Annotated in this window: 49 protein-coding genes and 1 pseudogene (1 of these 50 running past the window's edge); 41 read left to right on the top strand and 9 right to left on the bottom strand. The window is 70.7% G+C overall.

Annotation, left to right across the window (positions count from 1 at the left end; genetic code table 11):
- The 5 genes in view from sbnA to ACWD0A_RS23495 are tightly spaced (at most 42 nt apart) and all read right to left on the bottom strand, a layout consistent with a single transcriptional unit that may run on beyond the window.
- On the bottom strand, positions 1-626 hold the 5' portion of the coding sequence (gene sbnA, locus ACWD0A_RS23515; protein WP_451301039.1) for a 2,3-diaminopropionate biosynthesis protein SbnA. Its footprint begins 451 nt before the window's first position; only the first 626 of its 1,077 coding nucleotides appear in the window; the start codon lies at positions 624-626; the stop codon falls past the left edge of the window.
- 42 nt (positions 627-668) lie between these two features.
- Positions 669-1,739 carry a 2,3-diaminopropionate biosynthesis protein SbnB gene (sbnB, locus tag ACWD0A_RS23510; protein WP_451301037.1) on the bottom strand — a complete coding sequence of 357 codons (1,071 nt, stop codon included), beginning with the start codon at positions 1,737-1,739 and terminating at the stop codon, positions 669-671.
- Positions 1,736-2,755, bottom strand: a complete 1,020-nt coding sequence (locus ACWD0A_RS23505) for a TauD/TfdA family dioxygenase (protein WP_451301035.1) — start codon at positions 2,753-2,755, stop codon at positions 1,736-1,738. The genes sbnB and ACWD0A_RS23505 overlap by 4 nt, the downstream gene beginning before the upstream one ends.
- Before the next feature lie 22 nt (positions 2,756-2,777).
- Complete coding sequence (locus ACWD0A_RS23500; protein ID WP_451301033.1) at positions 2,778-5,366, bottom strand: non-ribosomal peptide synthetase; 2,589 nt, start codon at positions 5,364-5,366, stop codon at positions 2,778-2,780.
- A 4-nt stretch (positions 5,367-5,370) separates the two neighbouring features.
- A complete protein-coding gene (locus ACWD0A_RS23495) occupies positions 5,371-7,896 on the bottom strand; it encodes a Pls/PosA family non-ribosomal peptide synthetase (protein ID WP_451301031.1) in 2,526 nt (841 codons plus the stop codon).
- 757 nt (positions 7,897-8,653) lie between these two features.
- Between ACWD0A_RS23495 and ACWD0A_RS23490 the strand changes: the two genes are divergently transcribed.
- Positions 8,654-9,742, top strand: coding sequence for a globin domain-containing protein (locus tag ACWD0A_RS23490; protein WP_451301029.1), 1,089 nt, complete (start codon positions 8,654-8,656; stop codon positions 9,740-9,742).
- 584 nt (positions 9,743-10,326) lie between these two features.
- Here ACWD0A_RS23490 and ACWD0A_RS23485 read toward each other — a convergent pair.
- Positions 10,327-10,722, bottom strand: coding sequence for a tyrosine-type recombinase/integrase (locus tag ACWD0A_RS23485; protein WP_451301027.1), 396 nt, complete (start codon positions 10,720-10,722; stop codon positions 10,327-10,329).
- Here ACWD0A_RS23485 and ACWD0A_RS23480 point away from each other — a divergent pair.
- The 33 genes from ACWD0A_RS23480 to ACWD0A_RS23320 all read left to right on the top strand — a co-directional run bounded on the left by ACWD0A_RS23480 (position 10,706) and on the right by ACWD0A_RS23320 (position 45,917).
- Positions 10,706-11,200: a MurR/RpiR family transcriptional regulator gene (locus ACWD0A_RS23480; protein WP_451301025.1), complete on the top strand. Its 495-nt coding sequence runs from the start codon at positions 10,706-10,708 to the stop codon at positions 11,198-11,200. The genes ACWD0A_RS23485 and ACWD0A_RS23480 overlap by 17 nt on opposite strands.
- 164 nt (positions 11,201-11,364) lie before the next feature.
- The gene (locus ACWD0A_RS23475; protein WP_451301023.1) at positions 11,365-12,285 is read left to right on the top strand and encodes a hypothetical protein; all 921 of its coding nucleotides are present in this window, start codon (positions 11,365-11,367) and stop codon (positions 12,283-12,285) included.
- Between the two features lie 508 nt (positions 12,286-12,793).
- Positions 12,794-13,120 carry a TcmI family type II polyketide cyclase gene (locus tag ACWD0A_RS23470; RefSeq protein ID WP_451301021.1) on the top strand — a complete coding sequence of 109 codons (327 nt, stop codon included), beginning with the start codon at positions 12,794-12,796 and terminating at the stop codon, positions 13,118-13,120.
- Positions 13,117-14,397 carry a beta-ketoacyl-[acyl-carrier-protein] synthase family protein gene (locus tag ACWD0A_RS23465; protein WP_451301019.1) on the top strand — a complete coding sequence of 427 codons (1,281 nt, stop codon included), beginning with the start codon at positions 13,117-13,119 and terminating at the stop codon, positions 14,395-14,397. The genes ACWD0A_RS23470 and ACWD0A_RS23465 overlap by 4 nt, the downstream gene beginning before the upstream one ends.
- Positions 14,394-15,617 carry a ketosynthase chain-length factor gene (locus tag ACWD0A_RS23460; protein WP_451301017.1) on the top strand — a complete coding sequence of 408 codons (1,224 nt, stop codon included), beginning with the start codon at positions 14,394-14,396 and terminating at the stop codon, positions 15,615-15,617. Before ACWD0A_RS23465 ends, ACWD0A_RS23460 begins: the two co-directional genes overlap by 4 nt.
- Positions 15,618-15,664: 47 nt before the next feature.
- Positions 15,665-15,934, top strand: a complete 270-nt coding sequence (locus ACWD0A_RS23455) for an acyl carrier protein (RefSeq protein WP_451301015.1) — start codon at positions 15,665-15,667, stop codon at positions 15,932-15,934.
- Between the two features lie 304 nt (positions 15,935-16,238).
- Positions 16,239-17,024 (top strand): 3-oxoacyl-ACP reductase FabG, encoded by a 786-nt coding sequence (gene fabG / locus ACWD0A_RS23450; protein WP_451301013.1) that lies wholly within the window; start codon positions 16,239-16,241, stop codon positions 17,022-17,024.
- 81 nt (positions 17,025-17,105) lie between these two features.
- Positions 17,106-18,053 (top strand): aromatase/cyclase, encoded by a 948-nt coding sequence (locus ACWD0A_RS23445; RefSeq protein ID WP_451301011.1) that lies wholly within the window; start codon positions 17,106-17,108, stop codon positions 18,051-18,053.
- 2 nt (positions 18,054-18,055) lie between these two features.
- The gene (locus ACWD0A_RS23440) at positions 18,056-19,549 is read left to right on the top strand and encodes an FAD-dependent monooxygenase (protein ID WP_451301009.1); all 1,494 of its coding nucleotides are present in this window, start codon (positions 18,056-18,058) and stop codon (positions 19,547-19,549) included.
- A 69-nt stretch (positions 19,550-19,618) separates the two neighbouring features.
- Positions 19,619-21,118, top strand: coding sequence for an FAD-dependent monooxygenase (locus ACWD0A_RS23435; RefSeq protein WP_451301007.1), 1,500 nt, complete (start codon positions 19,619-19,621; stop codon positions 21,116-21,118).
- Between the two features lie 19 nt (positions 21,119-21,137).
- Entirely contained in the window at positions 21,138-21,632 is a 495-nt protein-coding gene (locus tag ACWD0A_RS23430; RefSeq protein WP_451301005.1) for a nuclear transport factor 2 family protein, read from the top strand.
- Positions 21,633-21,665: 33 nt separating this feature from the next.
- Entirely contained in the window at positions 21,666-22,937 is a 1,272-nt protein-coding gene (locus ACWD0A_RS23425) for a nucleotide disphospho-sugar-binding domain-containing protein (protein WP_451301003.1), read from the top strand.
- 7 nt (positions 22,938-22,944) lie between these two features.
- Positions 22,945-23,523 (top strand): dTDP-4-dehydrorhamnose 3,5-epimerase family protein, encoded by a 579-nt coding sequence (locus ACWD0A_RS23420; protein ID WP_451301001.1) that lies wholly within the window; start codon positions 22,945-22,947, stop codon positions 23,521-23,523.
- 86 nt (positions 23,524-23,609) lie between these two features.
- Positions 23,610-25,223 (top strand): MFS transporter, encoded by a 1,614-nt coding sequence (locus ACWD0A_RS23415; protein ID WP_451300999.1) that lies wholly within the window; start codon positions 23,610-23,612, stop codon positions 25,221-25,223.
- Position 25,224: 1 nt separating this feature from the next.
- Positions 25,225-26,994 (top strand): FAD-binding oxidoreductase, encoded by a 1,770-nt coding sequence (locus ACWD0A_RS23410; protein ID WP_451300997.1) that lies wholly within the window; start codon positions 25,225-25,227, stop codon positions 26,992-26,994.
- Between the two features lie 16 nt (positions 26,995-27,010).
- Positions 27,011-28,135 (top strand): acyl-CoA dehydrogenase family protein, encoded by a 1,125-nt coding sequence (locus ACWD0A_RS23405; protein WP_451300995.1) that lies wholly within the window; start codon positions 27,011-27,013, stop codon positions 28,133-28,135.
- 11 nt (positions 28,136-28,146) lie between these two features.
- Positions 28,147-28,977: an NAD(P)H-binding protein gene (locus ACWD0A_RS23400; RefSeq protein ID WP_451300993.1), complete on the top strand. Its 831-nt coding sequence runs from the start codon at positions 28,147-28,149 to the stop codon at positions 28,975-28,977.
- Positions 28,974-29,798, top strand: coding sequence for an SDR family oxidoreductase (locus ACWD0A_RS23395; RefSeq protein WP_451300991.1), 825 nt, complete (start codon positions 28,974-28,976; stop codon positions 29,796-29,798). The genes ACWD0A_RS23400 and ACWD0A_RS23395 overlap by 4 nt, the downstream gene beginning before the upstream one ends.
- A gap of 21 nt (positions 29,799-29,819) precedes the next feature.
- Positions 29,820-30,308: a flavin reductase family protein gene (locus ACWD0A_RS23390; protein WP_451300989.1), complete on the top strand. Its 489-nt coding sequence runs from the start codon at positions 29,820-29,822 to the stop codon at positions 30,306-30,308.
- Positions 30,309-30,351: 43 nt separating this feature from the next.
- Entirely contained in the window at positions 30,352-31,191 is an 840-nt protein-coding gene (locus ACWD0A_RS23385; RefSeq protein WP_451300987.1) for an SDR family oxidoreductase, read from the top strand.
- Between the two features lie 96 nt (positions 31,192-31,287).
- Positions 31,288-32,802, top strand: coding sequence for an FAD-dependent monooxygenase (locus ACWD0A_RS23380; RefSeq protein WP_451300985.1), 1,515 nt, complete (start codon positions 31,288-31,290; stop codon positions 32,800-32,802).
- 80 nt (positions 32,803-32,882) lie between these two features.
- Positions 32,883-33,941 carry a methyltransferase gene (locus tag ACWD0A_RS23375; protein ID WP_451300983.1) on the top strand — a complete coding sequence of 353 codons (1,059 nt, stop codon included), beginning with the start codon at positions 32,883-32,885 and terminating at the stop codon, positions 33,939-33,941.
- Positions 33,942-34,268: 327 nt separating this feature from the next.
- Positions 34,269-35,315, top strand: a complete 1,047-nt coding sequence (locus ACWD0A_RS23370) for a methyltransferase (protein ID WP_451300981.1) — start codon at positions 34,269-34,271, stop codon at positions 35,313-35,315.
- A 276-nt stretch (positions 35,316-35,591) separates the two neighbouring features.
- Positions 35,592-36,980 carry an FAD-binding oxidoreductase gene (locus ACWD0A_RS23365; protein WP_451300979.1) on the top strand — a complete coding sequence of 463 codons (1,389 nt, stop codon included), beginning with the start codon at positions 35,592-35,594 and terminating at the stop codon, positions 36,978-36,980.
- A gap of 546 nt (positions 36,981-37,526) precedes the next feature.
- Positions 37,527-38,039, top strand: coding sequence for a hypothetical protein (locus ACWD0A_RS23360; protein ID WP_451300977.1), 513 nt, complete (start codon positions 37,527-37,529; stop codon positions 38,037-38,039).
- Between the two features lie 20 nt (positions 38,040-38,059).
- On the top strand, positions 38,060-38,341 hold the full coding sequence (locus ACWD0A_RS23355) for an acyltransferase family protein (protein ID WP_451300975.1): 282 nt from the start codon (positions 38,060-38,062) through the stop codon (positions 38,339-38,341).
- A 17-nt stretch (positions 38,342-38,358) separates the two neighbouring features.
- Positions 38,359-39,426, top strand: coding sequence for a glucose-1-phosphate thymidylyltransferase (locus ACWD0A_RS23350; RefSeq protein WP_451300973.1), 1,068 nt, complete (start codon positions 38,359-38,361; stop codon positions 39,424-39,426).
- On the top strand, positions 39,423-40,406 hold the full coding sequence (rfbB, locus tag ACWD0A_RS23345) for a dTDP-glucose 4,6-dehydratase (protein WP_451300971.1): 984 nt from the start codon (positions 39,423-39,425) through the stop codon (positions 40,404-40,406). Before ACWD0A_RS23350 ends, rfbB begins: the two co-directional genes overlap by 4 nt.
- Positions 40,396-41,433 (top strand): NAD-dependent epimerase/dehydratase family protein, encoded by a 1,038-nt coding sequence (locus ACWD0A_RS23340; RefSeq protein ID WP_451300969.1) that lies wholly within the window; start codon positions 40,396-40,398, stop codon positions 41,431-41,433. Before rfbB ends, ACWD0A_RS23340 begins: the two co-directional genes overlap by 11 nt.
- Complete coding sequence (gene rfbH / locus ACWD0A_RS23335; protein WP_451300967.1) at positions 41,430-42,767, top strand: lipopolysaccharide biosynthesis protein RfbH; 1,338 nt, start codon at positions 41,430-41,432, stop codon at positions 42,765-42,767. The genes ACWD0A_RS23340 and rfbH overlap by 4 nt, the downstream gene beginning before the upstream one ends.
- Entirely contained in the window at positions 42,767-44,173 is a 1,407-nt protein-coding gene (locus ACWD0A_RS23330) for an NDP-hexose 2,3-dehydratase family protein (RefSeq protein ID WP_451300965.1), read from the top strand. The genes rfbH and ACWD0A_RS23330 overlap by 1 nt, the downstream gene beginning before the upstream one ends.
- Positions 44,170-45,129 (top strand): Gfo/Idh/MocA family protein, encoded by a 960-nt coding sequence (locus tag ACWD0A_RS23325; protein ID WP_451300963.1) that lies wholly within the window; start codon positions 44,170-44,172, stop codon positions 45,127-45,129. Before ACWD0A_RS23330 ends, ACWD0A_RS23325 begins: the two co-directional genes overlap by 4 nt.
- Positions 45,126-45,917 carry a 4'-phosphopantetheinyl transferase family protein gene (locus tag ACWD0A_RS23320; protein ID WP_451300961.1) on the top strand — a complete coding sequence of 264 codons (792 nt, stop codon included), beginning with the start codon at positions 45,126-45,128 and terminating at the stop codon, positions 45,915-45,917. The genes ACWD0A_RS23325 and ACWD0A_RS23320 overlap by 4 nt, the downstream gene beginning before the upstream one ends.
- 71 nt (positions 45,918-45,988) lie before the next feature.
- On the opposite strand, the gene ACWD0A_RS23315 is transcribed toward ACWD0A_RS23320, so the two are convergent.
- Positions 45,989-46,933 (bottom strand): response regulator transcription factor, encoded by a 945-nt coding sequence (locus tag ACWD0A_RS23315; RefSeq protein WP_451300959.1) that lies wholly within the window; start codon positions 46,931-46,933, stop codon positions 45,989-45,991.
- A 297-nt stretch (positions 46,934-47,230) separates the two neighbouring features.
- Between ACWD0A_RS23315 and ACWD0A_RS23310 the strand changes: the two genes are divergently transcribed.
- From ACWD0A_RS23310 to ACWD0A_RS23290, 5 genes and pseudogenes are all read left to right on the top strand, one after another.
- Positions 47,231-47,674 carry a helix-turn-helix domain-containing protein gene (locus ACWD0A_RS23310; RefSeq protein WP_451300957.1) on the top strand — a complete coding sequence of 148 codons (444 nt, stop codon included), beginning with the start codon at positions 47,231-47,233 and terminating at the stop codon, positions 47,672-47,674.
- Positions 47,675-48,227: 553 nt separating this feature from the next.
- The gene (locus ACWD0A_RS23305) at positions 48,228-48,662 is read left to right on the top strand and encodes a hypothetical protein (RefSeq protein WP_451300955.1); all 435 of its coding nucleotides are present in this window, start codon (positions 48,228-48,230) and stop codon (positions 48,660-48,662) included.
- Complete coding sequence (locus ACWD0A_RS23300) at positions 48,662-49,798, top strand: MAB_1171c family putative transporter (RefSeq protein WP_451300953.1); 1,137 nt, start codon at positions 48,662-48,664, stop codon at positions 49,796-49,798. The genes ACWD0A_RS23305 and ACWD0A_RS23300 overlap by 1 nt, the downstream gene beginning before the upstream one ends.
- Positions 49,795-50,997, top strand: coding sequence for an amidohydrolase family protein (locus ACWD0A_RS23295; protein ID WP_451300951.1), 1,203 nt, complete (start codon positions 49,795-49,797; stop codon positions 50,995-50,997). Before ACWD0A_RS23300 ends, ACWD0A_RS23295 begins: the two co-directional genes overlap by 4 nt.
- 583 nt (positions 50,998-51,580) lie before the next feature.
- Positions 51,581-52,177 (top strand): annotated as a pseudogene (locus tag ACWD0A_RS23290) (AbiJ-related protein); the annotation flags it as partial.
- 390 nt (positions 52,178-52,567) lie between these two features.
- On the opposite strand, the gene ACWD0A_RS23285 reads toward ACWD0A_RS23290, so the two are convergent.
- Together ACWD0A_RS23285 and ACWD0A_RS23280 are read right to left on the bottom strand one after the other, a co-directional pair.
- Complete coding sequence (locus ACWD0A_RS23285) at positions 52,568-53,896, bottom strand: class I SAM-dependent RNA methyltransferase (protein ID WP_451300949.1); 1,329 nt, start codon at positions 53,894-53,896, stop codon at positions 52,568-52,570.
- 70 nt (positions 53,897-53,966) lie between these two features.
- The gene (locus ACWD0A_RS23280; RefSeq protein ID WP_451300947.1) at positions 53,967-56,015 is read right to left on the bottom strand and encodes an APC family permease; all 2,049 of its coding nucleotides are present in this window, start codon (positions 56,013-56,015) and stop codon (positions 53,967-53,969) included.
- A 183-nt stretch (positions 56,016-56,198) separates the two neighbouring features.
- Here ACWD0A_RS23280 and ACWD0A_RS23275 point away from each other — a divergent pair, with 183 nt between their 5' ends.
- Both ACWD0A_RS23275 and ACWD0A_RS23270 read left to right on the top strand, forming a co-directional pair.
- Positions 56,199-56,867 (top strand): potassium channel family protein, encoded by a 669-nt coding sequence (locus tag ACWD0A_RS23275; protein ID WP_451300945.1) that lies wholly within the window; start codon positions 56,199-56,201, stop codon positions 56,865-56,867.
- Entirely contained in the window at positions 56,867-57,535 is a 669-nt protein-coding gene (locus tag ACWD0A_RS23270) for a potassium channel family protein (RefSeq protein WP_365992115.1), read from the top strand. Before ACWD0A_RS23275 ends, ACWD0A_RS23270 begins: the two co-directional genes overlap by 1 nt.
- Positions 57,536-57,671: the final 136 nt, after the last annotated feature.

Genomic DNA, 57,671 nt, shown 5'->3' with positions numbered 1-57,671 from the left:
GTCACCGAGCCGACGCTGTCCACCGCGACGATGCGGACCGGCCGGTGCCACTGCCGGAAGTAGCGGGCGCAGCCCATCAGCGTGCCGGTCGTGCCGGCGCCGACGAACAATACGTCCAGTCCTGGGAACGAGCGGGCGATCGCCGGTGCCGTCCTGCGGTAGTGCGCTCTCCAGTTGCCCGGGTTGGTGTACTGACTGAGCCACACGTACCGGTCGTCGAGGGCGGACAGCGCGCGAACGTAGTCGAGCCGCGCACGGAGGAAGCCGCCGTGGGCGCTCGGCTCGGTGACCACGTGCACCTGGGCGCCCAGGGCCTCCATCACCAGCCTGGTCGACAGGTTGCAGCGGGAGTCCGTCACGCACAGGAACCGGTAGCCCTTGCTCGCCGCGATCATACCGAGTGCCACGCCCATGTTTCCCGACGAGGACTCGAGCAGGACCGACTGCGGGGTCAGGACCCCGAGCTGCTCGGCGGCCTCCACCATCTCGGTCGCGGGCTTCAGCTTGATCGAGCCGGCGAAGTTGAAGCCCTCGCACTTCAGGAAGAGCCTGCGCCCGAGGATCGACTGGAGGTCGACGTAGAGATCCTCCTCGTTGAAGGTGTAGGGAGTGGATATGACTGACACGATGGCCTCCGCGGAGTGAAGAGCGGCCGGGCCGGATGGTGTTCATCCGTATCGGCGCAGCTCATGGAAGAAGCCGTCGACGACGTGCAGCTCTCCGGAGCCGGCCACCTCGTCGTAGACGTACTTGCCGACTGCCAGATCGAGCACCCCGAGGCCGAAGGGCGAGAACACCACCGTCCGGTACGCCGACGGCGTCACGCTTCCGGCCATGACGTCCGCCAGCGTCCCCGTGAGGAAGTCGCGGTTGCCCGTGAGCTGTTCGGTCAGGTGAACGGAGGTGTCGGCCCTCAGACAGTGCTCGACGTCGTCGACGATGTTGTACGAGGCGAGTACGACCTCCGGAGCCAGGTCGCGCAGCGACACGTGCAGCACGAGCGGACGGTGTGCGAACCACGACGGATCACTGACGTGCGGCCGGGCGGCGACCGTGGCGAAGACGACCAGGTCGCTCCGACGGATCAGCTCCTCGGGGCTGTCGTGCACGACGATGGAGCCGGTGGCACCGGACTGCTCCAGGTAGCAGCGGAACCCGGCCGCGCTGTCGGCGGACACGTCGTGCACGCCGATGGCGTCGAACGACCAGCCGGTACCGGCCAGGAAGGTGTGGATGTAGCGGGCGATCAGGCCCGTCCCGACGAACCCGACGCGCGTCGGGCGCCGTCGGCCGCGGCTGAGGCGGTCCGCCGCCAGTGCCGCCGACGCGGCCGTCCTCGTGGCGCTGATGATCGAGGCTTCCATGCAGGCGAACGGGTAGCCGGTGCGGCGGTCGTTGAGGATGAGCACCGCCGAGGCCCTCGGGATCCCGGCCGCCACGTTCTGCGGGAAGCTGGAGATCCACTTCAAACCGTCCACCCCTGCCTCCCCGCCGATCGAGGCGGGCAGGGCGATGATCCGGGACGACGGACGGTCGGGGAAGCGCAGGAAGTGGGACGGTGGGTTCACCGAATCACCGGCGCTGTGCAGCCGGTAGGTTTCCTCGACCAACTCCACGATCTGCTTCTCGCGCCCCTGCAGCGCGTGCTGGACCTGGCCGCCGGACACGACCGCGAACGGCGGCACGGTGACCGGCCCGGACGGTGCGGACCCCGAGGTGGTGGAACCGGTGACGGTCATGTGGTGATCACCTCCACGGTCGGCGAGCAGTCGGCCAGGCGTACGGCGTACGTCATCGCGACCAGCACCTCGCGCGGCCCCTCGTACGGCTCCCTGCTGTGGGCGGTGCGGACGTTGTCGACGAGCATCAGGTCGCCGGTCTGCCACGGCTCGCGCAGGGTGTGGGACTGGTAGACCTCGTTCAGCAGCTGCACGGTGTCCTCGCCGATCGGTGCGCCGTCCCCGTAGCGGGTGTTGAACGGCAGGCCGTCGGCGCCGTAGACGTCCACGAGGTACTCACGTATCTCGGGGTCCAGCGTCCACTCGTTGAGAAACGCGATCTGGTTGAACCAGCAGCGCCGGCCGGTGACCGGGTGCCGCACCACGGCGCTGCGGCGCTGCCAGGTCCGCAGACCGCCGTCGGGCTGCCACTCGAACGCGATCGCGGCCGCGCGGCAGTAGTTCTCGACCGCACCGCGGTCCTCGGTGCCGAAGGCATCGGTCAAGGACGCGCCGATCTCTTCGTTGTAGGTGCGAGTGAGCAGCCAGCCCTCCCTCACGAATCGCTCGACGAGATCGGTGGGCAGGGCGTTCAGCACGGTGGGGGCGTCGGCCAGCGCGGTCGCCCCGCCGACGGCGGGGGCACCGAGGCAGGCGAACAGCATCAGGCCGGGGAACTCCAGGGTGTAACTGAGTTCATGGTGCATGCACATCGGCTGGTTCGGCGGCCACTTCGACGAGGAGTACACGCCGTCGGAGCAGGTCCGCCGGGGTGCGAAAGCCTCTTTCTCGGTCATCAGACCGCCGGCCCCGGCCAGCTGCCGGAATACGGCCGCGGTCTCGGCCTGGTCGCGCAGCCCGAGGCCCCGGACGAGGACCGAACCGTGCTCGGCGACGACGGCGCGCAGCTCGTCCCGGTGCTCGGCCGCCCAACTCGCCGCGTCGCCGGTGGAGCCGGTGTGCAGGATCGGGGGCTTGCCGGGCTGCAGGCCGACAGCCGACAGCGTCAGGGGGAACGAGGACGGGGACGACGGCATCTCGGGCTCCTTTCGCTTGGGTTCAGGAGGAAGGCGGTGGTCCGGTGGCACGCAGCGCTGCCCGGTCCGCCCCGGTCGTCGGACGGGACGGCGGCCCGGACCTGCTGTCGACCAGGTGGGCCAGGTCGGCCAGGACCGGGTGGCGCGTGAGGTCCGTGATGTCCACCGCGCGGTCCAGGGCGATCGCGAGCCGCACCGCCGCGAGGGAGGTGCCGCCGCGGTCGAAGAAGTGGTCGTTGCGGCGGACCCGGTGTTCCGGGATGCCGAGCACCTGGGCCCATACGGCGGCCAGCCGCCGCTCGGTCGGCGTGCGGGGCGCATCGCGGTCCTCGCCGGCGGTGTCGGGCTCGGTGCCGTCGGATACGGCGTCGGAGGCCGGGGCACCGAGCTGTGCGGCGAGCGCGGTCAGTGCCTTCCTGTCGACCTTGCCGTTGGCGGTCACAGGCAGGCTCTCCTGCCAGTGGAAGTCGGACGGGACCATGTACGCGGGCAGCGACCGGCCCAGCCGGTCCCTGAGGATACCGTCCTCCAGCGGACCCTGGCCGGAGTAGAAGGCCACCAGGCGACCGCCCCGGGCGGCCCCGTCGATGGCCACCACTGCCCCGTCGCGGACACCACGCACCCGCAGCATGGCGCTCTCGACCTCGCCGATCTCGATGCGGAAGCCGCGGATCTTGACCTGGTTGTCCTGGCGGCCGAGGAACTCGAGCTTGCCCCCGGGCATCCAGCGGCCGTAGTCGCCGCCCCGGTAGAGCCGTCGGCCGGGGTGGTGCGGATCCGCCATGAAGGCCTGCCGGGTGCGCTCGGGGTCGTTGACGTAGCCGCGGCCCACGCAGACCCCGGAGAAGACGATCGCACCGGGGGCGCCGAGCGGCACCGGTGACAGGTACTCGTCCACGACGTGGACGTACACGTTGTTGACGGGTCGACCGAGTGGGACCCGTTCGTCGTCCGGAGGCCGGCCCATCACCTCGTGGTTGGTGTCGTCCGAGGTCTCGGTCAGCCCGTACGCGTTGACCAGCCTGATACCGGGCTGGGCCGCGAACCAGCGCTGTACGAGCTCCTTCTTCAGCGCCTCGCCGGTGACCGACACGCACCGCAGATCCGGCAGGGCGCGCGGGTGCCGCTCCAGGTAGGTCACGACGGCGTCGAGGTACGACGGCACGACCTGGAGCACGTTCACCTTGCCGCGAGCGATCGTGTCGACGAACTGCGGGACGTCCAAGATCGCGTCCTGTTCCACGAGCAGAGCCCGCCCGCCGGTCAGGAGCGGGGAAACCAGTTGCCACATGGAGATGTCGAAGCACTGGGGCGCGGTCTGGGCGACCACCTGCCCCTCGCCGATCCCCAGGTCGTCGATCTTGGCGTAGAGGTGGTTGAGCATGCCCGCGTGCTCGCACATGGCTCCCTTGGGCTCGCCGGTGGAGCCTGAGGTGAAGTAGATGTAGGCGAGCTGGTCCGGTGCGACGTCGACGCCGAGGTCGGAGTCCGGGTGGCCCTCCGCGTAGGCCTCGTGGACGGAGATCGCCCGGACCGCGGGCAGCACATCGAGGGCTCGGTCGAGCATCGCCGTACTGCCCGGCTCGGTCAGCACGAGCCGGCACCCGGCGCGGGAGAGCATGGTCGCGATGCGGTCGGCCGGGAAGTGCGGCTCGACGGGCAGGTACACCCCGCCGGCCTTGAAGACCGCGAGGACGGCCGCCGCCCAGTCCAGGTTCCGCTCGGTCACGACCGCGACGACGCCTTCGCGGCCGAGCCCCCGCGCCAGCAGGGCCCGCCCCAGCCGATTGGCCCGCGCGTCGAGTTCGCGGTAGGTCCACCACTGGTCGCCGCGCACGGCCGCAACGGCGTCCGGGTGCGCCCTGACACGCTGTTCGAACAGCTCGTGGAAGCGGTGGTCGGGCAGCTCTCGGCGGGGCCCGGCGAGTCCTTCGAGCTGGAAGCGGCGCTCCTCGGCGGAGAGCAGGCTCTGCCGGCCGTGCGCGGCGTCCGGATCGGCGGTGATCAGCATGAGCGCGGTGAGGTGGTAGCCCACGATCCTCGCGGCGCAGTCCGCGTCGAGCGCGTCGGCCCGGTACCGCAGCCGCAGCGTGCGCCGATCGCCCCGTCGCGGAGACTCGACCCTCAGCACGGCATTCCCGGCGAGTCCGCCTCCGGCGCCGGCCGGATCGAACACGACCTCGGACGACGGTCCGGGCAGGCTCAGCTCCCGCCGGAGACCCTCGACGGGGAAGTCCTTGTGCAGCAGCAGTTCCGACTCGGCCCGGTGGGTGTGGAGCACCAGCGCCCGCCACGAGTCGGGTTCGGTGGTCAGCCGGCAGGGCAGCGGCCGGCCACCCGCCACGGCGACGTAACCGGTCGTGACCTCCCGCTCGCCGGACAGAGCGGCGAGCACCTTGGCGTGCGCGGCCAGCAGGATTGAGCCGAGCGGCACGGCGAGATCGTCCGCCAGACGGCTCAATGCGTCCACCAGATCCTCGGGAAGCGTCGCCTCGTGCTCGGCGATGCGGGCCACCGGGTCGAGGGTCCACCGAGGGACCGTGGTGACCCCACCGGCGGTGAGCACGCCCCGCCAGAACTCCCGGCCGGCCTCCGCGGGCAGCGTTGCCATGGCCCTACATCCCTTCACCCTCGCCCAGCGGCCTGGCAGGATTCCCGCCCCACCGTGCGTCGTCCGGAACGGCCTCTCCCTTCATGAGGAAGGAGTCGGCGGCGAGCACCGCGCCATCACCCACCGTCACGCCGTAGTGGACGAAGGCGCCGACGCCGAGGGTGCAGCCGGAGCCGATCGTGATGTGGTCGGACTTGAAGGTGCCGTCTTCCTGCGAGTGGCATTGGACGACGCTCTTCCAGTTGAGCGTGCAGCCGTCCCCGATGGTGGCCATGGCCCGTTCGGTCAGGGCGCAGCCGTCGTCGAAGACCCTTCTGCCGATCCGGACCCCCAGCAGCCGCCAGAGCACGTTCTTGAACGGGGTGCCGTTGAACATCCGCAGGTACGTCATCGACGGCACCTTCCAGTAGCGCTCGTGCTGCCAGAAGCTCGAGGTGTAGATCGAGCAGTACAGCGGCTTCAGGGGGCGTACCGCCGTGACGACGCGCTCGACGAGCACGAAATATGCGACGGTGAACAGCACGGCGAGGAGGTCGGCCAGCGCGATCGCAGGCGCGCCGAACATGCTGTAGAGCTCGACGGCTGCCGAGGTGATCAGGGCGAGGCCGAACACGTACATCCACCGCGACAGCAGGTACCAGCCCATGGTGACGACGTTGTGCCGGTTCTTGCCGGCAAGGCGGCGCCGCAGCTCCGCGGGGCTCTTGGGGTCGAATTTACTGTCCCGCAGGACCGACCGGGGAATCTCGAAGCTGGGCGAGCCGAGCAGCCCGACGCCCTCGCGTACCTCCCCGTCGACCGGCACCATGACCTTCGTCGCGAGGAGGCAGTTGTCGCCCGTCCTGCCCTGCGTGGGGTATGCGACGTTGTTCCCGAGGAAATTGTTCGGCCCGATCGATGCCCGGGACACACGGAAGCCGGTACTGGAGAAGTCGGCATTCACGATCGACAGTCCGTCGGCGATCATCGTCCCGCGCCCGACGGTGCTCAGGTACGGCGTCTCGTGCTTCATCTCCGTGCCGAAGTTCGACCCGGTCTGCTCGACCCGGGAGAGGTCGTACCCCAGGCATCGCAGGTAGTGGACGATGTACGAACTGTCACCGAAAAGGCGCTTCAGGACCTTCCAGTTGGTCATGAGCGTGATCGTCCGGTGCACTCCGAAGCAGAAGCCGTACAGAGGGTAGACCTTGCCCGGCGTGATGGTCAGGCTGAGCAGACGGGGAATAGTGGTCAGCACGAGGAAGCCGAGGGGAATGGCGCCGAAGACGAGCACGAAGGACGCCACCAGGGCGTTGCGGTAGAACGCCCAGTCGGTGACGACCGCGGCCCCCGGCTCCAGAGCCGCGCTGAGGCCCGGGACCTCGGCGAGCAGCGCGGTCACACCGCCGACGGCCAGCGGCACGTACCCGGCCAGTGCGACCAGCAGCTGCAGAACGCTGTGGGTGGCCCTGCGCACCGCACCGCAGGGGACGGACCCCACCACCTGGTAGTCCACGTCGGTCCGCTGTGCCGGAGACCCGTGCCAGTGCTCGCCGCCGGGCACTGCCTGTCCGCGGTGCAGCGAGGAGGCATGGCCGAGCTGGGCCCCGTCGCCCATCGAGGTGTCGATGTCAAGCACCGTGGCCTCGCTGACCAGCACATTCCGTCCGAGCGTGACGGGGCCGGTCTGGATCAGTCCGGCGTGGGCCCGGTAACAGGCGAAGGACGAGTCCTTGCGGATGACGGTGCCGTCACCGATGGCGAGCAGGTCGGTGCACACGGGCGCGGTCCGGGAGAGGACCAGGGCGCCGCGCCCGACCTTGGCGCCCAGGGCCCTCAGATAGAGCAGGTAGATCGGCGAGCCGCTGAACAGCACCAGTGGATCGGACCGGACCAGTGTCTTGACGATCCAGAAGCGGACGTACGCAAGGCTCCAGACCCGGATCTGTCCGGGCTTCCACCGGCCGATGAGCATCCACTTCGCGAGCACGGGAAAGAGGCACAAACCCAGGAAGGCCGCTCCGCCGAACAGGACCGACCGCAGGTAGACGTCGATCACACCGGATCCGGCGGAGATCCAGTCGTAGCCTCGGGCGGCGACGAGGGAGACGAGGGAGACGTATCCGAGGAAGACCAGGAACTGCAGCACGCCGCACAGGACGTATTCCTTGCCGGCCGGGGACTGGGCCTGTGCCGAACGCGACTCCGGTGCCGGGGCCACGGCCGCCGGCTCCGCCCGGGGCACGGACGGGGCATCCGCGAGCGCCGTCGCCAGGCTCCTGATCGTCGGGTGCCGATAGACGTCCTTCATCGACACCGACGGCAGATCCGCCCGTTTCCTGACGCGCGCGCAGAAGTGCGCCATCACCAGCGAGTCGGCCCCCAGGTCATTGAAGAAGTGACCGTCGACCGGAACCCGCTCGGTCCGCACGACCGCGGCCAGCACCGCGGCGAGAATTCGCTCGATCACGGCCGGTTCACCGCACCCCTCCAGGAGGGCCGTGGATTCCTCAGGAGCGGAGGGCAACGTTTCCACCGGCTTGTCCACCATGTCAGCTCCCAGGAAGGTGCCGAGGAAGTGCCGGCCGGCAGTGGCCGGCTTGCGTCGGACACCGATGCCGGACCGATGCCGAGTGCGAACGACGCGGACCGTGGTCAGAACCACTCATGTTCTTGATTCGGAGCCGGGACGCGGACGGATCTCCACATTCGGAAACTTTTCGTGAGCCGGGCCGTCGGCACGCGGGCACGGCGGTCCGTGCCAGGCCGGACTGCGGCCTCGACGCGTCCCGAGCGAATCGCACGTGACGGCGGCTCCCTGACTCGCTGCCGGGCGGGGATGTGCCGCCCGCCTGCCTTCGCCATCGCCATCGCCATCGCCATCGCAAGCAGAACCACGGCATCTACTCGCAAAGGACCGGACGGGGCGACCGTTTCATGCATCCGTTGGCTACTTCTGAGTCACCCGCGTGATCGGGTAGCGTCCGGAGCTGCTTAGTCCGCTTCGATGCTCCCGCCCCGTCCTGAGGACCCATGCCTACCAGTGAAGTCCCCGCCCGTGGTGCCCATCGGGGGCGCCGCTCCGTCGACACGGCCACCCTGCGGTCCGCCCGGGTCCGGCCGTCTCGAATACCGGGCGGTGGAGTTCTGGTCCCTTGAGATTCCGGATCAGACTTTCGAGCAACCCGCCCCTTCTCCCCTCCCCGGAGGATCCAGCACCGACCCCGGCCGAGCACACCGTTGAACCAGAGTTCGTCGAGGCACCTTTGTCAGCCCACGAGACAGAGCTCATACGCGCCTCGGTCTCGGTGGTCGAGCCACTTGCCGCGGACATGACGGTCTACTTCTACGCGATCCTCTTCGCCCGCCATCCCGAAGTACGGCCGTTGTTCCCGCCGGGGATGGACACCCAGCGCGGCCGCCTGTTGCGCGCGCTGCTGCGCATCGTCGACCTCGTCGACGATCCGGAGAACCTGGTCCGCTTCTGCGGACACCTCGGGCGTGACCACCGCAAGTTCGGCGCGCTCCGGGCACACTTCCCCGCCGTGGGCGAATGCCTCCTCGCCTCGCTGGCCCGCTACGCCGGCCCCGCCTGGACCGAAGACATCGCCGCCGCCTGGGCCAAGGCGTATGGTGCAGTCGCCGACGCCATGATCAGTGCTGCCGAGCAGGACGCGAAGGCACGGCCCGCCGTCTGGCCCGCCACGATCGTGCACCTCGTCCCCTGCGGGCACGGTATCGCCGAGGTCACCCTGCATCCCCACATGCCCTACGGGCATGCGGCCGGTCAGTACGTCAGTGTCGAGACCCCCTGGTATCCCAAGCAGTGGCGCTACTACTCCCCCGCCAACGCGCCCCGCGAGGACGGCACCCTCACCTTCCACGTACGGGCCGTGCCCGGTGGCTCGGTCAGCAATGCGCTGGTGCACCAGGCCGCGGTGGGCGACGTAGTCCGACTGGGCGCGCCGATGGGCGACATGGTGCTGGACGCCGCCGTCCACAGCGACTTGCTCTGCGTGGCCAGCGGCACCGGCCTCGCCCCCATCCGCGCGCTCATCGAAGAGGTCGCCCGACGCGGCGGCCGGCACCAGGTGGATCTCTTCCTCGGCGCCCGCACCGGGGCCGAGCTGTACGGGGTGGACGACATGCTGCGCATGGCACAGCGGCATCATTGGCTGACGGTCAGGGGCGCGGTCTCCGACGAGTACATCCCAGGGATACGGGGGTCTCTGCCGCAGGTCCTGGCCGAGTACGGACCGTGGTACCAGCACGACGTCTTCCTCAGCGGTCCGGCCCCGATGGTCACGTCAGCCAGGCGGACGCTCATGCTCAGTGGCACCTCGCCGGACCGCATCCATTTCGACCCGTTCGACACCCCCGTCCTGGCCACTCCCTGAGGCACCGCCGACCAGTCCCTCCCCCGTTGTCGCCTCTCCCCTGTCCCCTTCCTCCCTGGCGGGAGAACAGTCGGTACTGTTAAAGGGACAGGCGCCACGTCAGTTGAAAGGGCGTCAACTGCAGGTGCAGCCGGGCGCCACGTGCAACGCCCGAACCCCTCGAACATCAAGCGCGCCTCCCGCACATCAGACCCGAACCGGCAGGTCAGAGGGCCTTGGCGCTGGCTCCAGAATCGCCACGCACTCCACATGATGCGTCATCGGGACCATGTGCACCTGCCGACTGATCCGAAAACATGCAGGTCAGAGGCACTTTCGACGCCACGTCGGCCGTGATCAGGCGGCCACGAGCGTCAAACGAGCGTCACGGTCAGGACCGTGCGTCAGCGTCCTGACGCACGGCATGGTCTCGTGGCCTTGAACCTGGACCTGGAGCTTGGCCTCCGCCCGGGTGAAGTGCTGGGCGCCTGGGCGTCGTAGCGCCCCCGGAACGACGACGGTCCCTTGGTTCGGAGCACCGAACCAAGGGACCGAATACAGAGGCCGGATGGCTGGAAGCGCACGGTCGGCCACATTCCTGGTGATCATGAAGCGCCGGCCAGGACAAGGGCCGGCCGAGCGTCAGCGACAGCCTGGACGGGGACGATGAGCTGAGGCTCAAGCCGCGTCCACGCTCCGAGTACCGCCTCGTGGGCGTACGGAGCCAGGTGTGCGTACCGCTGGGTGGTCCTGTAGCTCTCGTGACCGAGAAGGTGCCGCACCTCGTACAGGGAAACGCCTTGCTGAACGAGCCAGGAGGCACAGGTGTGGCGCTGGTGTGCGGCGGGTACTGCGGCACAGCGTGCTTCCTGCCGTCCGCTTCGACATACCGCGCCGCGCGTACGGCCGGCCACCAGGTCTGTCGGCGCCAATTCCCGTCGCACAGCCAGCACTGCGACTGCCGCCGCGGGTGCGGTTCTACGGGTGATCGGTGGCGTCATGGGGCCCTCCAAGGGGCGAGGAGACTCGATCACTTCGGCGGATGATTGGCCCAGTACCTCGGTCTCCGCCCTGATGCACCTGCGCGACGACGTCCATTTCCTGCCCGACCGCGACGTCGAACGCACCGCCGCCCTCTCGCGTCTCAGCCGCCGCGACATCCTGGTCGTCTTCGACTACCGCCGCTACGAAAGCGACAAGGTCGCCATCGCGCAGCTGGCCGAGGAACGCGGCGGCAAGGTCATCGTCTTCACCGACACCTGGCTCTCGCCCACCAGCGCCCACGCCGAGGTAGTCCTCCCGAGTCAGGTCACCAGCCTGTCTCCCTATGACAGCCTCGTGCCCACACTGGCCGTCATCGAGACCGTGGTCGCCGGTCTCATCACGGCCCTCGGCGACGAGGGGCACCTGCACATGCAGCAGAACGAGGACGTCGCCCGCGTATCGGCCTGGTCTGACCCGGTGATACCGCGACCGTGATCCCCGCGCGGGAGGCGCCGATCGATTCCAGCCGATCGGCGAATACAGGACAGTTTCATCAGAGAAATGAAAAGTCCACTACAGGGAACCGACAGGGAGCGGTGCTTTCCTTGCCGGGCGCCGAATACGCGAAATACATTCGCCCCACTCGAGACAGGGGTGACATGACACGAGAATTCGGTGGCACGACACGAGTGCCCTCCACGGAGGCGGACCTCGCGGCATGCGAGGGCATCACATGCCGTGACCGAAGTCGGGAATCGGGGCGCCCCCGAGGCCGCGTCGCCGGTACCCGGCTCTGCCCCGCCTGCGCCCTCCGCCTGACCGACGACCTGACGCGACTGCCCCGCCTCTACCACGAGTGCGGACTGCTCCTCGGCGGCTCCGACCGGCCCCGCGACCGCACGTCCGGCGGGGGCTCGTTGCCCGGGCTTCCCTTCAACACGGCGGCGGCCGAGGCCCGTTCCCTGGTCCTCGGCATCCTTCGTTCCTGGGCCGGGCTGGTCGTGGGTGAGCGGGGCGTCGCCGCGCCCCGGGACACTGTGGCCGGTGTGGCCGAGTTCCTCGTCCGGCACGCCGACTGGCTGGCCGCCCACGAAGCCGCGGGCGAGCTGTCCCAGGAGGCGGCGCGGGCGGTACGCCGGGCCCGGTATGTGATCGACCCGCCCGCCGGACGGGGCATGCGCGTCGGAACATGCGTGGTGGCGGGCTGCGAGGGTGGGCTGACCGCCGTGGTCCGCGCCGGCCCGGGCGATGCGCCGGTCGAGATCAGTTGCGCCACGGACCCTTCGCACCGCTGGTCGGCGCGGGAGTGGATGGCGCTGGGCCGCGACGCGTCGGCGGACCGGACGGAGCGGCCGGCTGGTCCCGTGCTCCCGGCCGGCCGCCCGACGCCTCCTCCGGCGCCGGCGGTGCGATGGCTGGGCGCCCGGGACATCTCCCTCCTCTGGGGCGTCCCCTCCGGCAGCGTGTACCGCCACGCCAGCGAACAACGGTGGCGGCGCCGTACCGGCAAGGGGCGCACCTTCTACCACGAGGAGGATGTCCTGCGGTCCCTCGGAGCGCGCACGGGCGGTCACACCTGACGTATCACTTCTCCGGAACCAGTGGGCACGGCCTCGGCCGTGCCCACTGTCGTTGTACCCCCTCCCAGGGTCAAGGGCCCCGCCGCCGCCCTCTCCCCCATGACTTCCGAAAAGACCCACAGGTCAATCCGAATCCCTCCCGAATCCGCACCCTGATCAGGTGAAACCGCGTCGTTCGGGCAGCGTGATTTAACCATTCTCTGACTCACGCCTGTCGCTGCCTTGAGGAAGAGGCGTTGACATTCTCCCTTTCCACGAAGAAGCTGTTCACTAACTTCCTCAGCACTGTGCCGATCGGCCGACTGGAGAATTCGAAGGCCGTGCACGGGAATTCCCCTTCCGGCCCGATGCGTCATCACTTGATTTCTCGCACGGCGCACCGATGCAACATTCGGTGCGCCGCTTGCGTGCCCGTCTCATGAGGACGTCCCGGGACACAGCCGTCGGCGCGCGAGCCGCGACGCCGGAGCGGGTCCCGGCTCATCAGCCCGACAACAAGGAGATGTGGATGCACAGCACGTTGATCGTGGCCCGGATGGAACCCCACTCGGCCGCCAAGGTCGCGAGCCTCTTCGGCGCGTTCGACGAGACGGAGATGCCCCACCGGATGGGAGCCAGGCGCCGACAGCTCTTCTCGTACCGGGGCCTCTACTTCCACCTGCAGGACTTCGACAGCGAAGACGGCGGAGAGCGCGTCGAGGCGGCGAAGACCGACCCCCGGTTCGTCACCATCAGCCAGGACCTGAAGCCGTTCATCACCGCCTACGACCCGGCTACCTGGCGCTCGCCCACCGACGCGATGGCGCGGCGCTTCTACCACTGGGCCGCCCAGTGAGCGCGCCGCGCGTCCGACGGGTGGTCATCACCGGAATCGGCGTCACCGCGCCCGGCGGCGTGGGCAGCAAGGACTTCTGGAGCCTGCTGACCGACGGCCGCACCGCCACGCGTCGCATCAGCTTCTTCGACCCGAGCCCCTTCCGCTCACAGGTCGCCGCGGAGGTCGACTTCGACGCCGAACTCCTCGGACTGACCACCCAGCAGATCCGGCGGATGGACCGGGCCGCGCAGTTCGCCGTGGTGACGGCGCGGGAGGCGGTGGCGGACAGCGGACTGGACCTCGCGGCCCTCGACCCGCACCGCACCGGCGTGACGATCGGCAGCGCGGTCGGCGCCACCATGGGCCTGGACCAGGAGTACCGCGCGGTCAGCGACAGCGGACGCCTCGACCTCGTCGACCACACCTACGCCGTCCCGCACCTCTACAACTACCTGGTGCCCAGCTCCTTCGCCTCCGAAGTGGCCTGGAGCGTGGGCGCCGAGGGCCCCGCGACGGTGGTGTCCACCGGCTGCACCTCCGGTCTCGACGCGGTCGGCTACGCCACCGAGCTGATCCGTGAGGGCTCGGCCGACATCATGGTGGCCGGCGCCTCGGACGCTCCCATCTCCCCGATCACGGTGGCCTGCTTCGACGCGATCAAGGCGACCACCTCGCGCAACGATGACCCCGAGCACGCCTCCCGCCCCTTCGACCGCACCCGCAACGGCTTCGTCCTGGGCGAGGGAGCGGCCGTCTTCGTCCTGGAGGAACTGGACAGCGCCCGACGCCGCGGCGCGCACATCTACGCGGAGGTCGCCGGCTACGCCACGCGCAGCAACGCCTTCCACATGACGGGCCTGCGCCCCGACGGACGGGAGATGGCCGAGGCGATCCGGGTCGCCCTGGACGAGGCCCGGCTCAACCCCGACGACATCGACTACATCAACGCGCACGGCTCGGGCACCAAGCAGAACGACCGGCACGAGACCGCCGCCTTCAAGCGCAGCCTGGGCGAGCACGCCTACCGGACGCCGGTCAGTTCGATCAAGTCGATGGTCGGTCACTCGCTCGGCGCCATCGGTTCGATCGAGATCGCCGCCAGCACGCTCGCGATGGAGCACGGCGTCGTTCCGCCGACCGCCAACCTGCACACCCCCGACCCCGAGTGCGACCTGGACTACGTGCCGTTGACGGCACGTGACTGGCGGACCGACGCCGTCCTCTCGGTGGGCAGCGGCTTCGGCGGCTTCCAGAGCGCCATGGTGCTGGCCCGTCCCGAACGGAGCGCGACATGAGCGACGCCGCTGTCAGGACTGTCGTCACCGGTCTCAGCGTGGCCGCGCCCAATGGCTGCGGCACGGACACGTACTGGGCAGCGGCCCGCAAGGGCGTCAGCGGCATCGGCCGCGTCTCGCGGTTCGATCCCACGCAGTACCCGGCCCGGCTCGCTGGGGAGATCGACGACTTCGTCGCCGAGGACCACCTGCCGGGCCGGCTGCTGCCCCAGACCGACCGGATGACCCGGATCGCCCTGGCGAGCGCCGACTGGGCGCTCGCCGACGCGGGCGTCGACCCGCGAGCCCTGCCCGAGTACGACATGGGCGTGATCACGGCCAGTTCCTCGGGCGGCTTCGAGTTCGGCCAGCGGGAGCTCCAAGCGCTGTGGAGCAGGGGCGGCCGCCATGTGAGCGCGTACCAGTCGTTCGCCTGGTTCTACGCCGTCAACAGCGGCCAGATCTCCATCCGCAACGGCATGCGCGGCCCGAGCGGTGTGGTCGTCAGCGACCAGGCGGGCGGCCTCGACGCGATCGCCCAGGCCCGGCGGCAGATCCGCAAGGGCACCGGGCTCGTCCTGTCGGGAGCCATCGACGCCTCGATCTGCCCGTGGGGCTGGGTCGCCCAGATGGCCGGTGGCCGGCTGAGCACGAGCGAGGACCCGGAGCGGGCCTATCTGCCCTTCGACGCCGCCGCCCACGGACACGTGCCGGGCGAGGGCGGGGCCCTGCTGGTCCTCGAGGACCTCGAGCGCGCCCGTGCCCGAGGGGCCCGGACGATCTACGGAGAGATCGCCGGCTACGGCTCCACCCTGGACCCCAGGCCGGACAGCGGCCGGCCCCCCGGACTGACCAGGGCCGTGGAACTGGCGCTGGCCGATGCCGGCGTGGCCCCGGAAGAGATCGACGTGGTGTTCGCCGACGCGGCCGCGATCCCGGAGCTGGACCGGATCGAGGCCGAGGCGATCTCCGCCGTGTTCGGACCGCGGGCCGTTCCGGTCACCGCGCCCAAGACCATGACCGGACGCCTCTACTCGGGCGCGGCGCCGCTGGACGTGGCCGCCGCGTTCCTCGCCATGCGCGACGGAGTGATCCCGCCCTCCATCGGGGTGCGCCCCGAGCCTTCGTACGACCTCGACCTGGTCGTCGGCCAGGAGCGCACGGCGACGGTCCGCTCCGCCCTGGTGATCGCCCGCGGCCAGGGCGGCTTCAACTCCGCGCTCGTGGTGCGGGCCGCATGACGCACCACCGCAGTGACCGCCCCATCGAGAGGAAGGGACAGCCATTCATGTCCGCCACCGTGTTAACCGTCGACGACCTGAAGCGCATCCTGCGTGAGGGTGCCGGCGTGGACGAAAGCGTCGACCTCGACGGAGACATCCTCGATACCGACTTCGAGTCACTCGGCTACGAGTCGCTGGCCATGCTGGAGATCAGCAGCCGCATCGAGCGAGAGCTCGGCGTGACGCTGGACGACGACACGTTGACCGAGGCCACGACGCCGCGTGCCCTGATCGAGGCCGTCAACGGCATCCTGGTGCCGTCCGGCGCCGCCTGACGGTGAGGACGTGCGTGAGCGCTCCCCGGCCGGGACCGGCCCCCCACGGTAGCGGCCGCGGCCGCAAGCGGTCCGTCGCCCGCGCGCTCACCCGTCCTGAGACCGAAAACGCCGCGGCAACGGCCCCGTGCCCCCTCACGACCGCCGCCCGGCATCCGCAGAAGCACCCCCACCCGGCCCCGCCGGTCGACCCCCGGTCCCGGCCGGGGGCCGGCGGGGCCGCGGCGCGCCCTTCCTCCACGCCGGCCGCACGGCCGTACCGCGCCGGCGGCCGGCGTGCCCACCGAGCCAGTCAGGAGTCAGCATGACGGAGCAAGCACCGAAGGTCGCGGTCGTCACCGGCGCCACGAGCGGCATCGGCCTGGAGACGGCCAGGCTGCTGGCCCGCCAGGGCCACCGTGTGTTCCTCTGTGCCCGTACGGAGGACAGTGTGACCCGCACTGTCAAGGAGCTCGTCGCCGAGGGACTCGACGTCGACGGCGCCCCCTGTGACGTCCGCTCCCCAGCGGACGTCCAGCGCTTCGTACGGCAGGCCGTCGACCGCTTCGGCACGATCGACGTGCTGGTCAACAACGCGGGACGGTCCGGTGGCGGGGTCACCGCCGACATCGCCGACGAGCTCTGGTTCGACGTCATCAACACCAACCTCAACAGCGTGTTCCTGATGACCCGTGAGGTGCTCAACACCGGCGGCATGCGGCACAAGAACCGCGGCCGGATCATCAACATCGCCTCCACCGCCGGCAAGCAGGGCGTGGTGCTCGGTGCCCCGTACTCCGCCTCCAAGCACGGCGTCGTCGGCCTCACCAAGGCCCTCGGCAACGAGCTGGGCCCGACCGGGATCACCGTGAACGCCGTCTGCCCCGGCTATGTCGAGACCCCAATGGCGCAACGCGTCCGGCAGGGCTACGCCGCCGCCTACGACACGAGCGAGGAGGCCATCCTCCAGAAGTTCCAGGCGAAGATCCCGCTCGGCCGCTACTCCACCCCCGAGGAGGTCGCGGGACTCGTCGGCTACCTGGCCTCGGACACCGCCGCCTCCATCACCGCACAGGCGCTGAACGTCTGCGGCGGCCTCGGCAACTTCTGAGCCGACGCTGAAGAGAACCGAGCGAAGCGGACGAGAACAGACGGCCGAGAAGCCGAGAAGAGGACCGAGAGAAGTGGACCGATGACAAACCGCCTGGTCGAGCACGAGATCACCATCGGCGCCCCGGCAGCCGCCGTCTACCGCCTGATCGCCGAGGTGGAGAACTGGCCCCGGATCTTCCCGCCCACCATCTGCGTCGACCACGTGGAGCGCGGTGCGGACGAGGAGCGCATACGGATCTGGGCCACCGCCAACGGCGAGGCCAAGACCTGGACGTCGCACCGCACCCTGGACCCTCGCGGGCTGCGGATCACCTTCCGACAGGAGATCTCCACCCCGCCGGTCGCCGCCATGGGCGGCACCTGGATCGTCGAGCCGCTTTCCGACGCGGCGTCGCGGGTCCGGCTGCTGCACGACTTCCGGGCGGTCGACAGTCGTCCCGAGAGCCTGAAGTGGATCGACGAGGCCGTCGACCGGAACTCCCGCAGCGAACTCGCCGCCCTGAAGCAGAACGTCGAACTGGCCCACGCCTCCCAGGAGATCACGCTCTCCTTCGAGGACACAGTCCAGATCCAGGGGCAGGCCAAGGACGTCTACGACTTCGTCAACGAGGCGGGGCTGTGGGCCGAGCGTCTCCCGCACGTGGCGAGCGCCCGCCTGGAAGAGGACACGCCGGGCCTCCAGACCCTGGAAATGGACACCCGCGCGCGGGACGGCTCCACGCACACCACGAAGTCGTACCGGGTGACCTTCCCGCACCACAGGATCGCGTACAAGCAGGTCACCCTGCCCGCCCTGATGACGCTCCACACCGGTTACTGGACCTTCACGGAGAACGAGCGGGGCGTCGCCGCCTCTTCGCAGCACACCGTGGTCCTGAACACCGCCAACATCGCCCGGGTGCTCGGCTCCGCGGCGACCCTCGCGGACGCCCGGGAGTATGTGCGCAGCGCCCTCAGCACGAACAGCGTGGCGACGCTCGGCCACGCGAAGAGGCACGCGGAGAACCAGGCGAAGCCCCGGCGGTGACCATGGCCACGCACTCACTGGACACCGACGTGATCGTCGTGGGCGCCGGGCCGGTCGGCCTGATGCTCGCCGGAGAACTGCGGACCGGCGGGGCGCGCGTGACCGTCCTGGAGCGGCTGCCCGCGCCCACCACCGAGTCGCGGGCGTCGACCCTGCACGCCCGCACCATGGAGATCCTCGACCAGCGCGGGCTGCTGGCCGCGCTGGGCACGGTACCCCGCGACACGAAGGGGCACTTCGGTGGGATCCCCCTCGACTTCGGCGGGCTGGACAGCCCTTACCCGGGCCAGTGGAAGGCGCCGCAGGCCCGCACCGAGCGGCTGCTCGGCGACTGGGCGGCCGGTCTCGGCGCGGTCGTACGGCGCGGCCACGAGCTCGTGGGCCTGCGGCAGACCCCGACGGAGGTCGAGGCCGAGGCGGTGAGCCCCGCGGGCAACGTCCACATCCGGGGTTCCTACCTGGTCGGTTGCGACGGCGAGGCCGGCGCCGTACGCCGGCTGGCGGGCTTCGCCTTCCCCGGGACGGACGCGACCCGGGAGCTGCTCCGCGCGGACGTCGCCGGCATCGACGTGCCCGAACGGCGGTTCGAACGCCACGAGCACGGCTTGGCCATCGCCCACCGGCGGCCCGACGGGATCACCCGGGTGATGGTGCACGAGTTCGGCAGGACCGCCGCCCCACGGGTCCGCGCACCGGAGTTCGCCGAGGTCGCCGCCGTCTGGGCGAGGGTCACCGGCGAGGACATCGGCGCCGGCGAACCGATCTGGGTGAACGCCTTCGGGAACGCCCGCAGGCTGGCCGACACGTACCGGAGAGACCGGGTCCTCCTCGCCGGGGACGCCGCCCACGCGCAGATGCCGGTCGGCGGGCAGGCCCTCAACCTGGGCCTCCAGGACGCCGTGAACCTGGGCTGGAAGCTCGCGGCCCGGATACGCGGATGGGCCCCGGCCGGCCTCCTCGACACCTACCACGAGGAACGGCACGCCGTGGCCCGCCGTGTGCTCGCCAACATCGAGGCGCAGGCCATCCTGTTGTTGGGCGGCGCGGAGGTGGAGCCGATGCGCGCGGTCGTGGCCGAGCTGCTCGGCCACGACGAGGTGGTCGGGCACCTGGCCGACATGATCAGCGGCCTGGACGTCCGCTACCGCGACGGCAAGGACGCCGCCCCGCTCGTCGGCGCCCGGGTGCCGCACCGGGAGTTGATCACCGAGACCGGCCCCACCCGCCCCGCGGAGCTGCTCCGCACCGGCCTCGGGGTGCTGCTCGACTTCTCCGCCGGCCTGCCATCCGAGCTCGTCACCGGCTGGGCGGACCGGGTCCGCGTGGTGGCGGCCGCACCGCCGGAGGGCCCCGGGTCCCCGTACGAGTCGGGCGGCACGGCGCTCCGTGGGCTGCTGCTCCGCCCCGACGGCCACGTCGCATGGGTCGACGACGGTACGACACCGCTCCGTGCGGCGCTTGACCGCTGGTTCGGCCCGCCCCGGCCGCTCCGGTGATCCGCGTCGAGAGGGGGCGCCCATCCGTTTCCCGGGCACGGGGCCCGGAATCCGAACAGGAGACCTTTGATGGATGCCGCAATCGACGCGGAGGTCGTGGTCGTCGGCGCCGGTCCGACCGGGCTCATGCTCGCGGGGGAACTGCGCCTCGCCGGGGTCCACGTCGTCGTGCTCGACCGGCTGTCCGAACCGACTACCGAATCACGCGGGCTCGGTTTCACGCCCAGGACCATGGAGGTGTTCGCCCAGCGCGGCCTCGTGGACAGGTTCGGCGCGGTGGGCACCGCGCTACAGACGACCACCCGCGGCCACTTCGGCGGACTGCCGCTGGATTTCGGGGTCGTACCCCGGGTCCATCCGGCCGTCGTGAACCTGCCGCAGGTTCACACGGAGTCCATGCTGCGCGACTGGGTGGCCGAGCTCGGCTGCGACCTGCGCCGCGGCCACGAGGTCGTCGGCCTGACCGACGACGGCGAGACCGTGGAGGTACGGGTCGAGGGACCCAACGGGCCCCTGCGGCTGCGCACACGGTACGTGGTCGGGTGCGACGGCGGTCGCAGCACGGTGCGCGGGCTGGCCGGATTCGACTTCCCCGGCACCCCCGCCACCCTCGAACTCTTCCTCGCCGACGTCCGGGGCTGCGCCATCCGGCCCCGCTTCATCGGCGAGTGGCTGCCCGGAGGCGTCGCGATGGCGGCGCCCCTCGGCGACGGGGTGGACCGGATCGTGGTGTGTGAACGGAACACACCACCGCGACAGCGCACCGAGCCGCCGACGTTCCGCGAGGTCGCCGCCGGGTGGCAGCGGCTCACCGGCGAGGACATCAGCCACGGCGAGGCGCTGTGGGTGAGCGCCTTCGGCGACGCCACGCGGCTCGCCACCGAGTACCGCAGGGGGCGGGTGCTGCTCGCGGGTGACGCCGCGCACGTCCACCTTCCGGCCGGCGGGCTCGGCATGAACACCGGTATCCAGGACGCCTTCAACCTCGGCTGGAAGCTCGCCGCCGTCGTGCGCGGCCGGGCCCCTGACACGCTGCTCGACACGTACCACGAGGAGCGGCACGCGGTGGGCGAGCGGCTCCTCAACAACACACGCGCCCAGGGGCTTCTCTTCCTGGGCGGCACCGAGATGCAGCCGCTCCGGGACATGCTCGGCGAACTCGCCGAACACGAGGTCGTGCACCGGCACCTGGCCGGCATGGTCAGCGGGCTGGAGATCCGCTACCCGATGGGCCCGGGGGACCACCCGCTGCTCGGCCTGCGCATGCCCGACCTCGACCTCCTCGGCGAGACGGGGACGACGACGGTCTTCCCGCTGCTGCGCCGCGCGCGCGGTCTCCTCCTCAGCGCCGGCGACGCCCCCTCCCTACGGCAGGTGGCGGGGCCATGGGCCGACCGGGTCGACGTGGTGACCGTCAAACCGGCCGTCGACCCCTCGGTCCCACGGCTGGACGCCGTGCTGGTGCGGCCCGACGGGCACGTCGCCTGGGCGGCCCCCGGCGGGCAGGAGGAGGAACTGGCCGACGCGCTGCACCGCTGGTTCGGCGCCCGCGCCACCCCGGTGTGCTGAGAGCGGAGGAGGACCACACATGGCACACGACTCGGGCCGGCTGCGCCTGCTCGCCGACCGGATGGACGTGCGGGAGCTCGTCGACCGCTATCTGGCCGGCCTGGACGCGGCGGAGTTCGACGACGCCTGGGCCCGGTCGGTCTTCACCGAGGACGGCCGGTTCCAGTTCGTGCGGGGCAGCCATGACGGCGTGGCCGGTATGGCCGCGTTCACCGCCGCGATGATGGGCAAGTGGCAGCGGACCCACCACGTCGCCGCCGGCCACCTCGTCGAGATCGACGGGGACCGGGCGCGGGTGAGCGGAAACCTGATCGCCACCCATCTGCACCCCCACGCCGCGACACCGCGACGTCCGCCCGAGACGACAGGAACCCCCGAGCCCTTCCAGGTCGGAGACCGCTTCGAAGGCGAGGCGGTGCGGACCGACGCCGGTTGGCGCTTCACCCGGCTGGCGTTCGAGGTGGTCTGGACCCACGGCACGCCACCCGGACAGGCCGGCGACCACGCCACGTAAGGCCATCCACAAATGACAAGTAGGACCATTCACATGCGGATACTCATCGCGGTCGCCCCCCTGACCGCTCACCTGTACCCGAGCGTCCCGCTGGCCTGGGCGCTCCAGAGCGCCGGCCACGACGTGCGGGTCGCCGGCAACACCGGCCTGGTCGAACAGATCACCGCGGCCGGTCTCACCGCGGTCGGCATCGGGGAGCGCACCTCGCCGCCCGCACCGATCACCGACACGGAGCTGGACCGCTTCAGCGACGCGCTCGGCTTCGAGCCCGGCTCCGAGGAGGACCAGCTCTGGCGGGCGACCCGCTACTACCTGGTGGCCGCCAACAAGCGGTACCACCCCGACGAGGAAGGGCGACAGGAACTCTCCGACCAGCTCGTCGAGTTCGCCCGCGGCTGGTCACCGGACCTGGTGATCTGGGACCCGGCCTGCCCCGTGGGGGCGGTCGCCGCCCGCGAGTCCGGGGCCGCGTCCGCCCGGCTGATGTGGGGCCCGGACTACCTCGGTTGGATCCGCAGCCGTCTGGTCGCCCGCATGAACGACCCGGCCTCCGGGGTGAGCCCGGCCACCGACCCGCTGGCCGCGCTGCTGACGCCGGTGTTCGCACGGTTCGGCCACGACTTCTCCGAGGAGCTGCTGCTCGGCGACTTCACCGTGGACCCCGTCCCCACACGGCTGCCCGGCCCCTCGGGGCTGCGCCGGATCCCGATGCGCTGGGTGCCGTACACCGGGGCCGGCCCGGTGCCGGAATGGCTGACGCGGCCGCCGTCGCGGCCCCGCGTGTGTCTGTCCCTGGGCGTGACCGGGCGCACCGTCCACGACGGTCCCGACGCGCGGGTCACGGCCGCCTTCGAGGCGGTGGCCGGCATGGACGTCGAGGTGGTCGCCACCGTCAACGCGGACCAGCTGGGGAAGGACGCGCGCGTCCCCGACAACGTACGGCTCCTCGACTACGTCCCGCTCACGCAGGTCATGCCGACCTGCTCGGCCGTCATCCACCACGGCGGCTTCGGCACCTTCTTCGCGGCGGCCGCGCATCGGGTGCCCCAAATGATCGTCAGGGAGGAGCTGGGCAGCGCCCTGAACACCTCCCGTTATCTGGAGGCGAAGGGCGCGGGTGTCGTTCTCCCCAGCGAAGGACTGACCGCGGCCCAGGTGGGCGGCGAGCTGTCCAGGATGCTGACCGAGCCGTCGTTCCGGCGCGGGACCGCCGCCGTGTACGCCGACATGACCGCCGCCCCCGGCCCCGGGGAGATCGTGCCCGTACTGGAGCGCATGGCCGCGCAGTACCGCACACGGGACTGAACCGCGCATGGATGTGACCGAGACCCGGGTGCCGGGCGCCTTCGTGTTCACCCCGCGCCAGATCCCCGACGAGCGGGGCACGTTCTTCGAAGCGTTCCGCTCCGACCGGATCGAGGCCGTCACCGGGCGCCCCTTCCGGCCCGAGCAGATCAACTACTCGACGTCCCGGCGCAACACCCTCCGCGGCCTTCACGGCGTGGCCGTGCCACCGGGGCAGGCCAAATACGTCACCTGCGTGAGGGGGGCGCTCCGCGACATCGTCGTCGACCTGCGGGTCGGCTCGCCCGCCTTCGGCAGGCACCACGTGACCGGACTGGACGCCGAATCGGGGCGGTGCGTGTACGTGCCAGAGGGGGTCGGGCACGGATTCCTGTCGCTCACCGACGACGCCTGCGTCTGCTACGTGGTCTCCACGGCGTACGTGCCCGGCACGCAGATCGACATCGATCCCCTCGACCCGGACCTGGCGCTCCCGTGGGGGTACAGCGAACCCCCGCTGATCTCGGAGAAGGACGCGAACGCCCCCGGGCTGCGCGCGGCGCTCGCCGCGGGGACGCTCGCGGACTGGCACGACGTGCGTCCCTGACACCCGCCGCCTCCTTTGAGCCGGCGCCACGTCCCCCCGTCCCGAGTCGGCCCTGATCCGGCTCATCGGGACCCGTCGTCCACCCAATGACAACGCAAGGAGACCCTTCTTTGAGTACCGACGTGGGTACGGCGGCACCGCCGCGGGCGACCCGGAGTGAGTGGCTGGGGCTCGCGGTCCTCGCGCTTCCCACCATGCTCATCGCCATGGACCTGACCGTCCTGCACCTGGCACTGCCCACTCTCACCGCCGACCTGCGGCCCGGCAACACCGAACTGCTGTGGATCGTGGACATCTACGGCTTCCTCATCGCCGGCTTCCTCATCCCCATGGGTGCCATCGGCGACAGGATCGGACGCCGACGGCTGCTGCTGATCGGCGCCGTGGCCTTCGGAGCGGCCTCCGTCGTCTCGGCCTTCTCCGTCAACCCGGCGATGCTCATCGCCGCGCGGGCGCTGCTGGGCATCGCGGGCTCCACTCTGATGCCCTCCACCCTCTCCCTCATCCGGATCATGTTCCAGGACCCCAAGCAGCAGGGCACCGCGATCGGGGCATGGACCGGCTTCTTCGGCGTCGGCACCGTGATCGGTCCCCTGGTCGGCGGCACGTTCCTGGAGTGGTTCTGGTGGGGCTCCGTCTTCCTGCTCGGCGTTCCCGTGATGGTGCTGCTCGTCATCCTCGGCCCGCTGGTACTGCCCGAGTACCGGGATCGCACGGTCGCGCGCCCGGACCTCCCCAGCGCGATCGTGTCCGTCATCGGAATGCTCGCCCTGATCTACGGCATCAAGCGCGTCGCCCAGGACGGGCCGGGCCCCGCGTCGGGCACCGCCCTCGTCGTCGGTTCGGTCCTCGCGGCGCTCTTCCTCTCCCGCCAGCGCCGGCTCCGGCAACCGCTGGTCGACCTCTCGCTCTTCCGCAACAGGCTGTTCGGCATCGCGCTGGGCATGGTGGTCCTCGCCACCCTGCTGGCTGCCGGATCGCAGTTCGTCGTCCTGCAGTACCTCCAGCTGGTCCGGGGACTGTCCCCGGTCCAAGCCGGGCTCTGGTCGCTGCCCATCACCTTCGGAGTCTTCGTCGGCTCCATGGGGGGCCCCGCGCTCGCCGGACGTATAAGGCTGAGCACCCTGTTGTCCGGCAGCCTGGTGGTGGCCGCACTCGGCATGGTGCTGCTGAGCCGCGTCAGCGGCCCCCCCGACCTCGTCCTCGCGGTGGCCGGAACGGCCGTCATCGGCCTCGGCCTCGGCCCGTTGACGGTCCTGGGCACCGGAATGATCGTCGGAGCCGCCCCGCCCGAGCGGGCCGGTGCCGCGTCCGGCATGAGCGCGACCGGCTCCGAGCTCGGCAGCGCCCTCGGGATCGCGCTCATCGGCAGCGTCGGCTTCGCGGTGTACCGGGCCCGCCTGGCCGACACGCTCCCCGAGGGGCTGCCCGCCCCCGTCGGCGACGCGGCCAGGGACACCCTCGCCGCCACGGTGGACATCGCTCACACGCTGCCGGCCGCCGACGGCCTGCGGCTGCTGTCCGTGGCCCGTGAGGCGTTCGTGTACGGCCTCCAGACCACCGCGCTCGTCGGAGCAGTGCTGGCCGCTCTGCTGGCCGCGGCGGCCGCGACCCTGCTGCGCCGCACCTCCATGCCAGGCCCTCCGCCCCTCGCGGAGACGGCCGATACGGCGAAGTCCTCAGAGAAGACGGATGGCTGACATGCTGGACACGAACTCCGGGGCCGACGCGGGCTCGAGCCCCGTCGGCGTCTGGACCGGCGCGGTGCACCACGACGGCCGGACCGACCCCTACACGATCTCCTTCGCCCCGGACGGAACGATTGCCCTGCGGACCCCGGTCACCGTGGGCACCGGGACCTGGGCCGCCCAGGAGGCGGGGCGGTTCTCGTACGAACTGACCGAGACCTTCATCCCGTCGAGCGGCCACGCGGGGTACCTCCAGGCACACGTCGACGCCCGCCTCGACGGCGACACGCACACAGGAGTCGGCACCGCCCGCATCCACACGCCCGACGGCGTGCGGGTGCACACCACCACCGCCGAGTCCGCGGGCGAACGCGTCGGTGACGCACCGGCACCCTGGCACGACGTGGTGCGCCTCGGCGCGCCGATCCGCGGCCGCACGCTCCACCCCGGCGACGACGGATTCGAGGAGGCGACCTCGGGCTGGCTGCTCACCGTCGAGCACCGCCCCGCCGGCGTCGTCGTCGCCGCCGACGCCGAAGACGTGAGCGCCGCCATCCGGTTCGCCGCCACGGCGAACCGGCCGGTCGCGGTGGAGTCCACCGGACACGGAAGGTCCGTGCCCGCCGACGGCGCCGTGTTCGTCTCGACGCGGGAGCTGCGCGAACTCTCGGTCGATCCACGGGCCCGGACGGCCCGTATCGGGGCCGGGCTGCGCTGGGGCGACGTGCTCGCGGCCGCGGCCGAGCACGGCCTCGCGCCGCTGTGCGGCTCCTCCGACCAGGTGGGGGTGATGGGCTACCTCACCGGCGGCGGACTGCCCTTGACCTGCCGCAGCCACGGCTTCGCCGCGGACCACGTCCGCTCCCTCGAACTGGTCACCGCCGACGGCATCGTCCGCACCGTCTCCCCGACCCTGGAACCCGACTTGTTCTGGGCGGTTCGGGGCGGCACCGGCAACTTCGGCGTGGTGACCACGGCCGAGATCGACCTGGTGCCGCTGCGGACCGTCTACGGAGGCGAGCTCTACTACCCGGGCGAGGACCCCGACCACGCCGCGCACGTCGTGCGCTCCTACCTGGCGTGGGCCAAGGAGCAGCCGGACGAGATGTCGTCCTCGGTGACACTGCTGCGGCTCCCCGACGTGCCTCAGCTGTCCGAGGAGCTCCGCGGCCGCTCGCTCGTGCAGGTGCACATCGTCTACACCGGGGACGAGACGCGCGGCGCCCGACTGGTGGAACCGCTGCGCGCGCTCGCCCCCGAGAGCGACACCTGCGCCGCCATGCCGTACGCGCGGATCACCGAGATGCACCACGATCCGAAGAACCCCGTCAGGGTCCACTTCCGGAGCGCGCTGCTGTACGACCTGGACGACGCGGCCGTCGACACGCTGGTCTCGTTCATCGAACCGGCGGTGCCCGAAGGGCCGTTCCCCGGCCTCGAGCTCCGCCACCTCGGCGGGGCGCTGAGCCGGCCGCCCCGACGTCCGCACGCCGTCGGCGCCAGGGACGCGGCGTTCCACCTGTGGTTGCGGATGCCCGCCCCCGCGGAGGAGACGGCCGCGGTGCGCCGGGCCGCGGACGAGGTGATGGCACGGCTGAGGCCTTGGGACACCGGCACCGTGCTGCCCGGGTTCCTGTTCGACCACGACTCCGGCCCCGAGCACGTCCGGCGGTCCTTCGCGGAGTCCGATTACCGGCGGCTCACCGAACTCAAGGCAGCCCACGACCCGCACAACCTGTTCCGCGTCAACCACAACATCCCGCCCGTCTCCGACGGCGCGTGAAAGGAGAACAACCGGCATGTCACTCTCCACAGAGACACAGGCGGCGATGGACGAGCTCGGCAAGCTGGCCGGAGCGCAGGCCGAGCGGGCCGACGCGGAGGGCAGGGTGAGTCCGGAGGTGATCCGGGCCATGGTGGACGCCGGGTTCGCCCGCTGGCGAGTGCCGACCCGTTGGGGAGGACCCGACCGCAGCCACACGGACCTGACCGCCGCGGTGGCGAAGCTGGCCGAGGAGTGCCCCTCGGCGGCCTGGCTCGCCAGTGTCGCCGCGTACTCCGCCCGGTACGTGTGCTGCCTGCCGGAGCAGGGCCAGGCGGAGATCTGGGCCGACGGTCCCGACGTGATGGCCGCGATCGTCTTCAAGCCGCTGGGCACCGCGGTCCCGGTGGACGGCGGGTACCGGCTCTCCGGGTCCTGGACCTACGTCAGCGGCGTCGAGCACTTCGGCTGGGCGCTGCTGACCGGCCCCGCCCCCGGCCCGCAGTCCGGCGGACAGCCGATGCGGCTCTTCGCGGTGCCGCGCGAGAACTACACGTACGAGGAGACCTGGTCCTCGCTGGGCATGCGCGGCACCGGCAGCCACACGCTCGTCCTGGACGACGTGTTCGTGCCCGAGCACCGGACCTGCCTGCGCGAGGACGCCATGCGGGGCGTGATGGTGGGCCTGCCGGGGCGCACCCAGCTGTCGAACCCCGCCGTGAGCGGCCTCATGTTCGTCGCTCCCGTCCTGGGCGCCGCGCGGGCCGCGCTCGCCATCGCCGAGCAGCTCGTGGCGGTCCCCCCGACCGGCCCCCGGGCCGCGGCCGGCCAGCCCTACCAGGTGGACTTCGCCCGGGCCGCCGGAGAGATCGACGCCGCCCAGCTGCTGCTGGAACGGGCCGCCGCCGTCGCGGACGGCGCCGCCGTACCGCCGGAACTCGCGCTCCGCAACCGCAGGGACTGCGCGTTGGCGCTCCAGATGCTGATCGGCGCGACCGACCGGCTGCTGAGGATCGGAGGCACCAGGGCCCAGGGGGACGGGCACCCACTGGGGCGGTACTGGCGGGACGTCCGTTCGGTCGCCAGCCACGCGGTCATGCAGTTCGAACCCGCGGGCCTCGCCTACACCATGCACCTCCAGGGTCTCGTCGGACCCTCCTGAAGGAGAAGGCAATGATCTTGGTAACCGGAGCCACCGGACACGTCGGCCGGCCCCTCGTGGACGAACTCCTCGCAGCCGGCCGCGAGGTCCGGGCACTCAGCCGCGACCCGGACCGGGCCGATCTGCCCGCCGAGGTCGAGGTGGCCGCCACCGCCGACCTGCCCCTGGACGGCATCACCTCCGCCTTCTTCGTCATGAACGCGTTTCCGGGCGGCTCCGCCGAACCGATCGCCCGGATGAAGGCGGCGGGAGTCCGCCGCATCGTCGCCCTGTCGTCCTACTCGGTCCTCGACGACGACCCCAGGAACATGATCGGCGTGAAACACCGGGAGCTGGAACGCCAGATCGAGGAGACCGGTGTGGAATGGACGTTCCTGCGCCCCGCCGGAGGGTTCGCGGCCACCGCCCTGGAATGGGCCGAGCGGATCAGGACGGAGGGCGTCGCCCGCTCGCCCTTCGGGGACGCGCGCACCGCCCCCGTCCACGAACGCGACATCGCGGCGGTGGCCGCACGCGCCCTGCTCACCGACGAACTCGTCGGAGCCACCCCCCTGTTCAGCGGCCCCGAGTCGCTCAGCTACGCCGACCGGGCACGGATCATCGGCGAAGTGACCGGCGAGCCGGTCCGCTTCACGGAGCTCACACACGACGAGGCCCGGCACGAGTGGCTCCGGACCGGCGTCCCCCCGCACGCCGTGGAGGCCCGGCTGACGATGTTCGCGAAGTTCGTCGGCCGCCCGCACGAGATCTCTCCCGTCGACCCCCTCCTGGGCAGGCCCGGGCTGACCTTCGCCCAGTGGGTGGCCGACCACACCGACTCCTTCCGAAAGGTGACGTCATGATTCTGATATCCGGAGCCACGGGCAACGTCGGCGGCGAACTTCTGCGCCAACTGCGCACCGAGGGCATCGCCGTCCGCGCGCTCACCCGCGATCCGTCGCGGGCCGCGCTCCCGGCCGACGTGGACGTGCTCCAGGGAGACTTCGGCGACCCCCGGTCGCTCGCCAAGGCCTTCGCCGGCGTCGAATCCCTCTTCCTGATGATGTCGGGGAACGAGGCCGCCGTGCTCGAAGAGGCGGCCCCTGCCGGGGTACGGCGGGTCGTGCTGCTGTCCAGCATGGCCGTTCAGACCCGCCCCGACTCCTTCATCGGCCGGGTGCACCAGGAGGCCGAGGAGGCGGTGCGGAAGTCCGGCCTCGAGTGGACGATCCTGCGTCCGGGCCAGTTCGCCTCCAACACCCGGTCCTGGCGGGCCCAGCTCGCGGCCGGCGACGTGATCCGCACCCCGTACGCCCACATGGCGCTGCCCGCCATCCACTCCGGCGACATCGCCGCCGTGGCCCGGACCGCGCTCACCCGGGACGGGCACGCCGGCGCGGCCTACGCCCTCACCGGCCCCCGGGCGATCACCCCCGTCGAACAGGTGGCGGCCATCGGCGAGGCGATCGGCCGCCCGCTACGCCACGAGGAGATCAGCCCGGCAGCGGCCGCGCAGCAGATGGCCGCGCACATGCCGGCCGAGATCGTGGCCGCCACCCTGGAGTTCCTCGGCAGCCCCACCACCGAGGAGACCCAGGCCCTGCCCACCGTCGAGACGGTCACGGGCAAGCCGGCACGGACCTTCGCGGAGTGGGCGCGCGACAACGCCGACGCGTTTCGCTGACCCCGGGAAAGGGATCGGACCGTGCTGACCCAGCGCAGTTTCCGCGACGTACTGGGATGTTTCGGCACCGGAGTGGTGCTGGTGACCGCGGAGTCGGACGGCGGGCCGGTCGGCATGGCGGTGAACTCCTTCACCTCCGTGTCACTGGATCCGCCCCTGGTCGCGTTCTGCGCCGCGCTGACCTCGACCACGTGGCCGGCCATCCGGGCCACGGGCGGCTTCGCCGTCTCGATCCTCAGCGACGAGCAGGAAGAGGTCTGCCGCGCCTTTTCCGCGCCCGACGCGGACCGGTTCGCGGGCCGGGACTGGGCCCGCACCCCCGCCGGGCGCCCGGTGGCGGCGGACGGACTCGGCTGGCTGGACTGCCGGATCAGGACGGTCCAGGTCGCAGGCGATCACCACTTGGTGATCGCCGAGGCCGAGGACTGGTCCCTGGGGGCCGGCGCACGGCCGCTGATCTTCCAGGGCGGCCGCTTCGCCAGCCTGAGGGAGCGATCACGTGCGGAATGACGGAACCGAGGCGACCCGGAGGGTCGCCGAAAGGGAGGCGCCCGTGTTTCTGGTGACCGGAGCGACCGGGAACGTCGGTCGCCACGTCGTCGACCGCCTGCTCTCCGCGGGCGAGTCCGTACGCGCTCTGACCCGCCGGCCCCAAAGGGCCCACCTCACGGCGGGCGCCGACGTGGTGGGCGGCGACCTCACCCGGCCGGAGACGGTGGCGCAGGCGCTGGACGGCGTCACCGCGCTGTTCCTGTTCCCCGCACCCGGTGCGGCGGGCCCCGTCCTCGAGGCCGCGAGGGAACGCGGGGTGCGCCGCGTCGTCCTGCTCTCCTCGGCGTCCGTCCAGTACGACACCGACGGCGGCGACAACGCGATCGTGGCGTACCACAAGGAGGCCGAGCACGAGGTCGAGGCGTCCAGGCTGGAGTGGACCCTGCTCCGGCCCTGCGCGTTCGCCCTCAACACCCTGCAGTGGGCACCCCAGATCCGCGCCGGTGGTGTGGTGCGCGGCCCTTACGCCTCGGTCGAGATGGCCCTCATCGACGAGCGCGACATCGCGGACGTCGCAGCCCGCGCGCTGCTGACGGACGGGCACGCGGGCGCGAGGTACCACCTGACCGGGCCCGAGCCGCTCACCCAGGCGGAGCAGGCCAGGCGGATCGGCGCGGCCGTCGGACGCCCGGTGCGGTACGAGGAGGTGTCACCGGCAACCGCGCGCGAGCGGATGCTCCGCGACGGGGTCCCGGCCGAACTCGCGGACATGTCCCTCCGGTTCCACGCGGGGCGGGTCGGGGTGCCAGCGGAGATCTCACCGACGGTCGAGGAGGTCACCGGCCGCCCGGCACGCACATTTGACCAGTGGGCCGCCGACCACGCGGCCGGCTTCCGATAGGGGGCGACGGGCGGCCGACGGCCTCCCCCACCACGGCCGTGGAGCCGTGAACTCAGCACTTGCTGCGGATCGATGGCGGAACGAGAGAGGTGTCCTGTGGCGGATGTGATCATCGCCGGTGCCGGCCCGACCGGGCTGATGCTCGCCTGCGAGCTGCGGCTCGCGGGCGTCGACGTACTGGTGCTGGAACGGCTCGCGGAGCGGAGCGGTGAGTCACGGGCCGGCGGCCTCCACGCCCGGAGCGTGGAACTCCTCGACCAGCGCGGTATCGCCGACCGGTTCCTCGCGGCCGGCCGGACGGGGCCGCTCGCACACTTCTCCTTCATCCCCCTCGACATAGCGAACCTCCCGACGAGACACCCGTACGCCCTCGCCCTCCACCAGTCCCGGGTCGAGCAACTCCTGGAGGAGCGCGCGCACGAGTTGGGCGTACGGTTGCGCCGCTCCGCCGAGGTCGTCGGGCTGCGTCAGGGCGGGACCGGCGTCGAGGTCCGGATCGCCGGGGCCGGCGGCACCGAGCTCCTGCGGGCCGACTACCTGGTGGGCTGCGACGGAGGCCGCAGCGCCGTACGCAGGCTGGCCGGCATCGGCTACCCCGGCACACCGGCGACAGTGACCGCCCTGCTCGGCGACGTCGTACTCGCCGACCCGCCCGCCGGAATCGTCTTCGGCCCCGAGGGCCGACGGGAGCACGGCTCCTTCATGATCTTCGACTCCGACGTTCCCGGCACCCACCGGGTGATCACCATGGAGTTCGACAAGGTCACGAGCCGGGACACGCCGGTGACCCTGGAGACACTCCGCCAGGCGTGTCTCAGGATCGCCGGCACGGACTTCGGCATGCACAGCCCGCACTGGCTCAGCAGCTTCAGCGACGCCGCCCGGCAGGCCGACAGGTACCGCGAAGGACGGGTCCTACTCGCCGGGGACGCCGCGCACATCCACTTCCCCTCCAGCGGACAGGGCATGAACCTGGGCCTCCAGGACGCCGTCAACCTGGGCTGGAAGCTCGCCGCGGTGGTACGCGGGCAAGCCCCCCAGGAGCTGCTCGACAGCTACCACGCCGAACGGCACCCGGCCACCGAGCGCATGCTCGTCAGCACCCGCGCACAGACCGCCCTGTGGCGCCCGGACGCCCAGACCGAGGCGCTCCGCGAGGTGTTCGGCTCCCTCGTCCGGTTCGAGGACGCCAATCGGTATCTGGGCGGGGCCTGCACCCAGCTCGACGTCCACTACGCGGTGGACGACGGCCACCCCGCCCTCGGCCGCCGGATGCCCGACCTCGACGTCAAGACACCCTCCGGGCAGACGCGCGTCTTCGAGCTGATGCACGCCGGACGCCCCGTTCTCCTCGACCTCACCGGCCGGCCCGGTCTCCGTACCGCCCTCGACGGCTGGACGGACCGGGTGGACCTCGTCGAGGCGGAGTGCCCGGACGAGCGGTGGACGTACCCGGTGATCGGCGACGTCCCGGCCCCCCGGGCCGTACTGATCCGCCCCGACGGCCACGTCGTCTGGGCGGCACCCACCGCACCCACCGCACCCATTGCACCCACCGCGGCCCTCAGGTCTGCGCTCACCCGGTGGTTCGGTCCCGCCCGCAGGCGCTGAGCCACCGCCGCACGCGTGCCGCGCACCACGGGGCGCGCCCTGACACCACCTCACATCGGCCCTGTTGATCGGAGAATCACATGCCCCAGGACGAACTGACGCCCCCCACCGCCGTCGCCGGACTCCCCCCGGAGTTCGCCACCTTGATGCGGCTCGCCGACCTGGTCACCCCCATGGCCCTGCGGGTGGCCGCGAACCTCCGGCTCGTCGACCACATGCAGAACGGCCTCGACGATGTCGAGTCGCTCGCGAAGGCCACCGACTCCCATGGGGAAACGCTGGGAAGGGTGATCCGGCACCTGGTCGCCGTCGAGGTGCTGGCGGAGACCACCCCGGGCCACTACGCGCCCACCGCCCTCGGCGAACTGCTCGCCCACGGCCACCCCGTGTCCCAGGCGGGCTGGCTGGACCCGACGCACATGATCGGACGGGCGGACCTCTCGCTCGTCCACCTCTTCGAAGCCGTCCACGACGGCGGCTCCGTCTACGAGAAGCGGTACGGCAGGGAGTTCTGGGACGACGTCTCGGACGACGCGTTCCTCGGCGCCACCTTCTACGACCTGATGGCACACGGCCAGAAGCGCATCTTCGGCGAGGCGGTCGAGCGGCACGACTGGTCCGGCGTACGCCATCTCCTCGACGTGGGCGGCGCTGACGGCGATCTGATCGCCACCGTGCTGGCGAAGGAGCCCGGGATCAGCGCCACCCTGCTGGAACTCCCCGGCCCGGCGGCCAGGGCGCGAGCGAAGTTCGAGGAGACCGGACTGGCCGGCAAGGTCACCGTCGTCGACGGCAGCTTCTTCGACCCGCTGCCGGTGACAGCCGACCTGATCACGTTGTCGTTCGTCCTGCACAACTGGTCCGACGACGACGCCGTACGCATCCTGCGCCAGTGCGCGGAGGCGCTGGAGCCGGGCGGCTCCGTGCTGCTCGTCGAGTGCGCCGACCAGTCGCCCGCCAAGCCGGACCCGGGCTTCACCAGCGGCGACATCCGGATGATGGCCTACTTCGGGGGGCGCGAACGCACCTACACGCAGTGGCGGGAACTCGCGGTCGCCGCGGGCATGAGGATCGACTCGGTGTCCGAGACCCTGGCCTACGGCGCACGCCTGCTCACACTCGTGAAGTCGACCGCCTGAGCGCGGGCCACGACGAATTCTTCATGAATTCCCGGGATCCCGATCGGGCCAGGAGTCCGAATCGTGAGAAAGCGGCTGGTGAGCCCAGAAAGAGCCAGGGAATAACCCTTGTCGATCGCGTGAATCCACCCCGGGTAGCGAAAACTCCAACCGTGGCCGAATGTGATCGAGGGCTTCATCCCGGGTTTGACAGGAAAAGGTGCGGGTGGCACAGTCCGGGCGCCCAAAACCAGAGGGGACGACTCCACCCGGAGTTCGCCCCCGGATCGGCCGACCGGACCGGCAGCGCAGCGCATAGGACGCACAGACAGCGGAAGGGGAAGCACTGTGGCGCACGAAGAGGTCCGGGCGGCCGCACCGGAGGACCGCGGATACGTCGTTCAACTCATGTTCGGCAGCCTGGCGGCGCACACCGTGCGCGCGGCCATCGACCTGAGGATCATCGAGCTGATCGGCGACGGGCAGAGGCTCGCCACCGACCTGGCCGAGGAGGCCGGCACGGCACCGCAGCCCACCCTGCGGCTGCTCCGCGCCCTGGCGGGCCTGCGCCTCCTCGAGGAGTCCGCGCCGGGCGCCTTCTCGGTGACCTCCGCGGGCGCCCTCCTCGACCCGGGGCGGGCCGGCTCCCTGGCCTCGCTGGTCACCTCCTCCGGGTTCATGGAGCAGGTCATGCGACCCGGCTGGGAGTACCTGGCGGACAGCGTCCGCACCGGCGACACCTCGTTCGAGAAGGCCTTCGGCAAGGACTTCTTCAGCTATCTCAAGGACCACCCGGAGCGCTCCGCCGGATTCAACGAGGCGATGAGTCAGGCGACCAGGGCCACCGCCGAGGTGCTCCCGGACGCCTTCGACTTCGGCCGCTTCGGCACGGTCGCCGACATCGGAGGCGGCGACGGCACCCTGCTCGCCGGCGTCCTGCGGGCGCACACCTCCCTCAGCGGCATCCTCTACGACACAGCGGAGGGCCTGGCCCAGGCGCCGGAGACGCTGCGGCGCGAGGGCCTCACGGAACGCTGCTCCCCGGTGCCGGGCGACTTCTTCACGTCGGTTCCCGAAGGCGCCGACATCTACCTCGTCAAGAGCATCCTGCACGACTGGCCGGACGACCGGTGCGTCATGATCCTCAGCCACATCCGCGAGGTGCTGCCGGCCGACGGACGCGTCCTGATCGTGGAGCCCGTCCTGTCCGAGGTGGTCGACCCGCACGCCGTCGGGCTCTACCTCGGCGATCTCAACATGCTGGTGAACTGGGGCGGCCGGGAACGCAGCCGCGCGGAGTTCGACGAGGTGTGCCACCGGGCGGGGCTCGAGATCGTATCCGTGACACCCCTCGGCGGGCCCGGCTTCTGCCTCATCGAGGCCAGGGCAATCTGAATACGGCGTTTCATTCGGAGCGCTTCCCGCGCCGGAAACGCTCCGTGACGCGTCGGCCCCGCGATCCGAAAATGGTTCTTCCGCACGCACCAAATCCGCCGGGACCGCGCATGTCCGCCTGCCGGAAATAGACAACTCGATGCCAACCGAGTTCGAACGGGCCTTTCCTCTGGTGTTTGACAGCGAAAACGATCAGGTGGCAGGGTCGGAACGTCTGCGGAATCCCAAGGACGGGAGACGCGAATCAATCAGCGATGGACACCAAGGAGCCAGTCTGTGACAGCATCCCTCGGCCGCATTCCCCTTTCGATCGGTGACCTCACCGATGAGCAGTACGGACAGGTCATCAGGCCTGGGGGTGCCGAGTACGAAACAGCGCGCGCCGTGTACGCGGGCGACATCGACCGCAAGCCCGCCGTCATCCTGCGCCCCACGGACGCCGACCAGGTCGCGGCCGTCGTGGCGCTGGCGCGGGAGACCGGCCTCGCGTTAGCGGTACGCGGCGGCGGACACAGCCCGGCCGGGCACAGCGTCTGTGAAGGGGGCATCGTCCTCGACCTGTCCCTCATGCGGGCGATGGAGATCGACGTCGAGGGCCGGACGGCCTGGGCGGAGGCCGGCATCACCGCGGGCGAGTACACCCTGGCCGCCGCCGAGCACGGGCTCGCGACCGGCTTCGGCGACGGCGCCCTGGTCGGCGTCGGGGGCATCACGCTGGGCGGCGGCATCGGCTACCTGTCCCGCAAGTACGGCATGACCATCGACGACGTCCTCGCCGCGGAGATCGTCACCGCCGACGGCGAACTGCTGCTGGTGGACGAGCACAACCACCCCGACCTGTTCTGGGCCATCCGCGGAGGCGGCGGCAACTTCGGGGTGGTCACCCGCTTCAAGTTCCGCCTGCACCGGCTCGACGGCGTGTACGGCGGCATGATGGTGCTGCCGGTGACTCCCCAGATCCTGGAGGCCTTCGTCGCCGAGGCCGAGGCCGCCCCCGAGGAGCTCTCCGCGATCGTGAACGTGTGGACGGCACCCCCGTTCCCGTTCGTGCCCGAGGAGTACCACGGCCGCCCGATCATCCTCGCGATGATGTGCTACGCCGGCCCCGCCGAGGAGGGCGAGAAGGTCGTCAGCCGGTTCCGGGCCATCGCCCCGCCGCTGGCCGACATGGTGCAGGCCATGCCGTACCCCGGGATGTTCCCCCCGGCGGACCCCATGGAGCACCCCATCTCCGTGTCGCGCACCATCTTCATCGACCGGGTCGACCGCCCCACCGCCGAGACCGTCCTGGAGAACGTCACCGCCTCCAGCGCCATGGTCGCGGGGGCGCAGCTGCGCGTTCTGGGCGGGGCCATCGCGCGGGTCCCGTCCGAGGCCACGGCCTTCGCTCACCGGCAGAGCAGGATCATGGCCCACCTCTCCGCCGTCTACGCCGACCCGGCCGAGGCCGACCTGCACACGGGCTGGGTCGAGGAGTTCACGGCCGCCATGCGGCAGTCCGACACCGGCGCCTACGTCAACTTCATCATGGACGTGGACCAGGAACAGATCCGGGACGCGGTCTTCCCGGGTGCCACGGGGGAACGGCTCGCCCAGATCAAGGCGAAGTACGACCCGGCCAACCTGTTCCGCTCCAACCACAACATCCTGCCCGCGACCTCATGAGTCCTGCCGCGGGCTGACACCTCGGAGCGACGCTCCGAACCGTCCTGGGGGACGCCGTTCTTCGGCGTCCCCTTTCCGCGTTCCCGAGCCGTCGCACCCACCTCCTTGGAGACCCGTTCATGACACAGGAACCGACGGCCGTGGCACCCGCCCACGACGACGCCCCCGTCGCCCCGGCACCGACCACGGAGCCGAGACCGCGGTGACCTCCCTCGACAGCGCGGAGACCCGCGAGCGGGGGACAGCCCTCCAGGCGGCGACAGCATCCGCGGGAGGGCACCGCGCCAGACTGGACTCCCTGACCGGACTGCGCTTCTTCGCGGCCCTCCCGGTCTTCGTGAGCCACGCCGCCGGCCCGGTCTTCCCCACCTTCGCCGACCCACGCGCCCAAGCCGGCTTCAACACCGCGGCCGGCGCCCTGGGCGGCCTCGGCGTCAGCTTCTTCTTCATCCTCAGCGGATTCGTCCTCGCCCGGTCCGCACGGCCCGCCGCCGCACCGGGGGCTTCTACCGCCGCAGGTTCGTCAAGATCCTGCCGCTGTACTACGTGGTCGGCGCCGCCGCGACCGTGCTGCTGTGGGACGCGGGCATCCGCTGGCAGGACCTGCTCGCCTACGCGAGCCTCGTCCGGGTGTGGCTGCCGGACCCGCGGGTCAACTTCGCCGTCCTCGCGCCGGGCCGGCCCCTCGCCGTGGAGGCCGTGTTCCACCTGGTGTTCCCCTTCGTCATCGGGAGGTTCCGCCGCCTGGGTCACCACGCGGCCTGGACGGGCTCAGCCCTGTGCGCGGCGGGCGCCTTCCTCGTACCGATCCTCGCCTACGTCCTGCCCGCCGCGCGGCTCGTCGGCGAGCCGAACGCGGCCGGCTTCCCGATGTGGTTCGCCTACGTCTTCCCGCTGGGCCGCCTCTGCGACTTCTTCGCCGGCATCTTCGCCGCGCTCCTCGTCGCCAACCACCGCTTCCCCCGGATCAGCCTGCCGTGGGTGCTGCTCTCCTTCGTCCCCTGCTACATCGTGGCGAGCCGCACCCCGATGCTCTTCGGCTGGCGAGCCCCCTGCTGATCCCCAGTGTGCTGCTCATCGTGGCCGCCGCACAGTGGGACGTCTCACGCCGGCCGACGTTCCTGTCCTCGCGCCCGATGGTGCTGCTCGGCAACGCCTCGTTCGCCTTCTACCTCTGCCACTACCTGGTGCTCCACACCCTCAACATCACCGTGCTGCACGGCCCATTCGACTCCACGGCCATGGTGAACGGCTACCTCGCCTCGGCGCTCGTCGCCTCCCTCACCCTCGCATGGCTGCTGTACCGGTACGTGGAGCTGCCGATCGTCCGACGCTTCGGTACGTCCGACACGCGACCGTGAACCGAAAGGACCTCCCGATGAAGGCTCTGGTGCTCGCAGGCGGGTCCGGTACCCGCCTGCGGCCGTTCAGTTACTCGATGCCCAAGCAGCTCATCCCGGTTGCGAACACACCCGTCCTCGTGCACGTACTGCGAGGCGTCCGCGAGCTGGGGGTGACCGAGGTCGGCGTCGTCGTCGGCACCCGCGGCCCCGAGATCGAGGCCGTCCTCGGCGACGGCTCCCTGTTCGGCCTGCGGCTCACGTACATCCCCCAGGACGCCCCCCGAGGACTGGCCCACAGCGTGTCCATCGCCCGCGACTTCCTCGGCGACGACGACTTCGTGATGTACCTGGGCGACAACATGCTGCCCGACGGCGTCGCCGACATCGCCGAGGAGTTCACCACACACCGACCGGCCGCTCAGGTCGTCGTGTCCAAGGTGCCCGACCCCCGCTCCTTCGGAGTCGCCGAACTCGGCCCGGACGGCGAGGTGCTGCGCCTGGTCGAGAAGCCGCCGGAGCCGCGCAGCGACCTGGCGCTGATCGGCGTGTACTTCTTCACACCCGCCATCCACGAGGCTGTCGACGCCGTCGAGCCCAGCGCCCGCGGCGAACTGGAGATCACCGACGCCGTCCAGTGGCTGGTCACCTCCGGCGCGGACGTCCGGGCCAGCCGCTACGACGGCTACTGGAAGGACACCGGAGGAGTCGAGGACGTCCTGGAGTGCAACAGCCACCTCCTCGACGGCCTGAGCCGGCGCGTCGACGGCCACGTCGACGCCGCCAGCGTCCTCGTCGGTCAGGTCGTGGTCGAGGCGGGGGCGCGCGTCCTGCGGTCCCGGATCGAAGGCCCGGCGATCATCGGCACCGACACCCTCGTCGAAGGCAGCCACGTCGGCCCGCACACCTCGATCGGCCGGAACTGCCTGGTGAGCGACAGCCGACTGGAGAGGTCCATCGCCCTCGACGAGGCATCCGTCACCGGAGTCCACGGCCTGCGCGACTCACTGATCGGGCGCGCCGCCTCCGTCGGCACCGCCGGCCCGGGCACGGACCGGCACTGCCTGGTCGTCGGCGACCACACCCGAGTGGAGGTCGCGGCATGAGGATCCTCGTCACCGGAGCGGCCGGCTTCATCGGCTCCCACTTCGTCCGCGAACTGCTGGCCGGCGCGTACCCCGGCTGGGCCGCCGCCCGCGTCACGGCCCTGGACAAGCTGACCTACGCGGGAAACCGGGACAACCTGCCCGCCACGCACGACAGGCTCGAGTTCGTCCACGGCGACGTCTGCGACCGCGACCTCATGCGCGCACTCGTGCCCGGCCACGACGCCGTGGTCCACTTCGCCGCCGAAACCCACGTCGACCGCTCCCTGGAGGGCGCCGGCGAATTCTTCCGCACGAACGTCCTCGGTACCCAGACCCTCCTGGACGCCGTCCTGGAGAGCGGCGTGGAACGGGTCGTCCACGTCTCCACGGACGAGGTGTACGGCTCCCTCCAGGAGGGCTCCTGGACCGAGGAATGGCCCCTCGCGCCCAACTCCCCTTACGCCGCCTCCAAGGCCGGCTCGGACCTGGTCGCCCGGACGTACTGGCGCACCCACGGCGTGGACCTGTCCATCACCCGCTGCTCCAACAACTACGGGCCGTACCAGCACCCCGAGAAGGTCATTCCCCTGTTCGTCACGAACCTGCTGGAAGGACGCCGCGTCCCGCTCTACGGCGACGGGCGCAACGTCCGCGAATGGCTCCACGTAGCCGACCACTGCAGGGGCATCGCCCTGGTGCTCAACAACGGGCAGCCCGGCGAGATCTACAACATCGGCGGCGGCAACGAGTACACGAACCGCGCCCTGACCGAGAAGCTCCTCGAACTGACCGGCACGACCGAGGACATGATCCGCCGGGTCCCCGACCGCAAGGCGCACGACCTGCGGTACTCGATCGACGAGTCCAAGATCCGCGAGCAGCTCGGCTACACCCCTCTGATCGGCTTCGAGGAGGGCCTGGCCGAGACGGTCGCCTGGTACCGCGACAACCCCGACTGGTGGAAGGCCGTCGAACACGGGGCGAACGGTGCGGCCTGACGCCCGTCCGGCCGCCGGACTCTCGGTCGTCGTCCTGGGCGGCACCGGATTCCTGGGGCGCCACGTCTGCGAGGCCTTCGCCGCCCTCGGCGCCCGCGTGCACCCGGTGTCCGGCACCGGCGCGCACGACCCCGCGAAGGACCGCACCCCCATACGGCTGGACCTGCTCACGGCGGAGCCGAAAGACATCGCCCGGCTCCTCGTCTCGACCAGCGCCGACGTGGTGGTCAACGCCGCCGGCCGGGCCTGGCGGGCGGACGAGCAGCAGATGGCCGCGGGCAACACCCACGTGGTCGAGCGTCTCGTCACGGCGCTCGCCCGGCCGTCCTGTCCACCGGTACGGCTCGTCCAGCTCGGCAGCGTCCACGAATACGGGGCCGGCGCACCGGACGCCGCCACCGGCGAAGACCACGAACCAGCCCCCGTCACCGCCTACGGACGCACCAAACTCTTGAGCACCCGCGCCGTCCTGCGCGCCACGTCGGAGCACGGTGTCGACGGCGTCGTGCTCCGGCTCGCCAATGTAATCGGTGCCGGGGCACCGGAAGGCAGCCTCTTCGGCCGGGTCGCGGCCCACCTCGGGGAGGCCGCCCGTGCCGTCGCCCGTGGCGAGAAGGCCGCCGCACTGCGGCTTCCGCCCCTACGCACCGCCCGCGACCTGGTGGACGCGGGCGACGCCGCGGCCGCGGTGGTGGCCGGGGCCACGGCACCGGCACCAGCCGTCACGGGAGCGCTGATCAACGTGGGCAGTGGCCAAGCGGTCCCGATGCGCGGACTGATCCACCGACTGGTCACGCTCAGCGGCCTGGACGTCCCGGTCGCCATCGACCCCGAGGGCCCGTCCGCGCGCACCGACGTCGCCTGGCAACGGCTGGACATCGCCCGCGCCGAACGGCTCCTCGGCTGGCGGCCGCGCCGGCACCTCGACGACTCCCTGCGCGACCTGCTCGCGCCCTTACTGCCGCCGGGACACCCACCGCTCGGCGCGGTGGCCCCCGCACCGGACATGGAAGAGGAAGCACCGTGAGCGACCACAAGGAACTGATACTCGACGAGGTCCGCAAGTACCACCATGAAGCCTCCCCGCAAAGAGAGTTCCTCCCGGGCACGACGGAGATCTGGCCGTCCGGCGCCGTGCTGGACGAGACGGACCGGACGGCGCTGGTGGAGGCCGCGCTGGACATGCGCATCGCCGCGGGCCGCAGCGCCCGCAGGTTCGAGTCGGCCTTCGCCCGGCGGCTCAAGCGCCGCAAGGCCCACCTCGCCAACTCCGGCTCCTCGGCGAACCTGCTTGCCGTGTCGGCCCTCACCTCGCACGTCCTGGAGGACAGGCGGCTGAAGCCGGGCGACGAGGTGATCACCGTCGCGGCCGGCTTCCCGACGACCGTCAACCCGATCCTGCAGAACGGGCTCGTCCCGGTCTTCGTGGACGTGGACCTCACCACCTACAACACGACGGCCGACCGGGTGGCGGCCGCGATCGGCCCACGCACTCGGGCGATCATCATCGCGCACGCGCTCGGCAACCCCTTCCCCATCGAGGAGATCTCGCAACTCGCCGCGGAGCACGAACTGTTCCTCATCGAGGACAACTGCGACGCGGTCGGATCGCTCTACAACGGACAACTCACCGGCACCTTCGGCGACATGTCCACCGTCAGCTTCTATCCCGCGCACCACCTCACCATGGGGGAAGGCGGCTGCGTCCTGACCTCCCACCTCGGCCTCGCCAGGATCGTGGAGTCGCTGCGCGACTGGGGCCGGGACTGCTGGTGCGAACCCGGCGAGAACGACAAGTGCCTCAAGCGCTTCACGTACCAGATGGGCACGCTGCCCGCCGGATATGACCACAAATACATCTTCTCCCACGTCGGTTACAACCTGAAGGCGACCGACATCCAGGCCGCCCTTGGACTGAGCCAGCTGGCCAGGCTGGACGACTTCATCGCGGCCAGGAAGCGCAACTGGCGGCGGCTGCGGGACGGCCTGGAAGGCGTACCGGGACTGCTCCTCCCCGAGGCCACCCCCCGGTCCGACCCGAGCTGGTTCGGCTTCGTGCTCACGGTGCGCCCCGAGGCTCCGTTCAGCCGCGCCGAGCTGGTGGCCTTCCTGGAGGACCGGAAGATCGGTACGCGCCGGCTCTTCGCCGGCAACCTGACCCGGCACCCTGCCTACACCGACCAGCCGCACCGGATCGTGGGCGAGCTGACGAACAGCGACATCATCACCGACCACACCTTCTGGATCGGCGTCTACCCGGGCCTCACCGACGAGATGCTCGACTACGTCATCGCCTCGGTCAAGGAGTTCGTGGCCGCGCGCGGCCACGGTCCGGCACACCGAACCCAGGGAGCACTCTGATGTCCTCACCGTCCCCCCGCCCCGGGCTCAAGCCACGCGCGGACGCGCGTCTGCCCTCACGCGTCGCCCATTCCGCCGCCACCGCGGAAGGCACCCGGCTCCGCACCGAGGACTTCGCCGCCTGGCTGGCCGAACGAGGGCGCGTCAGCGAGTTCCGCGTCGACCGCATACCGTTCACGGAACTGGACGGCTGGTCGTTCGACGAACGCACAGGCAACCTCGCCCACCACAGCGGCCGCTTCTTCACCGTCGAAGGGCTGCACGTCACGGAAGAGGCCGGCCCCTACGGAGACGGCCCGTACGCCGACTGGTACCAGCCCGTCATCGCCCAGCCCGAAGTGGGTATCCTCGGCATCCTCGCCAAGGAGTTCGACGGTGTCCTGCACTTCCTCATGCAGGCCAAGATGGAACCCGGCAACCCCAACCTGCTCCAGCTCTCGCCCACCGTCCAGGCCACCCGCAGCAACTACACCAAGGCCCACAAGGGCGCGGACGTGAAGTACATCGAGTACTTCACCGGCCCGCTCCGCGGCCGCGCCATCGCCGACGTGCTGCAGTCCGAACACGGCTCGTGGTTCTACCGCAAGTCCAACCGCAACATGCTCGTGGAAGTCACCGGCGACGTACCGCTGTTCGACGACTTCTGCTGGCTCACCCTCGGCCAGATCACCGAACTGCTCCACCGGGACAACGTCGTCAACATGGACGCGCGGACGGTCCTGTCCTGTCTGCCCCACCCGGACACCGGACAAGGAGCGCTGCTCAGCGACATCGAGCTGCTCTCCTGGATCACCGCGGAACGCGCCCGGCACCACGTGCGCACCGAGCGCGTCCCCCTCGCGCACGTCCCCCGCTGGAAGCGTGGCGAGAGCGCCATAGAAAACGAGGACGGCCGCTACTTCCGGGTGGTGGCCGTGTCCGTACGAGCGGGCAACCGCGAGGTCACGAGCTGGACCCAGCCCCTCTTCGAACCGGTGGGCCAGGGCGTCACCGCCTTCCTCACCCGCGAGTTCAACGGCGTCCCGCACGTCCTCGCGCACGCCCGCGTCGAGGGCGGCTTCCTCGACACCATCGAACTGGGCCCCACCGTGCAGTACACTCCGGACAACTACGCCCACCTCGACGAACCGGACCGGCCGCCCTTCCTCGACACGGTGCTGCGGGCACTGGCACACCGCATACGCTACGAGGCCGTCCACGCGGAGGAGGGCGGGCGCTTTCTCAACGCCGAGAGCCGCTACCTGATCGTGGACGCGGACGAGTCCGACGCCCCGCAGGACCCGCCGCCGGGCTACGCCTGGGTCACGCCGGCACAGCTCACGTCCCTGGTCCGGCACGGCCACTACGTCAACGTTCAGGGCCGCACCCTGCTGGCGTGCCTCCACGCGGTGGGGTACCCCCGATGAGCGAACCGGTACGCATCGGGGTGATCGGCTGCGCCGACATCGCGGTGCGCCGGATGCTCCCCGCCTTCGAGGCCGGCCCGCACACCGAAATCGTCGCGGTCGCCAGTCGCTCCCCGCAGAAGGCGGAACGGGTCGCGGAGCGCTACGGCGCCCGCGCGGTGCGGGGCTACGCCGACCTGCTCGATCTCAAGGAGGTGGACGCCGTCTACGTGCCCCTGCCCGCCTCCCTGCACGGCCCATGGGCCGAGGCCGCCCTCCGCGCCGGTAAGCACGTGCTCGCCGAGAAACCCCTCACGACCAGCGCCGCCCGGACCGGGCACCTCTTCGATCTGGCCCGGGAGCGCGGGCTGGCGCTGATGGAGAACGTCATGTTCGTCCACCACCCGCGACACGAGACCGTACGGCGCCTGCTGGCCGACGGCGCCATCGGCGAACTCCGGTCCCTGCACGCGGCGTTCACCGTCCCAGCCCTGCCGGACGCCGACATCCGCCACCGACCCGAGCTCGGCGGCGGCGCGCTGGCGGACGTGGGCCTCTACCCGCTGCGCGCCGCTCTCCACTTCCTGGGCCCCGGACTGGAGGTCGTGGGGGCCTCACTCGCCCGGGGGCGCACCCGCGAGGTCGAGACCTCGGGCGCCGCCCTCCTGCGCACACCCGGGGGAACGACGGCACACATCACCTTCGGCATCGAGCACGCCTACCTCTCCCGGTACGAGCTGTGGGGGAGCGAGGGCCGGATCACGGTGGACCGCGCGTTCACCCCGCCGGCGGACCTCGTCCCCGTGATCGACCTGCACCGGGGCGGGGACCACGAGGAGATGCGGCTGGCCCCCCACGACCAGGTGGCCTCCACCGTCGCCGCCTTCGTCGCCTCGGTACGCGCCGGCGCCGCCCCGTCCGAGGCGACGCTGCGCCAGGCACGCCTGTTGGACGACGTGCGCGAGCGGGCCGCATGACCGCCCCGTGGTCCCCGCCGCTCGGGGCGGAACCGCGTCCGCGGCCGGGGCGACTGGACCTCTGGCTCTTCGCCACGCCCGAGAGCGCCGGCCGGCACGGTCCCCTCGCGCTGTACGAGCTGGACGAGGCCGAGCGCCGCCGCGCGGACGCCTTCCGGCGGCCCGTCGACCGCGAGCGGTACGTGGCCGCCCACATCGCGTTGCGGCGGGTGCTGGCCGCGTACACGGGAACGGCGCCGCGTGACATTGCCTTCCGCCGGGCGGAATGCCCCCGGTGCGGCGCCCCGCACGGACGCCCGGTGCTGGTCGGCTCCGCTGTGCACTTCTCGCTGTCGCACAGCCGGGGTGCCGTCCTCATCGGCGTGGCCCCCGCACCGGTCGGTGTCGACGTGGAGCGGCTGCCACGGCCGGAGCGCGTCGATCTGAGCGCCACGGCACTCCACCCGGGCGAACGGCGGGAGCTGGAGCGGTACGCGCCCGGCGACCGCCCGGCCGTGTTCGCCCGGCTGTGGGCCCGCAAGGAGGCGTATCTCAAGGGAACAGGCATCGGAGTCGGCGGCTGGACCTCGGAGGTGTACCTGGGCGACGGAGGACCGCACACCCCGCCGCGGCCCGCCGACTGGACGGTCGTGGACGTGCCCTGGGGCAGCGGCCACGCCGCCGCCGCCGCGATCCGGGGACGCCTGCGGCGACAGGTCGTCCGCCGGTTACCGCCTCAGGCGGTGCTCGCCGGCGGACGCGTCCCAAGCACCGGGCACAGTTACGAGGAGGAGGAAGAAGAACGGTGACCGTGTGGACGGCACGGCGACCCGCCGCTGTGACCGCGCCCCGCCACCACCGTGGCGGCGGCGCCGAGCGATCATCCGGCAGTTACGAAACGGAACCCGACACCACGCACCGTGGTGATCCACCGGCTGGAACCGAGTTTGCTGCGCAGGCTGCTGACGTGCGTGTCGATGGTCCGGCCGGGTTTCGCCCTGGGGTCGCTCCACACCTGGGTCATGATCTGCCGGCGTGAGAAGACGCTGCCCGGCCGCGAGGCGAGGAGATAGAGCAGATCGAATTCCTTGCGTGTCACCCCGATGTGCCGACCGTCCAGGCGGATTTCCCGGGCGCGGTGATCAATGCGCAGGGGGCCGGCCGTGATGACGTCCTCGGGGACGACCGGCTGCAGCCGCACCCTGCGCATCACGGCCTCCATCCGAGCGGTCAGTTCGGTGAGACTGCAGGGCTTGACGACATAGTCGTCCGCTCCCGCGCGCAGACCGAGAACCCTGTCGAGTTCCGTGTCGCGGGCGGTGACGACGATGATGGCAACGTCACTGGTGGCCCGAAGGGTGCGACACAACTCCACACCGTCCAGGTCCGGCAGATCGAGATCGACGAGAAGCAGATCGGCCTTCCGGTATTCCCGGAGCGCCTCGGCGCCAGTCCGGCTCCGCCCCACCGCGTACCCGTGCCGGCGCAGTCCCTGAACGAGGAGGTCGGCGTCGGGTGACTCCCTCTCCACAGCGAGTACGCGGAGGGCCTTGCGATCAGTCCGCTCCCACGGTCGAGCGGGCGCGGTTTCTGCGGGCACGTGGTGCGGAACACGATGCGCGACCGTTTTCGTGGACTGGTAGTTCATGCCGAGAGAGTCTCCACTTTCGTCCAATAGAACGGAGTTCGAGTAGGCGTCTGCACGCACGCGCGGGATACCGGAATCGCCGGGCATCCGGCCGGGGCCGGTTGCCGTGGGACGGCGAGGCAGAGGGATCCGGTACCGCCTCGGAATGAAGCGGAAGTCGACGAGTTTCGGGACCATGGGCGATTGAGCCTTCGGGCGCCTACCCCGTTTCCTGTGCGCCGGCGCCGCAGGCGACGCGGCGACTGAACGACGTTCCGCACTCCTGCGTCGGCGATACGGCCGCGCCGACGGCCCTCCGACGCACAGCGCTGCCACTGTTGTTTCTTCGCGAGATCGTCGCCAGCAACACCAGTTCGACTGACGGCCACGCTAACTCCAGAGACTCCGCCGAGTCAACTGACGTTTGACGAACATGGCGCGCACCTGCACGCCAGTGCGGAGGTATGATGTGGCACCACGGATGGAGGCGTAGTCGTGACCGACCCCGAGGGCCGACCGCCCACTCGCACTCTGGCCGACAAGCTCACCCATCTGTTCAGCCACACGGCGCCTGCCGACCGAGGTCCGTACACGTCCGAGGAAGTCGCCCGCGCCATCACCGCGGACGGCATCCCCATCTCGGGCAGCTACATCGGCATGCTGCGCAAGGGGCAGCGTGACAACCCAACCGTCCGGCACGTCGAAGGCCTGGCGAAGTTCTTCGGCGTCCCTCCCGCCTACTTCTTCGACGACCAGGTGACCGAGGCCGTCGACACGCAGTTGTCCCTCCTCATGGCCCTGCGGGACGCGGAGGTGCAGCGCGTCGCGCTACGGACCGCCGGGCTCTCGCGCAAGAGCCTGAAGTCCATCCAGGAAGTGATCGAGCGCGTCCGCGAACTCGAGGGGCTTCCCGAAGAACCCCCGGCCATGGGTTCGTAGAACACGCACCACCGTCCAGCGGAACGCGGGAGACCTGCTCGGCCGGCCCCACGAGGAATCCGCCCCCTTCTCGTGCCCTTTGACGGTTGATCGACTGACTCAAACCACCCTGGTGAAGCCTTGGTCACTGTGTTGAGATGAGTTCCGGTGGATCAGCAGGGAAGGACGCGTGAATGGTAACGACCCGGCGTGCACTCGACGTCGTCTCCGTCAGCCCCTTCCCTTGACCCGTATCCCTGCCGCCGTGGAATCGACCTACCCGCCCCGATTCCCCCAGGTACCGGTGCCCGGTGACGCACCGGTCCAGCGGACACGGCCCATCGGCCGTGTCCCACCTGGCATCCGCCGCGCCCTTGACGAACCTCCACGGGACAACAGCGGCTTCCCCCCACACTCCCCTCCACTTTCCGCCGCCATCCGTGAGAGCGAGAAGCACGGCACGTCCGGCGGACATACCAGCGGAAAGACGGTTGTGAACGAGCGACGCTTACGGAAGCGCTGCAAACGCATCCTCCGGGATCTCGGAGTAAGGCCTCCGCTCCAGGTACGCGAATTGTGCAGACTCCTCGGCGACTACCGCGGCCGCCCCATACATCTCGTCGACTACGCCCTGCCAATGCCGGGGCCCTTCGGCCTATGGGTCGCCACGGACACGGCGGATTACATCTTCTACCAACAGGAAACCAGCCTCGCGCACCAGGACCACATCATCCTGCACGAGGTCGGCCACATCCTCGCCGACCACGTGAGCGACGGATCCGACCCCGCGGCCTGGGGAACCATCCTCCCGGACATCTCGTACCACGTCATCAACAGAGCGCTGCGGCGCACCGCGTACGAAGAGGAACACGAACTCGAGGCCGAGCTGGTCGCCACCATCATCCTGGAGTGGTCAGCCGTACTGGACCAGGTGATTCCCCACGCTCCGGAGGACCCCACGCTCGGTGCCCTCAGCTCCGCGCTCCACCCGCGCTGGGGGTGGCTGTGATGTTCCAGGTGCCGCTGATCACCATGCTGAGCGTCGGTGCGCTGTGGAAGGGCATCGACCTGGCACGCGCCCCCCACAACCGCGTGCTGCGCTTTCTCGTCGCCTGCCTCCTGCTGCTGCTCGGAGGCGAAGTCCTCAGCTTTCCGGAGGTCAACAGCGCCTTCGACGCCGCCTCCGCCGTCGGCGTCGGCAAAGTCGCCTTCAACGCCATCTACATGTCGGGCCTGTGCGCCCTCATCCTGTTCTTCACCTGCGCCGCCCGCGGCGCGGACGAGGCATACCGCCGGCACCTGCGGATCCACACCGGCCTCCTCGCCGGAACCCTGATCGCCCTCGCCCTCTCCATGGCGGCCACGCCCGCGGGGCTCCGCGCCCACTCCCTGCGCACCCCGCACATGGCGGAACCGGCCATCGCCTCCTTCTACGTCATCGGCAACGCCTACTTCATCTACGCCTACCTGACCGCCGGCTGGTGGACGCTCCGCTACGCCCGCAAGGCAGCCCAGCACCTCGGGATCGGCCTGCGGATCACCGCCCTCGGTCTCCTCGGGCTGACCGTGTCGTCGGCCGACCGGATGCTCCTGGTACTGCTGCGCATCGGCGAGCCCGGGTCGCACGAGGGGTTCAACACGGTCAACTGGTCCCTGTCCAACTGGAGCATGGGGATCGTCCTCACCGGAATCTGCTACTCGGCCTCCGTCCAACTCCTCGCCCGACTGCGCTCGATGTCACGCCACCGGCGCATGTACCACGAGCTCACCCCCCTGTGGACAGCCCTGACCACCGCCTACCCCGAACTCGTCCTGGACCGGGCACCGGCCCGCAGGCGGTGGCGCCACCGGCGCCGGACGTACGAGCAGCGGTTCTACCGGCGGCTCATCGAATGCCGTGACGGACTTCTGCGCCTGAGCCCCTACCTGGCGCACATCGCGCCCGACACCGACCTCGCTCACGTACCCGCCGAACGACTCGCCGGGTACGTCACCGAGGCACTGGCCATGGTGTCCACGGCCGAGGTACCGCACACCGAGCTGTCGGCGGTACGTGTCGCGACGCCGGTCGGAGGCGACGACCTGGACTCCGACGCCCGCGAACTCATCGCCATCTCCCATTGCCTGGGCGGAAGGAAACCATGAACAAGGTACTGATCACCGCGGACACCGTCATCGCCGGGCCCGCGAACGAGGTGATCGCCGACGGCGCCGTCCTCATCGACTCCGGAGCCATCGCCGCGGTGGGCACCACCGCCGAGCTGGACGCGACGCTCGATCCACGCGTACCCCGTCTGGGCTGTCCCGGAGGCACGGTCGTACCCGGCATGGTGGACTGCCACGTCCACCTCGCCTTCGACGCGGGCCCGGACATCGTCAGCGCGGTCGCCGACACCGACCCGGCCCGGACGACCACCGCCATGGCGGACCGCGCCCACCACCTGCTCGCCGCCGGCGTCACCACCGTACGGGACCTTGGCGACCGAGACGGCCGCACCCTGGCACTGCGTGGGGCCATCACCTCCGGATCCGTCACCGGTCCTCGCATCCTCGCCGCCTCCACACCCCTGACCTCACGCGGCGGCCACTGCGGCTTCCTGGGCGGTGAAGTGACCACGGACGACGACATCCGGGCCCTCGTCGCCCGCAATGTGGCGGCCGGCGCCGACCTGATCAAGGTCATGGCCTCCGGCGGCGCCCTCACCCCCGGCGGCCCACGCATGTGGGAGCAGCAGTTCTCCCCGGCCCAACTACGCCTGATCGTCCAAGAAGCGGCACACCACGGCCTCACCGTCGCCGCCCACGCACACGGCACCGAAACCATCGGCCACTGTGTGGACGCCGGCGTCCGCACCATCGAACACTGCTCCTGGCGCACCGCCGAGGGCATCACCTACGACCCCGCGATCACGAGCCGCATCGTCGACAACGACGTAGCCATCTGCCGGTGCGTGTCCGGCGACTGGCGACTGTTCCTCGAACAAATGGGCCCCGCACGCGCCGAAGCGATGATCGCTTCTATCCAGGAAATGCGAAAGCAGGGCGTCCGTTTCATCGCCGGCACCGACGCCGGCGTACCAGGAGCCCAGTTCGGCGACTACGTGGGCATGCTCGAATTCTTCGCCTCGATGGGCTTCGAGAATGCCGAAATCCTCGACATGGCGACCACCAACGCCACCCGAGCACTCGGCCTCCAGGACACGGGTGCCCTGACCCCGGGCATGCGGGCCGACCTGATCGTCGTCGACGGCAATCCCCTGACCGACTTGGGCGCCCTCCGCCGCATCCGCCACGTCTTCACGGCGGGCCGCCCCACGATCGCCCCCTCGGACGCGCCGCGATGATCCGGCCGCCTCCATGACCGGTCGAGGCCGAGATCGAGGTCCTCGGCGGCCAGGAGAAGCATCCCGGGTGGACGAGCGACCCGCTCGCAAGGGCGTCGGCGCCTGGTCGCCCGGGCGGCGGGGGCACCACGCTGAAAGCGGAGTTGAGGGGCCCCCCATGCCTGCTTCGTTGAGTTCCACGAAAACCGCCGCCGCGCTGCGCACCTCAGCCCGTGTCTCCATGGAGTTGCTGTTGGTCCTTGTGGCGGCTTCGGTGGCGCGCGGCCGGCCTCTGACGCCTGGAGAGTTGCGCGACGCCTTCACCCGGCGCGGGCACACGGTTCCGCCGCGCAGCTGAAGCGAACCATGCGCGCCCACCATGCGTTCGTCCGCGCCCATGGCGACATGTGGACCGTCGGCCGTCCGGTACAGGGATAGCGAACTGACGCGGAGATCGAAGCCTGGGATCATCGGCTGATGACAAAGGACGGGGATCGTACGGCACTTCGCCGGCTGCTGGTGACGTCACCGCTCTGCTCAGCGACGGGAACTCGCACAAGACGCTGACCGAACCCTTCACCGTCCTGGGGCATGCCGCCAGCCGATGAAGGATCGAAGCGGGAGCGCGTTGAGCGCAGCTTCGCCCAAGTTCCAGACAGCGATCTCCTCCGGCTCGCCGAACACTGGCTGCAGACGCAGAGCTTCGACGCCTCGACCCGCAACCAGCTCCAGGGCGCGTTGTGGGCCGAGGCGTCCCCAGGATCCCCATGCGAACCGCCGTGAGCTCGCCCGGGCCATCAACCCGACTGTCCTGGTGCAGCACGCGGCCCGGTTCATGGCGATGCTGGACCGCTTCTGGATCCTCGACGACGATCCCTTCGCCGCACGGTCCTTCACCACAAGCACGACAAGCCTGCGGGCCCGCAGAGAGCAGCACCTCATCCGCAATCCCGACTGGTCAGCCGAGGACCTCTTCGAGGCGCTGGGCGCATTCGAAGCAGGCGACGCCAGGTTCGCCCGCTTCCTCGAAGCGACCGGCGCCGCGGACGTCCTGCTCGACGAGACCGCACAGCGCCACCTCGCGGACACGATCAACGAACACCTGCGCACGGCAGCGATCGAGCTCAGGGAGACAGGCACCGACGGCGGCTATCCACGCTTCACCCTCGTTCCCACCCAGCCGGCCCGCACACGGCGCCCGAAGAACGTCACCTTCACCTCGCCCACCAAGCCCGACATCCGCTTCCGCTCGGCCGTGGACAACGACATCGAGCTCGTCAGCGGCGACGCTCTGGTTTACGACCGCATCGTCACCGACGACGGCATCCGCTGGCGCGACCTGCAGTCCTGGTGGCAGGAGACCCAGCAGATCTCCGACGACACCGAGGGGGCGACGCCCGCTACGCGGCGCCTCGGCCGCCCTCCGCTGCGCCCCACAGAGGCGCCACGGGGAGCCCTAGAAGCCTCTGACGGCCCATCAGGAAGGCCGCCAGGCGTGCGTCAAGCGAGCGTCACGAGCGTCATTTTTCAGCGTCAAGATATCGCCTGTAACGCCCACACCACACCGAACGCGCATCCGCAAAATCGCAGGTCAGGAGCCCTTTGCGGCTGGCTCCAGAATCGCCACGCACTCCACGTGATGCGTCATCGGAAACAGGTCGAACGCCCGCAGCGTCCTCGGCTTGTAACCGCCCTCGCGGAAGTACGCCAGGTCCCGCGCCAGCGCCGCCGGATCGCAGGCCACGTACGCGATGCGGCGGGCGCCCAGGGACGCGAGGTGCCTGACCGTCTGCTTGCCGGCGCCCGCGCGCGGCGGGTCGAGGACGATCAGATCCACCTCGGTGATCCGGGTGCGCGGCAGGACCTGCTCCACCTTGCCCTGTTCGATGCGGACGCGGTCGAAGTCCTGGAGGTTGTGGCGGGCGTCCTCCACCGCGCGCTTGCCCGACTCGATGCCGAGCACCGCGCCCTTCTCGCCCACCCGGTCCCCGAGTGCCCCGGCGAACAGGCCCACGCCGCAGTACAGGTCGAGTGCCATGTCGCCCTTGCGGGGCAGCAGGCCCTGCATCACGGCCTTCACCAGCACGTCCGCTGCCTGCGGGTGCACCTGCCAGAAGCCGCCCATGCCGACGCGGTACGTGCGCTCGTCCGCGCGCTCGCGGACGAAGGCGCGGCCGTGGACGCGGTGCACTCCCCCGTCCTTCTCGTCCACGCGCAGCACGGAGACGGGCTTGTCCAGTTCGACCAGGGGCAGCCGGCCGCCGGGGCGCGGGGTGAGGACGACCTGGCGGTCGTTCGAACCGGTCGCCGCGATCGCCTCGACCGTGGCCATCTGCGGCCACTCCCGCTTCTCGACGCCCAGTTCGCTGACGCCCGGCGCCGCGATCATGCAGTGCTCGATGGGCTGGACGTCGTGCGAGCGGTGCTTGCGCAGTCCGGCCCGGCCTTCGGCGTCGATCGCGTACTGCACGCGCGTGCGCCACGCGGGAACCTCGCCGGACGGTACCTTGTCGCCCGGCGCCGGCATCACGGTGCCGTCCCAGCCGGCCTCCTCGGGCGTCAGGCCCGCGAGGCGCTTCAGCTGTTCGGCGATGACCTCGCCCTTCAGGCGCCGCTGCGCACCGGGCTTGGCGTGCTGCCAGTCGCAGCCGCCGCACTTGCCGGGTCCGGCGTAGGGGCACGGGGCCTCGACGCGGTCCTTCGACGCCTCCAGGACGCGCACCGCGTCGGCGCGCAGGAAGCGGGAGTCCTCCTCGCCCTCCGTGACGCGGGCGACGACCTTCTCGCCGGGGAGCGCGTGCCGGACGAACAGCACGCGGCCCTCGTCGGTGCGGGCGATGCAGTGGCCGCCGTGCGCCACGGGACCGACCTCGACCTCGTACTCCTCCCCGATCAGCGAAGAATCAGGTGCGTTCTGCATGACGAGGTGACTCCAGAGGTGAGACGGGGGCTGCCGGAGCGGCAGCCCACCAGTCTACGTGGCCCGCAGCTCAGCTCTTGGCGGCCGGCTGCTTGGGGCGCTCGTCGACCGGACCGCGGCGCACCGAGCCGGGCGCGTTCCACTCCTGGCGCTTCCTGGCCCGCTTCTTCGCGACCTCGGAGGACTGGAGCTGGTACGGCACCGAGGTCACCATCACGCCGGGCGTGAACAGCAGCCGGCCCTTGAGGCGCAGGGCGCTCTGGTTGTGCAGCAGGTGCTCGTACCAGTGGCCGACCACGTACTCCGGGATGATCACGCTGACCGCGTCCCGCGGGCTCTCGCGGCGGAGGCTCTTGACGTAGTCGATGACCGGGCGGGTGACCTCGCGGTACGGGGAGTCGAGGATCTTCAGCGGGACGTTGATGCCGCGCCGCTCCCACTCGGCCTGCAGCGCCTTGGTCTCGGCCGGGTCGACGTTGATGCTCAGCGCCTCCAGCTTGTCGGAGCGCATCAGCTTGGCGTACGCGACGGCGCGCAGCGTCGGCCGGTGGACCTTGGAGACCAGGACGATCGAGTGCACACGGGAGGGGCGCACGCTGTCGTCGCTCGGCTCGTCGGGTGCGGCGATCTCCTCGGCGACCCGGTCGTAGTGCTTGCGGATCGCGGTCATCGTTCCGTAGAAGATCACCATGCCGAGCAGGGCGACCCAGGCGCCGTGGGTGAACTTGGTGGCGAGGACGACCACCAGCACCAGGCCCGTGAAGAAGGCGCCGAAGGTGTTGATCGCGCGGGAGCGGATCATGTGGCGGCGCTTGGCCTTGTTCCGCTCCGTCTTCAGGTACCGGTTCCAGTGCCGGACCATGCCGGTCTGGCTGAGCGTGAAGGAGACGAAGACGCCGACGATGTAGAGCTGGATCAGCTTGGTGGAGTCGGCCCCGTAGATCCAGACGAGGAGGATCGCCGCGCCGGCCAGCAGCACGATGCCGTTGGAGAAGGCGAGCCGGTCGCCGCGGGTGTGCAGCTGACGCGGCAGGTAGCGGTCCTGGGCGAGGATCGAGCCGAGGAGCGGGAAGCCGTTGTACGCGGTGTTCGCGGCCAGGAACAGCACGAGCGCGGTGGCGGCGGCGAGCAGCACGAAGAAGAACGTCCCGTCGCCGAAGACGGCGGCGGCGACCTGCGAGATCACCGGGTTCTGGACGTAGTCGGCACCGACCGGCGCGCCGTTCGAGAGCAGGTCGTGCGCCGGGTTCTCGGCCATCTTGACGTCGGTGGCCATCGCGAGGCCGATGATGCCGCAGAACATGGTGACGGCCAGGCCGCCCATCAGGAGCAGCGTGGTCGCGGCGTTCCTGCTCTTGGGCTTGCGGAAGGCGGGGACGCCGTTGCTGATCGCCTCGACGCCGGTGAGCGCCGCACAGCCGGAGGAGAAGGCGCGAAGCAGGAGGAAGACGAGCGCGAAGCCGGCGAGGCCCTGGTGCTCGGGCTTGATCTCGTAGTCGGCGGTCGGTGCGCGCATGGTGTCGTCGAGGACGATGCCCTTGAAGGCGCCCCAGAGGATCATGATGAAGACGCCGGCGACGAAGACGTACGTCGGGATCGCGAAGAGCTTGCCCGACTCCTTCACACCGCGCAGGTTCATCAGCGTCAGCAGCACGATGATGACGATGGCGCTGAGCACCTTGTGCTCGACGACGAACGGGATGGCCGAGCCGAGGTTCTCCACGCCGGAGGAGATGGAGACGGCGACGGTCAGGACGTAGTCGACGAGCAGCGCGCTGGCGACGGTGAGGCCGGCCTTCGGGCCGAGGTTGGTGTTGGCGACCTCGTAGTCGCCGCCGCCGCTCGGGTAGGCGTGGACGTTCTGCCGGTAGGAGGCGACGACCGTGAACATCAGCACCACGACCGCCGCGGCGATCCAGGGGCTGAAGTGGTACGCCGACACACCCGCGATGGACAGGACCAGCAGGACTTCGCCTGGGGCGTACGCCACAGAGGAGAGCGGGTCGGAGGCGAAGACGGGGAGTGCAACGCGCTTGGGGAGGAGTGTTTCCCCCAGCCTGTCGCTGCGCAGCGCCCGGCCGATCAGGATCCGTTTGGGCACGTCGGTCAGTTTGGACACGGGGAGGATCGTAAGCGTTCGAAATGAGTCATGCCCACTTCCCACCCGGGCCTTAACGGAATCCTGTCTCCCCGTCACGCCCGGGTCCCAGGGGCGACCGCGCGTGTTTAGCTAGGGCAGCGGTCTGAGACCCTGGAGGGCCTTGACAGCGAGACAGGATCAGTGACAGCCGGAAGGACGGTCGTGCACATCGTCATCATGGGGTGCGGGCGAGTGGGAGCCGCCCTCGCGCAGACCCTGGAGCAGCAGGGGCACACGGTCGCCGTCGTCGACCAGGACCCCACGGCCTTCCGTCGCCTGGGATCGGGATTCGGCGGCCGCCGCGTCACCGGAGTCGGCTTCGACCAAGACACCCTGCGCGAGGCGGGGATCGAGGAAGCGGGCGCGTTCGCCGCGGTCAGCAGTGGCGACAACTCGAACATCATCGCGGCCCGGGTGGCGCGGGAGATGTTCGGCATCGAGAACGTGGCCGCGCGAATCTACGACCCGCGCCGCGCGGAGGTCTACCAGCGCCTGGGCATTCCGACGGTCGCGACGGTCCGCTGGACCGCCGACCAGATGCTGCGGCGGCTGCTGCCGTCGGGCGCGGAGCCGCTGTGGCGCGATCCGAGCGGCGGGGTGCAGCTGGCGGAGGTCCACACGTCGCCGACGTGGATCGGCCACAAGGTGAGCAAGCTGCAGGAGGAGACGGGCGTACGTGTCGCGTTCCTCACCCGGCTGGGCGAAGCGGTGCTGCCGACGTCGCAGACCGTCTTGCAGGAGGGCGACCTCGTGCACGTGATGATGCGTACGGACGAGATCGCGAAGGTCGAGGCGGCCTTCGCGGAGGGTCCCGAGGAGGGCGGTCACTGATGCGGGTGGCTATTGCGGGCGCCGGCGCGGTGGGGCGTTCCATCGCGGGCGAGCTGCTGGAGAACGGGCACGAGGTCCTCCTGGTCGACAAGGCCCCGACCGCCATCTCGGTGGAGCGGGTGCCGCAGGCGGAGTGGCTGCTGGCCGACGCGTGCGAGATCACGTCGCTGGACGAGGCGGCGCTGCAGCGCTGCAACGTGGTGATCGCGGCGACGGGCGACGACAAGGTGAACCTGGTCGTGTCGCTGCTCGCGAAGACGGAGTACGGGGTGCCGCGGGTCGTCGCCCGGGTGAACAACCCCAAGAACGAGTGGCTCTTCAACGAGGCCTGGGGCGTGGACGTGGCCGTGTCCACCCCGCGTCTGATGTCGGCGCTGGTGGAGGAGGCGGTGAGCGTGGGCGACCTGGTGCGTCTCCTGCGCTTCAGCCACGGCGACGCGAACCTGGTCGAGCTGACGCTGCCGCCGGAGTCGGCGCTGGCGGGTACGCAGGTGGGCGACGTGGCATGGCCGGAGGACACGTCCCTGGTCACGATCATCCGCGGCCCCCGGGTCCTGACCCCGAGCACGGAGGAGACGCTGGAGGCGGGCGACGAACTGCTGTTCGTGGCGGCCCAGGCGCGCGAGGAGCAACTGGAGGACCTGCTCTCCGTCCGCCGCGAGTCCTGACGACCCGGCGGCACCCTCGCGCATACGGGACGGCCCGGAACCGATCGGTTCCGGGCCGGCCCCGAGGGGCGGGCCGGCGGGGCGACGCGGCGCCGCCCGGGGGCGGTGCGGCCGCCGGGCGGGGCGCGCGGGAGAG

Source organism: Streptomyces sp. NPDC002867, assembly GCF_053591895.1.
Note: the sequence above shows the minus strand (reverse complement) of the source record. Positions and strands in the feature narration are given on the sequence as shown.

Bases quoted from the DNA above. Each gene is read 5' to 3' on its own strand.
- ACWD0A_RS23315 (WP_451300959.1), bottom strand. From the start codon at position 46,933: ATGGTCCCGAAACTCGTCGACTTCCGCTTCATTCCGAGGCGGTACCGG.
- ACWD0A_RS23350 (WP_451300973.1), top strand. From the start codon at position 38,359: ATGAAGGCTCTGGTGCTCGCAGGCGGGTCCGGTACCCGCCTGCGGCCG.
- ACWD0A_RS23295 (WP_451300951.1), top strand. From the start codon at position 49,795: ATGAACAAGGTACTGATCACCGCGGACACCGTCATCGCCGGGCCCGCG.
- ACWD0A_RS23325 (WP_451300963.1), top strand. From the start codon at position 44,170: ATGAGCGAACCGGTACGCATCGGGGTGATCGGCTGCGCCGACATCGCG.
- ACWD0A_RS23285 (WP_451300949.1), bottom strand. From the start codon at position 53,896: ATGCAGAACGCACCTGATTCTTCGCTGATCGGGGAGGAGTACGAGGTC.
- ACWD0A_RS23440 (WP_451301009.1), top strand. From the start codon at position 18,056: ATGGCCACGCACTCACTGGACACCGACGTGATCGTCGTGGGCGCCGGG.
- ACWD0A_RS23485 (WP_451301027.1), bottom strand. From the start codon at position 10,722: ATGACGCCACCGATCACCCGTAGAACCGCACCCGCGGCGGCAGTCGCA.
- ACWD0A_RS23405 (WP_451300995.1), top strand. From the start codon at position 27,011: ATGTCACTCTCCACAGAGACACAGGCGGCGATGGACGAGCTCGGCAAG.
- ACWD0A_RS23460 (WP_451301017.1), top strand. From the start codon at position 14,394: ATGAGCGACGCCGCTGTCAGGACTGTCGTCACCGGTCTCAGCGTGGCC.
- sbnB (WP_451301037.1), bottom strand. From the start codon at position 1,739: ATGACCGTCACCGGTTCCACCACCTCGGGGTCCGCACCGTCCGGGCCG.
- ACWD0A_RS23270 (WP_365992115.1), top strand. From the start codon at position 56,867: ATGCGGGTGGCTATTGCGGGCGCCGGCGCGGTGGGGCGTTCCATCGCG.
- ACWD0A_RS23410 (WP_451300997.1), top strand. From the start codon at position 25,225: ATGCTGGACACGAACTCCGGGGCCGACGCGGGCTCGAGCCCCGTCGGC.
- ACWD0A_RS23495 (WP_451301031.1), bottom strand. From the start codon at position 7,896: ATGGTGGACAAGCCGGTGGAAACGTTGCCCTCCGCTCCTGAGGAATCC.
- ACWD0A_RS23435 (WP_451301007.1), top strand. From the start codon at position 19,619: ATGGATGCCGCAATCGACGCGGAGGTCGTGGTCGTCGGCGCCGGTCCG.
- ACWD0A_RS23430 (WP_451301005.1), top strand. From the start codon at position 21,138: ATGGCACACGACTCGGGCCGGCTGCGCCTGCTCGCCGACCGGATGGAC.
- ACWD0A_RS23475 (WP_451301023.1), top strand. From the start codon at position 11,365: ATGACACGAGAATTCGGTGGCACGACACGAGTGCCCTCCACGGAGGCG.
- ACWD0A_RS23445 (WP_451301011.1), top strand. From the start codon at position 17,106: ATGACAAACCGCCTGGTCGAGCACGAGATCACCATCGGCGCCCCGGCA.
- ACWD0A_RS23300 (WP_451300953.1), top strand. From the start codon at position 48,662: ATGTTCCAGGTGCCGCTGATCACCATGCTGAGCGTCGGTGCGCTGTGG.
- ACWD0A_RS23455 (WP_451301015.1), top strand. From the start codon at position 15,665: ATGTCCGCCACCGTGTTAACCGTCGACGACCTGAAGCGCATCCTGCGT.
- ACWD0A_RS23415 (WP_451300999.1), top strand. From the start codon at position 23,610: ATGACAACGCAAGGAGACCCTTCTTTGAGTACCGACGTGGGTACGGCG.
- ACWD0A_RS23420 (WP_451301001.1), top strand. From the start codon at position 22,945: ATGGATGTGACCGAGACCCGGGTGCCGGGCGCCTTCGTGTTCACCCCG.
- rfbB (WP_451300971.1), top strand. From the start codon at position 39,423: ATGAGGATCCTCGTCACCGGAGCGGCCGGCTTCATCGGCTCCCACTTC.
- ACWD0A_RS23330 (WP_451300965.1), top strand. From the start codon at position 42,767: ATGTCCTCACCGTCCCCCCGCCCCGGGCTCAAGCCACGCGCGGACGCG.
- ACWD0A_RS23425 (WP_451301003.1), top strand. From the start codon at position 21,666: ATGCGGATACTCATCGCGGTCGCCCCCCTGACCGCTCACCTGTACCCG.
- ACWD0A_RS23395 (WP_451300991.1), top strand. From the start codon at position 28,974: ATGATTCTGATATCCGGAGCCACGGGCAACGTCGGCGGCGAACTTCTG.
- ACWD0A_RS23375 (WP_451300983.1), top strand. From the start codon at position 32,883: ATGCCCCAGGACGAACTGACGCCCCCCACCGCCGTCGCCGGACTCCCC.
- ACWD0A_RS23505 (WP_451301035.1), bottom strand. From the start codon at position 2,755: ATGCCGTCGTCCCCGTCCTCGTTCCCCCTGACGCTGTCGGCTGTCGGC.
- ACWD0A_RS23400 (WP_451300993.1), top strand. From the start codon at position 28,147: ATGATCTTGGTAACCGGAGCCACCGGACACGTCGGCCGGCCCCTCGTG.
- fabG (WP_451301013.1), top strand. From the start codon at position 16,239: ATGACGGAGCAAGCACCGAAGGTCGCGGTCGTCACCGGCGCCACGAGC.
- ACWD0A_RS23470 (WP_451301021.1), top strand. From the start codon at position 12,794: ATGCACAGCACGTTGATCGTGGCCCGGATGGAACCCCACTCGGCCGCC.
- ACWD0A_RS23320 (WP_451300961.1), top strand. From the start codon at position 45,126: ATGACCGCCCCGTGGTCCCCGCCGCTCGGGGCGGAACCGCGTCCGCGG.
- ACWD0A_RS23500 (WP_451301033.1), bottom strand. From the start codon at position 5,366: ATGGCAACGCTGCCCGCGGAGGCCGGCCGGGAGTTCTGGCGGGGCGTG.